At 70.3% G+C, this 41,658-nt stretch carries 42 protein-coding genes (1 of these 42 only partly in view); 18 read left to right on the top strand and 24 right to left on the bottom strand.

Going from position 1 to position 41,658, the window contains the following annotated elements; translation table 11 throughout:
* Window positions 1–91 precede the first annotated feature (91 nt).
* The 3 genes from EV186_RS26625 to arsL are packed head-to-tail and all read right to left on the bottom strand — an operon-like array spanning window position 92 to window position 3,754.
* Window positions 92–1,195, bottom strand: coding sequence for a GTP-binding protein (locus EV186_RS26625; RefSeq protein ID WP_208115788.1), 1,104 nt, complete (start codon window positions 1,193–1,195; stop codon window positions 92–94).
* 38 nt (window positions 1,196–1,233) lie between these two features.
* Window positions 1,234–2,490: a GNAT family N-acetyltransferase gene (locus tag EV186_RS26620; RefSeq protein ID WP_133852106.1), complete on the bottom strand. Its 1,257-nt coding sequence runs from the start codon at window positions 2,488–2,490 to the stop codon at window positions 1,234–1,236.
* Window positions 2,491–2,503: 13 nt separating this feature from the next.
* Window positions 2,504–3,754: an arsinothricin biosynthesis radical SAM protein ArsL gene (arsL, locus tag EV186_RS26615; protein ID WP_133852105.1), complete on the bottom strand. Its 1,251-nt coding sequence runs from the start codon at window positions 3,752–3,754 to the stop codon at window positions 2,504–2,506.
* A 240-nt stretch (window positions 3,755–3,994) separates the two neighbouring features.
* Here arsL and EV186_RS26610 point away from each other — a divergent pair, with 240 nt between their 5' ends.
* From EV186_RS26610 to EV186_RS26600, 3 genes are read left to right on the top strand one after another with little or no spacing between them, the layout of a single operon-like run.
* Window positions 3,995–4,405 carry an arsenate reductase ArsC gene (locus EV186_RS26610; protein WP_133852104.1) on the top strand — a complete coding sequence of 137 codons (411 nt, stop codon included), beginning with the start codon at window positions 3,995–3,997 and terminating at the stop codon, window positions 4,403–4,405.
* 19 nt (window positions 4,406–4,424) lie between these two features.
* Window positions 4,425–5,720 carry an MFS transporter gene (locus EV186_RS26605; RefSeq protein WP_133852103.1) on the top strand — a complete coding sequence of 432 codons (1,296 nt, stop codon included), beginning with the start codon at window positions 4,425–4,427 and terminating at the stop codon, window positions 5,718–5,720.
* Window positions 5,717–6,649 carry a GNAT family protein gene (locus EV186_RS26600; protein ID WP_133852102.1) on the top strand — a complete coding sequence of 311 codons (933 nt, stop codon included), beginning with the start codon at window positions 5,717–5,719 and terminating at the stop codon, window positions 6,647–6,649. The genes EV186_RS26605 and EV186_RS26600 overlap by 4 nt, the downstream gene beginning before the upstream one ends.
* Here EV186_RS26600 and EV186_RS26595 read toward each other — a convergent pair.
* Complete coding sequence (locus EV186_RS26595; protein ID WP_133852101.1) at window positions 6,616–7,977, bottom strand: hypothetical protein; 1,362 nt, start codon at window positions 7,975–7,977, stop codon at window positions 6,616–6,618. The two genes, EV186_RS26600 and EV186_RS26595, sit on opposite strands and share 34 nt — an antisense overlap.
* A gap of 64 nt (window positions 7,978–8,041) precedes the next feature.
* Between EV186_RS26595 and EV186_RS26590 the strand changes: the two genes are divergently transcribed.
* Window positions 8,042–9,958: a RiPP maturation radical SAM C-methyltransferase gene (locus EV186_RS26590; protein WP_166659335.1), complete on the top strand. Its 1,917-nt coding sequence runs from the start codon at window positions 8,042–8,044 to the stop codon at window positions 9,956–9,958.
* Window positions 9,959–10,032: 74 nt separating this feature from the next.
* Here the strand turns inward: EV186_RS26590 and EV186_RS26585 are convergent, their stop codons facing one another.
* Window positions 10,033–11,217, bottom strand: coding sequence for an MFS transporter (locus tag EV186_RS26585; protein ID WP_243754299.1), 1,185 nt, complete (start codon window positions 11,215–11,217; stop codon window positions 10,033–10,035).
* Window positions 11,218–11,319: 102 nt separating this feature from the next.
* On the opposite strand from EV186_RS26585, the gene EV186_RS26580 reads away from it, so the two are divergent.
* Both EV186_RS26580 and EV186_RS26575 read left to right on the top strand, forming a co-directional pair.
* Window positions 11,320–11,844, top strand: a complete 525-nt coding sequence (locus EV186_RS26580; RefSeq protein ID WP_133852098.1) for a CGNR zinc finger domain-containing protein — start codon at window positions 11,320–11,322, stop codon at window positions 11,842–11,844.
* 344 nt (window positions 11,845–12,188) lie between these two features.
* Window positions 12,189–12,722 (top strand): SMI1/KNR4 family protein, encoded by a 534-nt coding sequence (locus tag EV186_RS26575; RefSeq protein WP_133852097.1) that lies wholly within the window; start codon window positions 12,189–12,191, stop codon window positions 12,720–12,722.
* Between the two features lie 320 nt (window positions 12,723–13,042).
* Here EV186_RS26575 and EV186_RS26570 read toward each other — a convergent pair whose 3' ends face one another.
* Window positions 13,043–13,285, bottom strand: a complete 243-nt coding sequence (locus tag EV186_RS26570) for a hypothetical protein (RefSeq protein WP_133852096.1) — start codon at window positions 13,283–13,285, stop codon at window positions 13,043–13,045.
* A 161-nt stretch (window positions 13,286–13,446) separates the two neighbouring features.
* Here EV186_RS26570 and EV186_RS26565 point away from each other — a divergent pair, with 161 nt between their 5' ends.
* Window positions 13,447–13,836, top strand: coding sequence for a hypothetical protein (locus EV186_RS26565; RefSeq protein ID WP_208115787.1), 390 nt, complete (start codon window positions 13,447–13,449; stop codon window positions 13,834–13,836).
* Window positions 13,837–13,912: 76 nt separating this feature from the next.
* Here the strand turns inward: EV186_RS26565 and EV186_RS26560 are convergent, their stop codons facing one another.
* On the bottom strand, window positions 13,913–14,749 hold the full coding sequence (locus EV186_RS26560; protein ID WP_208115786.1) for an alpha/beta fold hydrolase: 837 nt from the start codon (window positions 14,747–14,749) through the stop codon (window positions 13,913–13,915).
* Between the two features lie 10 nt (window positions 14,750–14,759).
* Complete coding sequence (locus EV186_RS26555; RefSeq protein ID WP_133852095.1) at window positions 14,760–15,140, bottom strand: VOC family protein; 381 nt, start codon at window positions 15,138–15,140, stop codon at window positions 14,760–14,762.
* Window positions 15,141–15,187: 47 nt separating this feature from the next.
* Here EV186_RS26555 and EV186_RS26550 point away from each other — a divergent pair, with 47 nt between their 5' ends.
* On the top strand, window positions 15,188–15,823 hold the full coding sequence (locus EV186_RS26550; protein WP_208115785.1) for a TetR/AcrR family transcriptional regulator: 636 nt from the start codon (window positions 15,188–15,190) through the stop codon (window positions 15,821–15,823).
* A gap of 53 nt (window positions 15,824–15,876) precedes the next feature.
* On the opposite strand, the gene EV186_RS26545 is transcribed toward EV186_RS26550, so the two are convergent.
* Window positions 15,877–16,923, bottom strand: a complete 1,047-nt coding sequence (locus EV186_RS26545) for a ferritin-like domain-containing protein (RefSeq protein WP_133852093.1) — start codon at window positions 16,921–16,923, stop codon at window positions 15,877–15,879.
* Between the two features lie 166 nt (window positions 16,924–17,089).
* Between EV186_RS26545 and EV186_RS26540 the strand changes: the two genes are divergently transcribed.
* The 3 genes from EV186_RS26540 to EV186_RS26530 all read left to right on the top strand — a co-directional run bounded on the left by EV186_RS26540 (window position 17,090) and on the right by EV186_RS26530 (window position 19,310).
* Window positions 17,090–17,848 carry an SDR family oxidoreductase gene (locus EV186_RS26540; protein ID WP_133852092.1) on the top strand — a complete coding sequence of 253 codons (759 nt, stop codon included), beginning with the start codon at window positions 17,090–17,092 and terminating at the stop codon, window positions 17,846–17,848.
* A 157-nt stretch (window positions 17,849–18,005) separates the two neighbouring features.
* The gene (locus EV186_RS26535) at window positions 18,006–18,899 is read left to right on the top strand and encodes an RNA polymerase sigma-70 factor (protein ID WP_243754286.1); all 894 of its coding nucleotides are present in this window, start codon (window positions 18,006–18,008) and stop codon (window positions 18,897–18,899) included.
* 42 nt (window positions 18,900–18,941) lie between these two features.
* Entirely contained in the window at window positions 18,942–19,310 is a 369-nt protein-coding gene (locus EV186_RS26530) for a sigma-70 family RNA polymerase sigma factor family protein (protein ID WP_133852091.1), read from the top strand.
* Between the two features lie 39 nt (window positions 19,311–19,349).
* On the opposite strand, the gene EV186_RS26525 is transcribed toward EV186_RS26530, so the two are convergent.
* The 3 genes from EV186_RS26525 to EV186_RS26515 form a co-directional block, all read right to left on the bottom strand.
* Complete coding sequence (locus EV186_RS26525; protein ID WP_133852192.1) at window positions 19,350–20,084, bottom strand: SDR family oxidoreductase; 735 nt, start codon at window positions 20,082–20,084, stop codon at window positions 19,350–19,352.
* 89 nt (window positions 20,085–20,173) lie between these two features.
* On the bottom strand, window positions 20,174–21,367 hold the full coding sequence (locus EV186_RS26520) for an MFS transporter (RefSeq protein ID WP_243754285.1): 1,194 nt from the start codon (window positions 21,365–21,367) through the stop codon (window positions 20,174–20,176).
* Between the two features lie 172 nt (window positions 21,368–21,539).
* A complete protein-coding gene (locus tag EV186_RS26515; protein WP_133852090.1) occupies window positions 21,540–21,872 on the bottom strand; it encodes a winged helix-turn-helix transcriptional regulator in 333 nt (110 codons plus the stop codon).
* A 188-nt stretch (window positions 21,873–22,060) separates the two neighbouring features.
* On the opposite strand from EV186_RS26515, the gene EV186_RS26510 reads away from it, so the two are divergent.
* Window positions 22,061–23,104 (top strand): C40 family peptidase, encoded by a 1,044-nt coding sequence (locus EV186_RS26510; RefSeq protein WP_133852089.1) that lies wholly within the window; start codon window positions 22,061–22,063, stop codon window positions 23,102–23,104.
* A gap of 4 nt (window positions 23,105–23,108) precedes the next feature.
* Here EV186_RS26510 and EV186_RS26505 read toward each other — a convergent pair whose 3' ends face one another.
* Window positions 23,109–23,573 (bottom strand): DUF6985 domain-containing protein, encoded by a 465-nt coding sequence (locus tag EV186_RS26505; protein WP_133852088.1) that lies wholly within the window; start codon window positions 23,571–23,573, stop codon window positions 23,109–23,111.
* Window positions 23,574–23,599: 26 nt separating this feature from the next.
* Window positions 23,600–24,184, bottom strand: a complete 585-nt coding sequence (locus EV186_RS26500; protein ID WP_133852087.1) for a TetR/AcrR family transcriptional regulator — start codon at window positions 24,182–24,184, stop codon at window positions 23,600–23,602.
* A gap of 103 nt (window positions 24,185–24,287) precedes the next feature.
* On the opposite strand from EV186_RS26500, the gene EV186_RS26495 reads away from it, so the two are divergent.
* Both EV186_RS26495 and EV186_RS26490 read left to right on the top strand, forming a co-directional pair.
* Complete coding sequence (locus EV186_RS26495; RefSeq protein WP_133852086.1) at window positions 24,288–25,337, top strand: aldo/keto reductase; 1,050 nt, start codon at window positions 24,288–24,290, stop codon at window positions 25,335–25,337.
* Complete coding sequence (locus EV186_RS26490) at window positions 25,334–26,092, top strand: DUF998 domain-containing protein (protein WP_133852085.1); 759 nt, start codon at window positions 25,334–25,336, stop codon at window positions 26,090–26,092. Before EV186_RS26495 ends, EV186_RS26490 begins: the two co-directional genes overlap by 4 nt.
* On the opposite strand, the gene EV186_RS26485 is transcribed toward EV186_RS26490, so the two are convergent.
* Together EV186_RS26485 and EV186_RS26480 are read right to left on the bottom strand one after the other, a co-directional pair.
* Window positions 26,031–28,346: a beta-xylosidase/alpha-l-arabinosidase gene (locus EV186_RS26485; RefSeq protein ID WP_133852084.1), complete on the bottom strand. Its 2,316-nt coding sequence runs from the start codon at window positions 28,344–28,346 to the stop codon at window positions 26,031–26,033. The genes EV186_RS26490 and EV186_RS26485 overlap by 62 nt on opposite strands.
* The gene (locus EV186_RS26480; protein WP_243754284.1) at window positions 28,343–29,413 is read right to left on the bottom strand and encodes a LacI family DNA-binding transcriptional regulator; all 1,071 of its coding nucleotides are present in this window, start codon (window positions 29,411–29,413) and stop codon (window positions 28,343–28,345) included. The genes EV186_RS26485 and EV186_RS26480 overlap by 4 nt, the downstream gene beginning before the upstream one ends.
* Before the next feature lie 118 nt (window positions 29,414–29,531).
* Here EV186_RS26480 and EV186_RS26475 point away from each other — a divergent pair, with 118 nt between their 5' ends.
* The 4 genes from EV186_RS26475 (at window position 29,532) to EV186_RS26460 (ending at window position 33,484) form a co-directional block, all read left to right on the top strand.
* Complete coding sequence (locus EV186_RS26475; protein ID WP_133852082.1) at window positions 29,532–30,821, top strand: ABC transporter substrate-binding protein; 1,290 nt, start codon at window positions 29,532–29,534, stop codon at window positions 30,819–30,821.
* Window positions 30,818–31,807 carry a carbohydrate ABC transporter permease gene (locus EV186_RS26470; RefSeq protein ID WP_133852081.1) on the top strand — a complete coding sequence of 330 codons (990 nt, stop codon included), beginning with the start codon at window positions 30,818–30,820 and terminating at the stop codon, window positions 31,805–31,807. The genes EV186_RS26475 and EV186_RS26470 overlap by 4 nt, the downstream gene beginning before the upstream one ends.
* On the top strand, window positions 31,807–32,628 hold the full coding sequence (locus tag EV186_RS26465) for a carbohydrate ABC transporter permease (RefSeq protein WP_243754283.1): 822 nt from the start codon (window positions 31,807–31,809) through the stop codon (window positions 32,626–32,628). Before EV186_RS26470 ends, EV186_RS26465 begins: the two co-directional genes overlap by 1 nt.
* A 61-nt stretch (window positions 32,629–32,689) precedes the next feature.
* Window positions 32,690–33,484, top strand: a complete 795-nt coding sequence (locus tag EV186_RS26460) for a prepilin peptidase (RefSeq protein ID WP_133852080.1) — start codon at window positions 32,690–32,692, stop codon at window positions 33,482–33,484.
* A 1-nt stretch (window position 33,485) separates the two neighbouring features.
* Here the strand turns inward: EV186_RS26460 and EV186_RS26455 are convergent, their stop codons facing one another.
* The 8 genes from EV186_RS26455 to EV186_RS26420 all read right to left on the bottom strand — a co-directional run.
* Entirely contained in the window at window positions 33,486–35,591 is a 2,106-nt protein-coding gene (locus EV186_RS26455) for a hypothetical protein (RefSeq protein WP_133852079.1), read from the bottom strand.
* Window positions 35,588–36,208 (bottom strand): PulJ/GspJ family protein, encoded by a 621-nt coding sequence (locus EV186_RS26450; protein WP_133852078.1) that lies wholly within the window; start codon window positions 36,206–36,208, stop codon window positions 35,588–35,590. Before EV186_RS26450 ends, EV186_RS26455 begins: the two co-directional genes overlap by 4 nt.
* Window positions 36,202–36,645, bottom strand: coding sequence for a type IV pilus modification PilV family protein (locus tag EV186_RS26445; RefSeq protein ID WP_133852077.1), 444 nt, complete (start codon window positions 36,643–36,645; stop codon window positions 36,202–36,204). The genes EV186_RS26450 and EV186_RS26445 overlap by 7 nt, the downstream gene beginning before the upstream one ends.
* Entirely contained in the window at window positions 36,642–37,847 is a 1,206-nt protein-coding gene (locus EV186_RS26440; RefSeq protein ID WP_133852076.1) for a type II secretion system F family protein, read from the bottom strand. The genes EV186_RS26445 and EV186_RS26440 overlap by 4 nt, the downstream gene beginning before the upstream one ends.
* A gap of 2 nt (window positions 37,848–37,849) precedes the next feature.
* Window positions 37,850–39,511, bottom strand: a complete 1,662-nt coding sequence (locus tag EV186_RS26435; RefSeq protein ID WP_133852075.1) for a GspE/PulE family protein — start codon at window positions 39,509–39,511, stop codon at window positions 37,850–37,852.
* Window positions 39,508–40,590: a type IV pilus twitching motility protein PilT gene (locus tag EV186_RS26430; protein WP_133852074.1), complete on the bottom strand. Its 1,083-nt coding sequence runs from the start codon at window positions 40,588–40,590 to the stop codon at window positions 39,508–39,510. Before EV186_RS26430 ends, EV186_RS26435 begins: the two co-directional genes overlap by 4 nt.
* 77 nt (window positions 40,591–40,667) lie before the next feature.
* The gene (locus EV186_RS26425) at window positions 40,668–41,009 is read right to left on the bottom strand and encodes a type II secretion system protein (RefSeq protein WP_133852073.1); all 342 of its coding nucleotides are present in this window, start codon (window positions 41,007–41,009) and stop codon (window positions 40,668–40,670) included.
* Between the two features lie 71 nt (window positions 41,010–41,080).
* On the bottom strand, window positions 41,081–41,658 hold the 3' portion of the coding sequence (locus tag EV186_RS26420; protein ID WP_133852072.1) for a CpaE/TadZ family protein. It continues 508 nt past the right edge of the window; 578 of the gene's 1,086 nt are visible here — the last part of the coding sequence; its start codon lies beyond the right edge, outside the window — the gene reads right to left on this strand; the stop codon is at window positions 41,081–41,083.

Raw genomic sequence — 41,658 nt, 5'->3', positions numbered from 1 at the left:
TCACAACCGGCACCCTCTACGACGAGGCGACCGCCTGGTCGCATCACGCCGAGAACGTTGCGGCTTGACATTTCAGCTCCTGGGATGTCTCTCAGGCGCCGGTCGCGGCCAGGCGGTGGATGGGACGTGGGTAGCCGGGCTTGAACGACACCGGCGCGGTCGGCGAGCTGTGCGCGCCGGTCGCGGCGTCCGCGGCGGCGACGGCGTCGGTCACGGCGGCGTCCAGCTCCGCCGGTTCGCACGCGACGCGGGCGTTGACCACGGCACGGGCGGTGGCCGCCGGTGCCGCGGTCCGGTCGACCGTGGGCTCGTCGCCGGCGCTGACCAGGCTGAGCTTGGCGAACTCGTCGCCGTGCTCGATGGTGACCTTGGCGTGGCCGACCACGGCGTCGTGCTCGGCGGTCCACCGCGACAGCGCGGTCAGCAAGGCGCTGCCCCACGCCGTGAGGTCGATCGGCTTGTCGGCCGTGATCTCCAGGTCCTGGTTCATCCACGCCAGCTGCGCCTCGGCGTTGGCGTAGCGGTCGTAGTCCACCTGCAGGTCGACGCCGCTGTTGCCCGACGGGCCGGCCCAGGCGTCCAGCAGCGCGTCGACCTGGTCGCCGGCCTTCGCGCTGTAGCCGACGACGAGCGCGTTCGGGTAGTCCGCGCGCAGCTGGGTCATCACCTCGTCGGCGAGGTCGGCCTTGATGGTGTCGAGCTTGTTCACCGCGATCACGTCGGCTTCGATCAGCTGCTGGCGGTAGAGGTAGGACAGGTCCGACTCGGGCTCGCCGCGCCGCAACGCGCGGTCGAATGCCCGGTACCGCAACGGGTCGATGACCGTCGTGAGTGGACTGACGACGACCTCGTCGCCGTAGTAGGTCCGCAGTGGACGCACGACCGTGGCCTGCAGGTCGGTGCAGCTGCCGACGGCTTCGGCAAGCACGGTGTCGATGCCGGACTCCGATGAGTCCACCAAGGCCTTGATGGTGGTGACGAGGTCCTCGAACTTGCAGCAGAAGCAGCCGCCGGTCACCTCCGCGACGCTGTCCAGGGCGCTGCGCACCATGGCGGTGTCGACGAGCTCGGTGCCCTGGTCGTTGGTGATCACGGCGACGCGTTTCCCCTGCGCCTGCAAAGCTTGTGCGGCGGCGATCATCGTGGTGGTCTTGCCCGCACCGAGGAAACCGGTCAGCGGCACGAAAGTGATCACGAGCTCCTCCAGTGGGTTGCGGTTCAGCCCTGTGTCGATCAGCCCTGGGAACAACAGGCCCCCGACGCCGGGATCACCGGCAGCTGGGTGCGGGCGGGTGCGGGTGCGTCGCCGAACGCGACGTGGCGGCTCGCGCCGAACGCGTCGAGCCAGGCGGCAGCTCGAGGCCGCAGGTCCTGGTCGGCGAGCACCATGGACGTGGTGACCGGGCGCGGGGTGCAGCCGCGCAACACCTTCGCCTGGTGCGCGCCCGCCCCGAACTCGACGGTGCGCAGGCCTTCGGCGTAGGCGTCGCGGACCGGGGCGTCGAGCACGAGCGCGAAGTAGATGCCGCTGCGCTCGCCGATCGCGGCGTAGTCGAAACCGGCCCACTTCGGGAACAGCCGGTAGTGCTTGCGGATCGCCACGCACGTGGCGACCAGCTCGCCGTCCTTGGTGCCGAGGTAGGCGCGGACGTCGGCGCCCGCGTCGAGCAGCGCCGAGAGCACGGTCGCGATGTGCCCGGGTTCCTCACCGGCACCGTTCTTCTCCCGGTTCAGGCACGTCAGCTCGGCGATCCGCGTGACGTACGGGCGGATCGCGCCACCGTCCACACGGGAGATGACGACCCCGGCCGCCTCGGCGCGGCGCACGTCGCTCTTGATCCGCTGGCGCTTCTTCAACGGCAACGCGGCCAGGTGCCCGTCCCACGAATCGGCGTCCAGGCGCAGGAAGTCCTCATAACCCCAGAAGGTGCTGTGCCCGCCGGCCGCATCCAGGGCCTGGGGCAGGGCTTCGTTGCCGCTGCGCCCGGAGATCCACGGCGCCACAACGCACTTGATGCCCGCCTCGAACGCGGCCGGCACCAGCGCGGACACCATCTGCCCCAGCAGCGTCGGCGTCCAGAAGTTGTAGGCGACCTCGGTGCGGTACCCGAGCGGGGAACCCAGCAGCAGCGCGGGGAAGAACGGCTCGGTGCCCAGCGCGTCGATCTCGTCGCTGACGCAGCTGTCGGTCTGCGCGCCGCAACACACCTCCTCGCCCGACGGGGCCTGCCAGCCCAGGTAGGTGCGGGGTTCGTGGTCGACCACGGGCGGGCTGCCGATGACGTAGCCGGGCAGCAGCGCCAGTTCGTCGCGGGCACGCGTCGCGACCGTGTGCCAGGGCTGCAGGTCGGTCAGCGCCTTCTCGCTCGCCGCGAGCCACGTCGGCCCGAGGTAGGGCCACGCGTCGGTCAGGTCGGCCAGCTCGCCGGCCCAGTCCATGCCCGGCAGCTCCTGGCCGGTGGCGACCACGACCCGGGGTGCTCCACCCATTTCGCCTGTCCCTTCAGCACTTCACGCAGCAGCGGACCTTGCCGACGTCCTCGGCGTCGGCCCGGCGTTGCACCCACAGCTCCTCCACCCGCGGGTCGGGGTGGGTCCACTCCACCCACAACCCGCGGTCCTTCGTGGCGACGTCCTCCATCCACGGCGATGCCAGCAGCGGCGATCCCTTGAACAGCAGCAACCTCGTCTGCAACGCGGTCGGATCGGTGACCCGCGCGAGACCGGTCTCGATCAGGAAGTCCTCGAAGGTCAGCAGTTCGTCGTACTCGATCCACGGGGTGAACGGGATGAACGTCGGGTACAGCACGAACCCGATCCGCTCGGCCTCGGCGACCGCGGCGCGCATGTCGTCGACGGTGATGTGCTTGTCGAAGATGCGCAGGATCCGGTTCGACGGGAACTCCAAGGCGGAGGTGACCTTGGTCAGTCCCAGCTCGACCAGTTCGGTCAACTCCTTGCCGTAGCTCAGGACGTGGTCCACCCGGGTGGTGAACTCGAAGGTGATCGGGCCGACCTCGTCGACCAGCCGGCGCACGACCTTCGCGCCGATGGTGCGGGAGTTGAAGAACTCCGCGTCGATGAAGCAGAAGTGCCGCACGCCTTCGTCGGCCAGTTGCAGGCAGTCGGCCAGCACGGTGTCCGCGTCGTAGGCCGCGACCCCGCCGTCGTAGGCGCCGTACACCGAGCAGTAGGTGCACTTGTGGTGGCAGCCGCGGGTCGCCTCCACGTTGCCCATCAGGCCGTACGGGGTGTGGTGCGCCGGGTAGTGCACCATCGAGGGGAACAATTCCCTTGCGGGCACAGGGACTTTGATCCGCCGGTGGGGCGGTCTCGGTCGCATGCCGTGCCGGGTGATGGCGGCCGGCACCTCGGATGCGGCGCGGGTCCTGCGTGCCACGTCGGCCAGTTCGGCGGCGACGAGCTCCGGTTCCTCCATCAGCACCGCGTCGACGGTCTCCAGGAACCGGCGGTGGTTCATCTGCGCGTACTGACCGAACGCCACCAGCGTCGTGCCGTAGGCGGCCGAAAGCCGTTCGGCGAGGGCGAGTCCGCGCTCGACGCCTTCGAACTGCTGCACCGACAACAGCACGAGGTCGAACGGTCCGTCCGGCATCGCGTCGGGGAACGCGTGAGCGTCCCAACCGGTCACGTCGGCACCCTGATCGCGCAGCGCGGCGGCCGCGCACGCACACGTCAACGGTTGGAGTTCCGCCTCGAAAGCCGAGACGACGAGCGCACGGGCATCGGACATTGCGTCCCCCAAGTTGAATTGGACTGGACCGCGCAGCGGTCACCCTGACACGCTTCAGCGATACATGTCAATGGACCGATAAACGCTGGTGGTCAACGGTTTCCCGGTCCACCCGCAGTTCACCCGAACGGCCGATAGCGCCTGCGTCCGTGGTCGGATTGATTCCTCTGTATCGGTTGACTTCGATAGAAGGCGCTCATCGACTAGCATCGATGGAGCCGTCACTGGGGAAGGAGAGCCATGGCCTCGGCGCCCGGTGTGCTGTTCGTCTGCGTGCACAACGCGGGCCGCTCCCAGATGGCGGCGGCGTTCCTGCGCGCGCACGGCGGTGACCGCGTGGTGGTGCGCTCCGCGGGTTCGGCGCCCGCCGACGTCGTGAACCCGGCGGTGGTCGAGGTGATGCGCGAGCGCGGCCTCGACTTGACCGGTGAAGTACCCAAGAAGCTCACCGAGGACGCGGTGCGCGAGGCCGATGTGGTGATCACGATGGGGTGCGGCGACGCATGCCCGGTGTTTCCGGAGACCCGCTACATCGACTGGAAGCTCGATGACCCCGCGGGCAAGGGCCCGGACGAGATCCGGCCGATCCGTGACGAGATCGAACGGCGCGTGCGCGCGCTCGTCGACGAACTGACCGCGACCCCGGTCTGAGAACCCCTGGAGGCTCTGCGTGCCGACATCCCTCGCGACCCGCGCCCTCGGCCCCGCCGGGCCGGCCCGGACGCTGGTCCAAGCCCAGCTGATCACCGCGCTGGGCAACGGGTTGTTCCTCAGTTCGTTCGCGCTCTACACCATCCGGGTCGTGGGGTTGTCCCCGGCGCAACTGGGCCTCGTGCTCAGCGTGGCCGCGGTCGCGGCGCTGTTCGCCGGCGTGCCGTTCGGGCACCTCGCCGACCAGTACGGCGCCCGCGGCGTCACCGCCGGTCTGCACGTGCTGGCCGGGCTGCTGACGCTGGTGGTGCTGCTGCCGCGCTCGTTCTGGCTCTTCCTGGTCGCGGTGTGCGTCTACATGGTCATCTACCGCGGCAGCAACGCGGCCAAGGCCGGGCTGACGGTCACCGTCCTCAAGGGCGACGTGCTCGTCGTCGCGCGCGCTCGCATCCAGGCGGTGAACAACTTCGGCCTGTCCGTCGGTGCCGCGATCGGCGCCGTCGTGTTGACGCTGAACACGCCGACCGCCTTCATCAGCGGGATGATCTTCAACGCCGCCAGCTTCATCGGGTGCGGGCTGATGATGACCCGGCTGCCCGCCGTGCCGCGCACGACCCCGCGCGCGGCGGGGGAGCCGAGGCTGCGCGTGCTGCGTGACTACCCGTACGCGACGGTCGCGTTCATCAACGCGATCATGCTGGCGCACTCGCCGTTGCTGGAGGTCATCCTCCCGCTGTGGGTGGTCCTGCACACCGACGCGCCCCGCGGTCTCGTCGCGATCCTCGTCGTGGTCAACACCGTCGCCGTCGTGCTGATGCAGGTCCGGGTGACCAAGGGCGTCGACACGCTGGCCCGCGCGGTGCGCGCGTTCCGGATCTCCGGGCTGATCCTCGGCGCCGCCTGCATCGCCTACGCCGCGTCGTCGGCCAACGGCGTCCTGGTCGCGATCCTGCTGCTGGTGGTGGCCACCCTGCTGCACGTGTACGGCGAGATGATCCACTCCGCGGGTTCGTGGGTCGTCGCGTTCGAGCTCGCGCCCGCCGAGCGGCAGGGCCAGTACCAGGGCCTGTTCAGCACCGGCCTGTCGATGATCCAGATCATCGGTCCCGCGCTGCTGACGTTGCTGCTGATCAACGGAGGCGTGATCGGCTGGGGCGTCCTGGCCGCCGTGTTCATCCTCGCCGGCCTGGCGATGGGACCGGCCGCGCGCTGGGCCGAACGAACCCGGCCCACCGCGACGGCGACGCCGGAACCCGAGGCTCGTCCGGACGCCAAGGCGCCGGCCGAGGCGACCATCGCCGAAGAGCCCGCATGAAGATCAAGGAGTACCTGGGTTTCCGGGTCGCCAAGTGTGACGTCGACGAGGCGCTGACCGGCGCTTGGCGCGACCGGGCCGGCGAGATCGACATCGTGCGCGTGTCGGCGCCGCCGGTCACGGCGTGGCCGCGGCTTCGGCGAGCCGGGTTCGTGTGCAAACCCAAGTTGATCCGCTGGTACGCGGAGGTCGACGGCTACCGTGAGCGGTTGTCGCGCAAGGACCGGTGGAACCTGCGCAACGCCGAACGCCTGGCCGAGCAAGCCGGTCTGCGCGGCGAGGTCGTGTCCCCGATCGACGCCGCGTTCATGGACGAGTTCCTCGAGCTGTACAAGGAACGCATCGCCGAGATGCGCCGCGGCCTCGACGTCGCCGGCGGCATCCGCGACTCCGTGATCGCCGACGACAGCTACCGCGCCGTCGTCGCCCGCCACCCGGACGGCAGCCTCGCGGGCGCGGTGATCGGGCGCCCCTTCGCAGGCGATGGTGCGTTCCGGGTCAACGTCTCCGCGGTCACCCCGCACTGGCGCAAGGCCAGTCTCACCCGGACGCTCTACGCCCGCGCCGCCGAGCTCGCGCGTGAGCACGGGTTGCCGCGCGTGTCCGCCGGCACCGATCCCAACGTCTTCGGGCTGATCGCCGAGCCGGGGCTCTACAGCTTCAAGTCCCGCCTCGGGTTCCGGCCCACCGCGCCCGAAGAGCTCCTGCCCGACGAGGCCGAACACGAAGCCGACCTCGTGCTGCGGCTGGACCAGCTCAGCGACCCGGCCCTGATCGTCGGCTACGCCGAGTCCGGCGACGGCTTGGTGCTGCACGTCTTCAGCCACGACCCGGACCTCGACCTCCGCCACTACACGGCCGGCCTCGCGCACGCGCCCGTGCTGCACCACCTGCCTCAGGAAGCGAGCTCGTCGTGCCGGGCCGGGTAGTGGAACGCGCTGGTGGTGCGGGCGCCCGCGGCCATCCGGCGGATCACCGGGTCCGGCGAGTCGGCGGGTACGGCACGCACGTGCAGCCCGGCGTACCCGGCCGGGGTCAGGAACACGCCCCAGACCGGCGACCACGGGACCACGACACCGGTGGCCGGGTCGACCACGGGTTCGGGATCGGGGAGCACGCGTTCCTGCACGATCCACGCGTCACGCACGCCGTCGGCCAGGCACCGCGCCCAGGTGGCGTCGTCGGTCTGCCAGCCGATCACCAGGCCGCGGCCGCCGTGCCCGAAGGATGGCTTGAGCAGCAACGACTCCCGCTCCGCACGGCAGTGCTCCAGCAGCCCGACCGGCTCACCCCCGACCGTCGTCTCGGTGTCGGCGAGCCGCCTTGTCCAGGGCAGCACGTCGTCGACCAGCCGGGCCTCGGCGCCGGTCAGCGCTTCGCGGACCGCGTCGTCGGCCAGCAGGGCAAGGGCGCCCTTGTTGTTGACCCGCTGGTTCTCCAGCCCGGTCCACAACACGACACGACCCTCTTCATGGGCCCGCAGGATGGTTTCGCCCGCGCTGCCCGGCCCCGACGCCGCGATCAGCTCGGCGTCGCTGAGGAACCGCACGATCACGTCGACGCGCTCGCCGCCGAGTTCCAGCCGGCCACCGCGGTCCCGCACGGCCGAGATCTCGCCGGTCACCGCGCGCAACCCGAACCCGGCCAGCACCTCCGCATAGGACTCCAGGTGTCCTTGGTGGCCGGGCCATTCGCCGTCCGGGCACACGAAAGCGACGGTCGGGTCGCCCGCCGCGGCCGCGGCCCGCAGGGCGTCGGCCAGCATGCGCCCGCTGTCGGTGAAGCCCAGCCCGTGCGCTTCGGCGAACGCCCGGAACGCCGGGACCCGCAGCAACGCCGGCGGGATGTGCGCCGAGTCGATGCCGCCGACCGCGCTGCACACGTTCAACTCCAGCAACCGGAACCGGCCGCCCACCCGGTAGGCATCCGCGCGACCGAACAACGTCGGCGCCCGGTCGGCGAACCGGTGCACCTGCCGGGCCCGGTCCGCGTCCATGCCCGCGGCCTTGCAGTAGCGCTCGAGGTCGCCGTCGAACACCCGGCGCGGCAACTCGACCAGCAAGTCGAACAAGGCGCGCAACCCGTCGGCGAAGTCCGTGACCGCGGCCCGCGGCACGAACAGCGGCCGGGGGAGCAAGCCCTCTTCCCGGAACTCCCGGAAGACCGGCGGCAAGTACCCGGCCGCCGTGGCCATGGCGTGCAGCAACTCCGTGTCACCCGCGGCGCAGCGGCGCGTGAAGTCCTCGGTGGCGTTCATCGCCGCCAGTATCGCCTTGTCCCGCAACGAAAGCCAAGCCCCAATCGCTCCTAGGAGGACCGGCATGACCGAGAAAACCCTTCCCCTCCTCCAGGTGTCGCCGAAGGCGCCGGAGCCGCTGGGCCCGCCGGCGCGTTCGTTGCGGGTGGCCCTGGTGAACATGCCCTGGGCCCGGGTGGACGCCCCATCCATCCAATGTGGACTGCTCGCGTCCATCGTGCGCAACGCCGGGCACCACTGCACCGTGCACTACCTCAACGTCGAACTCGCCGCGGTGGTGGGACCCAAGACCTACAACGGCATCGCCGACGCGGGCGGGGAGCGGCTGCACCAGTTCGGCGAATGGCTGTTCTCCTACGCGGCGTTCGGCGAACTGCGCCCCGACAGCGAGTACCACGCCGAGTTCCCCGACGTGGAAGAGATCTGGCGCGACGTCACCGGCGAGGGCATCGACACCATCAGCACCCTGCGCCGGGAAACCCTGCCACGCTGGCTGGCCGAATGGGCCGACGCGGTCGACTGGTCGGGCTACGACATCATCGGGTTCTCGTCCACGTTCCTGCAGAACACCGCCTCCCTGGCGCTCGGCCGCATCCTCAAGGACAAGTTCCCGGAAGTCGCCCTGCTCTACGGCGGCGCGAACTTCGACGGCGAGATGGGCGCCGAGTACCTGCGCAAGCTGCCGTGGATCGACCACGTCGTGACCGGCGAAGGCGACCACGCGTTGCCCGCGCTGCTGCACCGCCTCGCCGCGGGTGAACCGCTGACCGGCGTCCCCGGCGTCTGGACCCGCGGCGCGACCGGACCGGCCACCGAGTCCACCCGCACCCAGGACCTCGACACCCTGCCCGTGCCCGACTACACCGAGTACTTCGCGGCCATCGAACGCCATGGCGCGCAAGCCGTCGTCGGCGACGAACCGGTCAAACTGCTGGTCGAGTTCGCCCGCGGCTGCTGGTGGGGTCAGAAGCACCACTGCACCTTCTGCGGCCTCAACGCCCTCGGCATGGGTTTCCGGCCCAAGACCGGCGAACGCGCCATGCACGAGCTGGAGCAGATGCTGCGCGCGCACCCCGTCACCCACGTCGAGGCCGTGGACAACATCCTCGACATGAAGCACCTGTCCACATTGTGCGCTTCGCTCGCGGAAAAGCATTGGGACGTCAGCACATTCTACGAGGTCAAGGCCAACCTCACCCGTGAGCAGCTGGCCGTGCTCGCCGCCGCAGGCATCAACCGCATCCAGCCCGGCATCGAGAGCCTGAGCACCCACGTGCTCAACCTGATGCGCAAGGGCTCCACGAAACTGATCAACGTCCGGCTGCTCAAATGGGCCCGCTACCACGACATCAAGCCGGAGTGGAACATCCTCAGCGGTTTCCCCGGCGAGACCGACGCCGACTACGCCGAGCAGGCCGCGCTCGTACCGCTGCTGTACCACCTGCGTCCCCCGGACTGCGGCGGCATCCTCTGGCTCGAGCGGTTCAGCCCCTACTTCACCGACGAGACGTTCGGCATCACCAACGTCCGGCCCCGCGCGTGCTACCGATTCGTCTACCCCGAAACCCTCGACCACAGCAAGATCGCCTACTACTTCGACTACGAGGCACCAGGAATCGCTTCCCAACCGGCCCGCAAGAGCCTCTACGCCGCCGTGGGCGAATGGCGCCGCAAATGGCGTGAGGAAGTGCCGCCCAGCCTCACCTACCGCCGCCTGCCCACCAGTCTCACGATCACCGACCGCCGCCTCGACACGGAAAGCACAACCACTTACACGGGATGGCAAGCCGACGTCTACGAAGCCTGCGGCGACACCGCCCGCGCCGCCAAACGCCTCCACCAGGACATCCTCGACCAAGGCCACAACCTCACCCTCGACGACGTAACGGCATTCCTGGACGACTGCTGCGCCAACGGCATGATGCTCACCGAGGACGACAAGTATCTGGCCCTGGCGATCCCGGAGAACCGGCACTGGTGAGCTGACGGCGGTTGGCGAGGTCGGGTTTGCGATAGGGCCTGTCAGGTCCACAAGTCGGATCGGCGTTCGCAACGTCACTCGCGCGCTGCGAAGCCTTGACCAGGCCTTGGGCTCGCGCCCCGGTCAGCTAGGGCCCAGGCCGTCAGGCGTGGGGTGGCGAGGCCGGTGAGGGCGAAGAGCAGACCGAGGCCGAGCCAGCCGAGCAGGCCGCCGCCGATGACCGTGGTCGTCAGCAGGAGCGGGGCGATGCTCTCGCCGAGACCGACGCCGACGTGCCACACGCCCTGGTACTCGCCGTGGGCGTGCGGTGCGGCGAGGGCGAAGCTCAGGCCGAACGAACTGCCGGCCTGCAGCAGTTCGCCGAAGGTGTGGATCACCACGGCGGCGGCGAGCAGGATGGCCGCCGTGATCGGGCCGCGGTACGCCGCGAGTGCGAAAAGTATTGTGGCGCAGGCGAACCACACGCCCGCCCACCGCATCGCCGTGGCTGCTTTGCCAGGCTCGTCCAGTCCGCTGCTGACCCGCATCTGCAACAGAACACAAAGGACGGTGTTGATCGCGAAGAGGGGAGCGACGACCCACGGCGGTGCGTTGGTGGCGGTGACGACCCACAGCGGCAGCGCGACGGTGAGCACCGCGTAGTTGATGGTCATCACGCCGTTGAGGGCGGCGAGAACGATGTACCGGGCGTCACGCGCGGCGCGCCAGCGCGGTCCGCGCGCGTGCGTGGGGTGCGGTTCGGTCTCGGGGAGCAGGGCGCACAGGGCCGCGGCGACGACGAAGCTGAGGGCGTCGGCGGCGAGCATGACGAGGTAACCGGCGCGGGAGTCGATGCCGAGCACGACTCCGGCGGCCAGCGTGCCCAGCGAGATGCCCAGGTTGGTGACCGATCGCATCGTGGCTCGAGCCTTGGTCGCGCCTGCGGTGTCGAACAGGCCGGCGAGCAGGGCGCCGCGGGCGGCGTTGCCGCCGGCCAGCCCGATCGCGGCAGCCATCGCGACCACGAGGAACAGCGCGAAGGAATGCACCAGCGCGTAGGCGGCCGTGGCCGCGCCTTCCAGCAGCAGCATGGTGATCGCGACGCGGCGCGGCCCGATGGCGTCGGCCCACACACCGAGCGGGATGCCCGCGAAGACGCCGGCCAAGCCCGCCAAGGTCAAGCCGAGACCGACCTGCACGGCGGGCAGGCCCGCGGACCGGTTGAGGAACAGCACGCCGGCGGCGAGCCAGAGCCCGTTGCCGACCGCGCTGATGCCCATGGCCACGAGTAACAGGCGAAGTGCTCGTGACAAGCCGACCCCCGTAATAGTCAGTGATGAGCTCTGACTATTACGCTAACGACTGGCCGGTAAGCTGCACAAGTGGACTACGAGGCTTACGCCGAGGGTGCGGTCGAGCTGGTCAACCTGGACCTGGACTCGGTTGCCACCGTCCAGGCGCTGGTGCGGCGGCGCGGCTGGGAGCGGCTGCAGGCGCGCCCCCGTGACCTGGCGGAGCTGCGGAAGGCCCAGGACCGGCTCGCGGTGGTCGTGGACCGCTCGGCCGCGGGCGACGCGGCCGCCGTGGTCCGAGAGGTCAACGCACTGCTCCTCGCACACCCGATCCGCCCCCAAGTCGCCGGGCATGACGCCCGGAACTGGCACCTGCACGTGCACGACGGCGGCACGGTGGCGGAAACCCTCATCGGCGAGGCGATCTTCGGGCTGGCGTTCCTGATCACCGAACTGGGCGCCGACCGGCTCGGCCGGTGCGAGGCACCCGGCTGCGACCGCGCCTACCTCGACACGTCGTCCAACCGGTCCCGCCGCTACTGTGGCACCCGGTGCGCCACCCGCGTCAACGTCGCGGCGCACCGCCGTCGTCAAGCAGCGCAGTCCAAGCCGTAGCAGACCAGCGGTTTCGCGGTGACCTTCACTGTTTTCAGTCCGCGCCGGCCTGCCTTCTCGTGCCGCTGGCGGGGCGGCCCTGTCGTGGACCGAGAGAATGCCGGGTTCGCTGAGGTGCGTGATCAGGCGATGTCGGAACGCGACAAGTCGATCGGCGCTTTCGTGCCACGCCGGTCCAACGCAGCTTTCCCGGTAGATTCGGGTTAGCACGGTGTGCTCCACGGCGATTCAGTCGGGCATGCTCGCGAGAGCCGCGGTTCGCAAGCGCGGCGTTACGCGACCGGTTATCGGCCGACGGGGTTTCTGGTACATCGACGACTACATCAAGCGCTTCGGAAGGAACCATGAGCCTGTTCGACTGGCGAGCCGAGATCGTCAAAGGCGTCATCGTGCATCAGCGACTCGCCGAACTGGACACTGCCGGCTTGTGGAGCTACCACCTTCCCGAACTTGCCGCGAGCGAGGACGAGATCGAGGCAACGGAGAGCGCTCTTGGCCACCGGTTGGACCCGCAGTTTCGTGAGTTTCTGCGGTACGCCAACGGTTGGCGTTCCTTTTATCAGGATGTCGACATCTTCGGGACAAGGGCCTTGCTGGGCGAGGGCGCGATGGGCAGCGTCAGGGAGATGCTTGCTGCGGTCGACCCGGAATTGTTCTTCGAGGATGTCGGCTTGGCGATTGATGACATCCTGCCCGTCGCCGCCAGCGACAAGCAGACGGACATCTTTTTGATGAGTACGCAGGAATCGCAGGAACGGGGTGTCGTCATTTGGTTTGCCGGATATACAATCGACCGATTCGACAGCTTCAATGAGTTCTACCTGTCCATGCTCGACTACAATCGTCGGCAGATATTCAAGTTCGAGGGCCGTGAATAAGTCAACCGTCGATTTCTCGCACACGGTTAGCGGACGCCGTGACTTTCAGGTTTCGTGTTGGCAGGGCTGTGCCGTCCGGCATTCGCGCGATGGCTCCACCAGACGTGGTAGTCGCGATCAAGGGCACGACCCGCGGTCGGTGTACTGCGGGTAGTCGGCGGGCTCATCGGCGCGATCCGGATGAAGGTGATGACTGACGCCGTCAAACCGCAGAGGGCTACCGACCGGGTCGCCGTCGGAGTCCTACTGGTGCCGGCGACGCTGGTTGGGCTGGACCGTCGTCGGGGGTCGCACCCGGTTGATCAGGGCATGGCGAGCATTCAGCACTCGTAGCTCGTGGTCACCGAGTACTGGGTGGTTGTGCCGGTCCGGGAGGTGAAGAAGTCTGGGCACCAGCCGTAGTAGTAGCGCCCGACCGGGCTGCCGGTGTGCGATGAATTGGTGTAGTAGAGCGTGACGAACTCGTGGTTCATCCGCCCGTCGTTGGTAGTGGCCGACGCGGCAGGTAGCCCACCGGCCAACGACAGAACACTGGCGGCCAGCACAACGACAACGCGGCGCATCGCGCCTCCTTCGATCGGCGTACCAGGATCTTCCCGGAATCGGCTCCCGCTGAACATCCGCCGGTCAGGCCGCACCCGAACGGACGACCCGGGCCGTGAAGGGCCTCATGGCAGCGATTGCGGGCCGGTCCGAAGGAATTTTCGAGAGGAGGCTCCGAGACGTGGCTGCGGAAGAGATCGAGTGGGGTGGACAGCGCGAGGGTGCGACCGATGCTGAACTCGCCTTCGCGACGACGCTGAATGAGCTGCTTCCTGGTTTGGATTACTGGCTGTACGCAGATGACGATGGCACTCCGTGGCTTCTTGTCTCCTTGGACATCATCGACGACAACGCCGTGCTCGACACCCTGCGCTTGGACTTTGATGAGCGTGGCATTCGCGGTGGGTGGAGCCCGGCCTGCCTCAACTGGGACAGTGAGATGCGGGCGGAGGCGGCCGGGATCGATGTATCGGGACCCGATGGCCTCGTCCGCCAGACGATCGATTCGCCCGTCGAGGATCTCGCCAGGCGTGCCGCGGAGTGGTTCATCGCACCCAAGAACGGACGATGAGTTACTGCTCGGCGCTGTCAGCGAGCCCGTGCTCTCGCACGGAGTGGCGGTTGATGCTCAGGTTCTCCGGCAACTGCTAAGACTTCGCCAAAGATCGATCTGGTGCTGCGGTGGTTTCCCACGAGCCGAGAAGGGTTTTCAGCTCGGCGGCGTGGGTGAGCGGGAGCAGGTGGTTGGCGCCGTCGAGGGTTGCGACGTGGGCGTCGGGTCTGGTGGCGGCGAGGCGCGCGATCATCCGGTGGGTCGCCTGTGGACTTGCGCCGCCTTGGACGAAGAGGGTCGGTGCGGTGATCGACGCCAGGTCGACGGGCGTCCAGCCGTTGACGGCCGGCATCTCGTTGGTGAAGAAGAAGCCGGCATCGCGCTCGGCTTGGGCGAGCCCGTCCGGGCCGAGTGCGTCGATGAGCACCGCGCGGTAGCCGGGGCCGCAGACGGCGGACATGAAGGCGTCGAACGCGGCGGGGAGGTCGCCGCTTCCCATGGCGTGCATGGCTTTGCCGATCGCGGGCCCGATCGCGGCCCGCACCTCGGCGAGGTCGGCCGGATCGACCAGCGCGTCGATCAGCGGCGGTTCGCAGAGCACGAGCCGGGACACGAGCTCCGGTCTGTCCTGCGCGAGCTGCAGCGCGATCGCCGAGCTGGACGAGTGACCGACGACGGTGGCGGGGCCGGCCCCCAGCAGCTCGAGCAGGGCGGCGGCATGCGCCGCGTGCCCGGCCATGTCGACGATGCCGGACGGCACGACGCCACCGGCGTAGCCGGCGCGCGCCATCCGGATCACCCGGCCGTCGAGGCGGTCCGCCAACGGCTTGAACCAGGCTTCGAAGACACCGGCGTGCAGGAGCAGGGTGACGTCGCCGTCCCCGGTGTCCGTCCAGCCGATGGTGGCGCCATTGATCATCGTGGTGTTCATGGGGCTTCCTTCACTCGGAGTAGAGCCTGATCTCGATGCCGTCGGGGTCGTGCAGACCGACCAGGACGGAGCCGCCGTTGTGGCCGGTCACGACGCCGCCGTGCGGCTCGCCCAGCTCATCCAGGGCCGTCTTCCATGCCTGGACGCCCTCGCGGGTCGGGACCAGCAGAGCCAGGGCGTCGAAACCGGACATCGCCTCGGCGCGAGCGGGGTCGTGGCGCAACGCGAGCTGGGGAGCGCAGCCCGCGTGGCGCAGGGCAACGCCGCGGACCTCGCCCTCCTCGACGAACTCGATCACCACCTCGAAGCCGAGCACGCGCTGGTACCAGGCCCGGCTGCGCGCGACATCGCTCACGGGCAGCTTCGCGTGGTGGATGCCGCCGATCTCCATCGGCCCTCATTTCGTTGTAGTTGAACTCTAGAGTTAGAATGCAACCGATGACCGAGAACGTCAAGCCCAGAGCTGCCCGTACGCGGGCGACCCGCCTGCGCATCGTGCGCGCCGCGACGGAGTTGTTCGTGGCCAACGGCTACGCGGCCACGACCCTCGAGGAGATCGCACGCCGCGCCGAGGTGGCGGTGCAGACCGTGTACTTCCACTTCGGCAACAAGCGGACCGTGCTCAAAGAGGCGGTGGACGTAGCCGCGGTCGGCGACGACGAGCCGGTTCCCGTGCTCGCCCGTCCCGACGCCGAGCGGGCCCGTGCCGAGCAGGACCCCCGGCGCGCGATCGAGCTGTGGACGGAGTTCGGTCGCGAAATCCTGACCCGGGTCGGCCCGATCATGAACGTCGTGCGGGACGCCGCGGCCGTGGACCCGGACATGGCCGCGCAGTGGGCCGAGAACAACGCGCAGAACGCGTCGGCCTTCCGCGTTCTCGCCACGCAGTTGGACGCGATGTCCGCGTTGCGCGTGCCGGTCGATGAGGCCGTGGACATCCTGTGTGCGTTGTCGGGGTTGGACATGTACCTGTTGCTGAGAAGTCGTGGCTGGAGCCCGCAGCGCTGGGAGCGGTTCGTCGTCGACTCGCTCGCCCACGCCCTGCTCACGACCGACCCGGCGACGCCTGACTGACGCACGGCGCCGCGCTCGCCGACCGGGAGTGTCGGCGAGCACGGCGTCCGTGTTCAGTTCCGCCGCTCGGGCGGCACGTACTCGAAGGTCGGGCCCGCGGTCGTCGTCCCGTCGCCGGTGGGCATCTGCATCAGGGCCAGCGCCTGCTTGCGCAGCCCGAACATCGTGCCGACAGCGTCCTTCATCTGGCCCGGGCCGCCGTTGAAGGCTTGTTCCAGCTGGTAGAGCAGCAGGCAGTAGGTCTGGTTGAACTCCTCCTGAGCGACCCGGATCGGGCTGCCTTCCGGGTGGTCGGCGGTCCGCGGGTTGGGCCGCATCGGCAGCACGCCGTCGAGGTCGACGGTGATCTCCTCGCCGGTCGGGCCGGACTGTGGCGTGTCGCCGGTTCGGTAGCGGCGGCCGAGCTGGAGCTCCTGGAAGCGGTAGTAGTGCGCCACCTCTTCGCGTTCGGGGTGGAAGACGTCGCGGTCGCCGTCCCAGACGGCGGTGCGTGCGGCCCCTTCGCCCTGTTCGACGATTTCCGCCAGCGCTGCGAACGCGGACTTCAGGTCGTGGACCGGCAGCACCTCGCCACCCCCGCTCCGGAGGTGGAACTCGCCGATCTGCCGGGCCGGATCACCGCTGAACACCTGCTCCTCGCCCAGCTTGTCGCACAGGGTCTGCAAGCCGGCTTCAATGGCGGCGTAGAACTGCCCGATCGTCCGGTATTCCTCGGCTTGCGGCGGGTCGTCCGCTGACGCGGGCTGCTCGATGCGCAGGAACAGCTCGAGCGCTTCGGGACCGAACGGGGCCAGGTGGACGTGCACGGACCGGTCGCCGTGCGGCAGCGGGTGCGGGTACGGCGGCAGCAGCTCCGGCGTGTCGAGCTTGGGTGCGCCGCCGACGGCGTTGAGCAGGTTCGCGGCCAGCGCCAGGTGGATCATCTCCTCGGCGAGGACCGTACCCACGACGTGGGCGGCCTCGGGATTGCGTTCCGCGTCCAACGAGTACAGCGCGCACAGGTAAGGCGGAATCGTCGCGTGCTCGAGCTCGATGGCCCACTGCAGGTGGCGACGGAGGTCGTCGATCGTGTCGATGGCGTGAACGCCACTGGTGTCCATTCGTACCTCGGTTCGTCGGATCGGTGTCACCAGCCAGGACAGGACGCCACCCCGGCTTGTGACAGAAGGACCGCCGGACTTCCTGTCACAAACGGCGGGGCTGTCCGGTCCTGGCTGACGAGCGACGTTCCCGGAGCGACCGGGACGCGGGACGGAAGGCAACCTCATGAAGATCGTCGTCATCGGCGGCAGCGGACTGATCGGCTCCAAGCTCGTCCGGAAACTGGCCGCGCACGGCCACGACGCGGTTCCCGCGTCACCCGACTCGGGCGTGAACACGCTCACCGGCGAAGGGCTGGCCGAGGTGCTGGACGGCGCCCAGGTCGTCGTCGACGTCTCGAACTCGCCCTCGTTCGCCGACGATGCCGTCCTGGACTTCTTCCGCACCTCCACCGGGAACCTGCTCGCCGCGGAGGCGGAGACCGGGGTGGGACACCACGTGGCGTTGTCGGTCGTCGGCACCGAACGGCTCGCCGAAAGCGGCTACTTCCGCGCGAAGATCGCGCAGGAGAAGCTCATCAAGGATTCCGGACAGCCGTACTCGATCGTGCACGCCACGCAGTTCTTCGAGTTCGTGGGCAGCATCGCCCAGGAAGCGACCGAAGGGAACACCGTGCGCCTGTCCGACGCCCGCATCCAGCCGATGGCGGCCGAGGACGTGGCCGCCGCGGTAGGCAGGGTCGCCGTCGGCGCACCGCTGAACGGCACCGTCGAGGTGGCCGGTCCCGAGCAGTTCGGTCTCGACGAGCTGATCCGCACCGGGCTGGCCTTCCGCGCCGACCCCCGCGAGGTCGTCACCGACTCGGAAGCGCGCTACTTCGGTGCCCTGCTGGACAAGGACATGCTCCTGCCCGGACCGGACGCGCAACTGTCCGCCACCCGGTTCGCCGACTGGCTCCCGCTGAACCCGCCGCCGGCGCGGTGACCACGACACCGGATCGTCGGGACCGGCGGGGGCGCGCCAGGTGTCCACTGTCGGCGAGCTCGTCGAATGCGCCGCGGCGGAGCCCGGCCTCGTAGAGTGGCGGGGGTCGGGCGGCACTCGCGAGACGACGATGGGGCGTGCGGTGGCGGATTCCGGGGTGAGCGCCGAACTCGGCAGCGCGGGTGATCTCACGGCGGCCACGGCTGTCTTCACGCAGCTGCGGCTGCGGCTGTTCGGGATCGCCTACCGCATGCTCAGCAGCGCCACCGAGGCCGAGGACCTGGTGCAGGAGGTCTGGCTGCGATGGCAGACCTATGACCGTGCCACCGTGGCCAACCCGGAGGCGTTCCTGGCGACCACCATCACCAGGCTGGCCATCAACGTCCTGCAGTCGGCGCGCAACCGGCGCGAGACCTACATCGGGCCGTGGCTGCCCGAACCTGTCGACACCAGCGCGGACCCGTACCTGGGAGCCGAGCGCGGCGAGGCTCTGGAGTTCGCGGCCCTGGTGCTGATGGAGAAGCTCAACCCCAACGAACGCGCGGCCTACGTGCTGCGGGAGGCCTTCGACTACAGCTACGCCCAGATCGCCGACATCCTGTCGTCGACCGAACCCGCGGTCCGCCAAATGGTCAGCCGGGCCCGCAAGCACATCGCGAGCGAGCGGCGCACGCCGGTGACCGCGGCCGAGCAGCGGGAGCTGCTGACCACGTTCATCGCCGCCGCCCGGTCCGGCGACCTGACCGCACTGGAGCGGCTCTTCACGCCGGACGTGACCAGCGTGTCCGACGGCAATGGCCGGGCGCGCGTCGCCCGCACGCCGGTCGTGGGCGTGGCGCGGGTGGTGAAGTTCCTGCAGGCGATCGCCACCTGGTTCTGGGACGACATCGAGGTGCGGTGGACCAGCACCAACGGCCGGACTTCGGCCGTGCTGAGCCAGAACGGCGCCGTGTACGGCCTGCTCACCGTCAGCGCCACCACCGAAGGCATCGACCAGGTGCTGTGGCTGGTCAACCCCGACAAGAACAAGGCGGTGTCCGTCGCGGGCTGAGCCGGCCGCCGCGTCACGGACCGCGAGAGAACGGGGGGCACCGTGCGCGCGAATCGGCATGAGCAGGTCGTTCGCCGGTTCGCGGAAGCTTGCCGGCGCAGAGACGTCACCGCGCTCACCGCCGTCCTGGACGTCGACGCCGTCGCCACGTGTGATGGCGGCGGCATGGTGCCCGGTCCGAACGGGACGGTGCGCGGGGCGAATGAGGTCGTCCGGCTGGTCATGGCGTTGCCGGCCGGGCGAGCGGGTGTCGAGCTGACCGTCGAGTCCGTCAACGGCCGCGCCGGGCTGGCCCTGCACCGCGCCTCCCGCGCCGTCGCGGTCGTCGGTGCCGAGACGGCCGGGTCCAAGGTCACCGCGCTCTGGATCGTGCTCAACCCGGCCAAGCTGGGCGGCTGGCACCGCAGGTGACCAGGCCCGCACGGCGTCGGCCGTGCGGGCCCGGTCTCCTCAACCCGCCAGCCACTCCCGGTAGGTGGTCTTCGCGATCACGGCCCCGTCCCCGGCGATGAGGGCATCGCCGGAAACCGCGGCGAACAGGCCGGCACCGTTGTCGGTGACGACGGGGCGCTGGTCACCCTGGGCGGCGAGGGTGATCCGGCCCAGCTCGTCGAGCGTGAACACCTCCGGTCCGGCGATGTTCCGGGTGCCCCGCAGCGGGGCGCCGGTGCTGACCTCGGCCACCGCCTGGGCCACGTCGTCCGCCGCGATCGGCTGGATGCGCGTCGCGGGCAGGCGAACGCCGCTCTCGTCGGCGGTCCACGACATCGTCGGGGCCATGAACTCGAAGAACTGCGTCGCGCGGACGATCGAGTACGGCACGGGCCCGGCCTTGAGGATGTCCTCCTGCAGCACCTTGGCCCGGTAGTAGACCAAGTCCGGTACCAGGTCGGCGCCCACGATCGACAGGATGACCGCGTGGCCGACGCCGGCCGCGTCGGCGGCCGACAGCAGGTTGTCCATGGTCTTGCGGAAGAACGCGGGCGAGGCCTCGTCGAACGTCGGCGAGTTCGTCAGGTTGACCACGACCTCGGCGCCGGTCAGCGCCTCGGCCAAGCCCTGCCCGCTGAGCAGGTCCAGCCCGGTGGACGGCGAGTGCGGGACCGCTTCGTGCCCGTCCTTGGTCAAGATCGTGACCACTCGGGAGCCGATGAGCCCGGTCCCGCCGATGACGGCGATCTTCATTTCCTCGACCATCCTTTCTCGATGACGTTGGTGCACCCGCTAAGACCGGACAGCCCGGCGGTTTGTGACTCCCGGGATCCCTGTCCGTCCTATTGGGACTGGGTGGCCGCCGGCGCCCGGCGCACGGTGAGCAGGACCAGCAACACGAGGACCGCGGCGGCCCAGAGGACGGTATTCACGCCCATGTCGTCGACCACCACGCTGCTCGCCAGCGCCCCCAGTGCGATGGCCAGGTTGAACACGAAGCAGTAGATCGCCGTCGCCGCCTCGGCGCTCTGGGGCGCCGCGCCCAGCACCCAGGTCTGCAGGGTCACCGGCGCCGCGCCGTACGCGAGGCCCCACACGAGCAACAGCGCGGCGCCCGTCCACGGCGACGCCCCGAGCAGTGGGAACAAGGCCAGCGCCGCACCGAGCACGAGCACGATGGCCGCCATCGTGCGGCCGGCGCCTCGGGCCGCCCAGGAACCGGCGACGGCGTTGCCGACCATGCCCAGGACGCCGTAGCCCAGCAGCAGCGGACCGATGATCGTGCTGCGGACTCCGGAGATGTCTTGCAGCGCCGGACTCACGAACGTGTAGGCGCCGTAGTGCCCGGCGACCAGCAGCGCCGTGGCGGCGATGCCCGCGACGAGGACCGGGTTGCGCAGTTGTGCGCGCAGAGCCGCCAGGTGCACGGGCTCGGTCGCCGGCAGTGGTGGGAGGAGCGCGAGCGCCGCGATCAGCACCGCCACGCTCAGCCCGGCCAGGGACCAGAACGCGCCGCGCCAGCCGACCGCCGCACCGATCATCGTGCCGATCGGCACGCCGAGTACGGCAGCGGCACCGACGCCACCGAAGATCAGGACCAGGGCCCGCGGCACGGCCGGTCCCGGCACCAGCCGCACCGCCAGGCTGCCCGCGATGGCCCAGAAGCCGCCGATGGTGATGCCGACGAGCAGCCGCGACACGAGCTGCACGGCGAAACTCGGGGCGAGCGCCGAGATCGTGCTCGCCACGGCCATGACCACCAGCAACGCGGCCAGCAACACCCGCCGGTCGAGCCGGCCGACCGCCAGCGGCAAGCCGACCGAGGCGAACGCCGCGATGACACCGGGCACCGTCACGGTCAGGCCGGCCGTTCCGACCGAGACCCCGAGCTGGTCGGCGATGGCCGGGATCAGCCCGACGGGCAGCTGTTCCGCGGTGATCATCGAGAAGATGCCCACCGAGACGGTGAGCACGCTGAACCACATGCGCGGCGTCGTCCGCTGCGCTTCCCGGGGTTGTGCGTCGGGCAGGGACACGATGGACCTCCGTCTTCCGATGAGGGGTGTTGGGCGAGTCCGGGCAGCACTGATCGCGTCGCGATCGGGCGGCGTGCCCGGCGAACAAAAGGGAAAGGCGTATCCCGCGGCGGGCCGTCGGCCCGTCGGAGGACGTGGTTATGCGGTTGTCACGCGGCAGGTGTCAGTCAGGTCATGTGGTTGCTTCGAGCGGGATCCAGCGATCGGCCCAGCGGCTCAACGCGTAGACCGCGTCGTGCAGCTCGCGCCCCTTCTCGGTGAGCCGGTACTCGATCCGCACGGGGGTCTCGGCATGGACGATCCGCTCGACGATGCCCTCGTCCTGGAGCTCTTTCAGGCGCTCGGTCAGCATGCGGTCGCTCAGCCCGGGAACGACCGCGCGCAGGTCGGCGAACCGGGTGACGTCGAGGAGCATCGCCCGCAGGATCGCGCCGGTCCACCGTCTCCCGATGACCTCGACGGCGCGGTGGTAACGCGGGCAGAACGCGGTGTCGGTGGGGTCCACGCGCTCATACTAAGGAATGGTAAGTGACTACACAACGGTAAGTTGCGGATGGTGGGGCGCTTGCTGCCCCGGCGGCCTCCCCTTGGTGCAGACCTTCGGGCCCATCCCCGCGAGGCGGCGAATCCGTGTCCTCGCTGCTGGATACTCGGTCTGGTAGTCGGGGATCAAGCCCATGACGAGGGAAGACGATGGTGCGTAGCTTGTCGGCCGCGGTGGTCGGGATCGCGATCCTGGCCGCTGACCTGCTGGCGCCCGCCCAGGCGCAGGCCCAGCCGCCGACGACCGCGGCCGGACTGCTGGCGCACTACCACGACCTGAGTCGTGCGGCCGAGTTGGTCAACGAGCAGTTGCTGGAGGTTCAGCAGCGACTGGCGCCCCTGCGCCGGCAATCGGCGACGGCAAGGGCGCAGCAGGTCACGGCGCGGGCGGCGGCCGACCGGGCGCGGGTGCACGCCGAGACCGCGCAGGAGGTGGACCGGATGCTGGCCACGGCCGGTGGCGCCGGACAGCAGGACCCGATGACCGTCCTGGTCTCCGGCGTCGGCGTGGACGAGCTGTTCGATCGGCTGGCGGGGGCGAGCCTGGTCGAGGCCATGACCGACGAACGCGGCGAGCACTACGCCGGGCAGGCCGACGCCGCGCTGCGGCAGGCGCAGCAAGCGGAGGCGCGGGCCACCCGGGCGCAGCAGCAAGCCAGCGCCGCGGAGACCGCGGTGGCCACGGAGGCGGCCGAGGTCCAGCGGCGCAAGGCCGATCTCAACCGGCAGATCACCGAGGTGCGCACCGCGCTGGACCACCTGTCGCCCGACGATCGCGCGCTGCTGGCGGCCAGCGAGGCGCCTGGCGGCGTCGTGCGGACCGAAGACGTGCTCCTCCCGCACGGCGCGACGGGTGCGGCGCTGGCGTTCGCCCTGGCCCAACTCGGCCGGCCGTACCTGTGGGGCGCAATCGGCCCGAAGGCCTACGACTGCTCCGGGCTCGTGCAGACCTCGTACCGGGCCGCCGGGATCGGGTTGCCACGCGTGTCCCGCCAACAAGCGACGATCGGCGTCGAGGTGCCCCGGAACCAGGTTCGCGCCGGTGACCTGGTCTTCTACTACAACCCGATCCACCACGTCGCCATCGCCGTGGACGGGTCGTTCGCCGTGCACGCACCGTCTTTCGGTGAAACCGTCCAGCTTTCCCCGATCGACGCGATCGGCCCGGTCACCACCATTCGACGGATCCTGTGATCGGCTAGGTCAGGTGGCCGTCGTACGGTCCGACCTTGGTCACCGTGCGGCCGTCCCGGAAGACGAGCTGCAGGCCGTGCTCGGGTTCCCAGTCGCACTCGCACTCCAGTGACACGTAGACGTGCTGGTCGCGCGTGACGATCGGCTCGCGGCCGAGCTGGACGTGGTCGAGCACGCTGCCGGGCCCGTCGATCTTGACGTCCCAGGCCGTGTCGTCGTCGCCGGCCACCGCGCTCATGAAGTCGCGGTAGTAGGCGAAGATCGACGGCGCGGCTGCGGTGAGCACCGACGGGTCGAGCGCGAGGAACGTGCGGATCGCCTCGTGGAAGTCGTCCTTGCGCTGGTCCTCGTCGTAGCCCTCGACGATGATCTCGCACGGTGCGCCGCCGAGCATCGGCACCGGTAGCGGCGCGCTGCGGTACCAGCCCGCGCCGTCGTCGACCACCGGGCCGAGTCCTGGAATCTCCATGCACCAACCTAAAGGCGTCCAGCCGGTCAGCTCGGCTGGGGTGCTTGCTTCAGGCCCGAGAACACGGCGGCGATCAGTCGCCGGCCTTGGGCCACGCCGTCGTCGTTGTTCGGGACCCGCCACAGGAAGCTCATCAGCATGATGATGTCGGCCGGGTCGTGCCCCGGCGCGATGGTGCCCTCGGCCACGCAGGCGTCGACCAGCTTGGCCACCGCCGCGGTGGTCGGCGCCCAGGATGCGTCGATCACGTCCTGGGCCGCGGCGCTGTGCAAGGCGTCGCCGAGGCCGTGCTTGATGCGGATGTAGGCCGACAGGGTCTCGAACCACTCGACGAACGCGGCCCTGGCCGACGCATGGCGTGCCAGCACCTCGTCGGCGGTGGTGGTCAGGCGTTCGATGTCGTGCTGGTAGGCCGCCAGGATCAGGTCCTCGCGGGTGGGGAAGTGCCGGTAGAGCGTCCCGGCGCCGACGCCCGCGCGTTTGGCGACCTCGCTCAGTGGCACGAGCGGGTTGTCGGCGAACAGCTCGTGGGCGGCCTCGATGATCGCGACCCGGTTGCGCGCGGCGGCCTTGCGCTGCGTGCCGTAGGTGCTCGGCGTCCCGTCGGTCATCCCTCGATGATGCCGCACCTTTGACATGCGGACAATCCTCCGCTAGTTTGAGCGGTACTTGCGGAGAATCCTCCGCGAGTCTCCTCCGTCAGGAGACCTCCCCATGCGTTATGTGAAGCTCGGTGCCACCGGTCTGGACGTCTCGCCCATCGCGATCGGCGCGATGACCTACGGCGAGCCGGATCGCGGCCACCCCGTCTGGTCGCTCGGCGAGCCGGATGCCCGCCCGCTGATCAAGCACGCCCTCGAAGCGGGCATCAACTTCTTCGACACCGCGAACATGTACTCCAACGGGTCCAGCGAGGAGATCCTCGGCCGCGCGCTGAAGGACTTCGCGGACCGCGACGACGTGGTGATCGCCACCAAGCTGCGCCACCCGATGCGCCCCGGCCCCAACGGCAAAGGCTTGTCCCGCAAGGCGATCATGACCGAGGTCGACCACTCGCTGCGCCGGCTGGGCACCGACTACATCGATCTCTACCAGGTGCACCGCAACGACCACGCGACGCCGCTGGCGGAGACCCTCGAAGCGCTCAGCGACCTGGTAAAGGTGGGCAAGGTGCGCTACCTGGGCGCGTCGTCGATGTTCGCCTGGGAGTTCGCCAAGGCGCTGCACCTGCAGAAGCAGCACGGCTGGGCGCGGTTCGTGTCCATGCAGGACCACTACAACCTGCTCGCCCGCGAGGAAGAACGCGAGATGATCCCGCTTTGCCTCGACGAGGGCGTCGGCACGATCGTCTGGAGCCCCTTGGCCCGCGGCCGGCTGGCCCGCGCCTGGGATGACGCCAAGGCCACCGCCCGGTCGGCGACGGACGGCGGCTACGCCGACCTGCTCTACTCGCCCGCGGAAGAGGCGTCGAACCACGCCATCGTCGACGCGGTCGGGAAGGTCGCGGCCGAGCACGGCGTCAGCCGCGCGTCGATCGCCCTGGCCTGGCTGCACCGTCAGCCGGTCGTCACCGCCCCGCTGGTCGGCGCCGGTTCGACCAAGCAGCTCGACGAGGCGATCGCGTCGCTGGACGTCGAGCTCACCGACGAGGACGTCCGCGCCCTCACCGCGCCCTACACGCCGCGGTACGACTGGCAGGGTGTCTCCGACGAGGCGACCATGGACGCGATCCGCGCCCGTGTGCCGGGAATGGCGCTGAAGTGAGGCCGATCGTCCGCTCCGGCGCGGGCGCCCGGCTCGGCGCGGTTCTGTTGTTCGCCGGCCCGCTGGTGTCGTGGGTGGCCGAGTTCGTCACGGCGGCGGCCTGGCAGCACCCGCACTACTCGCCGTTCCACAACTGGGTCAGCCACCTCGGTCTGACCGGCCCGAGTCAGGTCGCGTTCGGTCAGGTCGGGAACTCCCCGCTCGGCGCGGTCATGGACATCGACTGGGTGCTCTACGGCGTCCTGCTGATCGTCGGCGCGCTGCTGGTCTTCGACCTGCGCCAGGGCGCACTGCCGATCGCGATCGTCGTGCTGGCGATCCTGTCCGGGGTCGGCGTGGCCCTCGTGGGGATCTTCCAGGGATCCAACGCGGACGTCGCGAACGGGCTGATCGCGTTCCACACCTCCGGCGCGCAGGGCGTGATGCTCGCCGGGAACACCATGGCGATCGTCGTCGGCGTCAACGGCGCCCGGATCGGGTTGAGCCGTGGCCGCCGCGTCGCGAGCATCGTGCTGGGCACCGTCGGCCTGGTCGCGTTCGCGGTCTTCATGGCCGACGTGTTCACCGGTTGGGCGTGGAACATCGGCATGTTCGAACGCGCCGTGATCTACCCGATCATGATCGGCCACGTCCTGCTCGCCCGCGGCCTCCTCGCCGCATGGCCGGCGGAGCACCGCCGGCCGGCAGACCCGGTCAGCCGTCGAATCGTGGGTGCAGGACCCGGTCGGGGCCCACGACCCGGCGCGGTCCGGTGAGGATGCGGTGCACGACGGCGCGGATGTCCTCACTGGACACGCCGACGTGCAGTTCGACCGCACCCTCCTCGACGATCCGATCGCCGTCGATGCCGGTGTAGGAACACAGGTCCGCGTGCAGGTCCACATCGAGGACCCGCGTGCTGCCCGGCTCGACCCGTACCCGCTTCGCCGCGATCAACGACCGCACGGGACGCGACACCTCGGCCACCGGGTCGTGCAGGTAAACCTGGACGACCTCGGTGGCGGGCGTGTTCCCCTTGTTGCGCAAGGTGATCCGGAACCGGGTGGGGCCATCGGTCGGCCAGGCCTGCGTCGCGTCGGGTCCGACCGCCACCCATTCCGGTGCGGCGTAGGACAGCCCGTGGCCGAAGGGGAACAGGGGAGTGGGGTCGATGCTGCTGGCCTCGCCGCCCCGCGCCAGCGGCGCACCCAGGTACCCCGCCGGTTGCGCGGCCGTGCCCCGCGGGAACGAGACCGGCAGCCGCCCCGACGGGTCGACGCGCCCGGCGAGCACGGCCGCGATCGCCGCCGCGCCCTCCTCGCCCGGGAAGAACCCGCAGACCGTCGCGGCGAGCCGGTCGACGTGCCGGGACAGGTCGTAGGGCCGGCCGCTGAGCAGCACGAGCACCACTGGCGTCCCGGTGGCCAGCACCGCATCCAGCAGCTCCTCCTGGCGCCCGGGCAGCCGCAGGTCCGCGGCGTCGCAACCCTCACCGGACGTGCCGTTGCCGAAGAGGCCGGCTTGATCGCCGAGCACCAGCACGCACAGCTCGGCCTCGGCGGCCAGCGCGACCGCGGTCGCCAGTTCGGCGTCCGTGCCCGGGTCGGTGCCGGGCACGCCGACCGCGCAGCCACGGGCGTGGGTGACGTCGTGTTCGGCGCGCAACGCGTCCAGCACGGTCGGCAGGTCGATGCCCAGCGGCGTCCCCGGGTGGTGCACGCCGACGTGCTGCGGGAACGAGTAGCAGCCCAGCATGGCGCCGGGTTCGTCCGCGCGCGGGCCGATCACGGCGAGCTTGTGCTTGCCCCGCAACGGAAGTGTGCCGTCGTTGTGCAGCAGGACCAGCGACCGCTCGGCCAGTTCGCGGGCCAGGGCGCGACTCTCGGGATCGTCGAGTTCGACCTCGCCGTCCACGTCCGGGCGCCAGTCCGGGTCGAGCAGACCCAGTTCGCACTTCTGCGCCAGCACCCTGGCCGCCGCACGGTCGACGACGTCCTCGGCCACCCGGCCCGAGGCGAGCGCGGCCAGCAGCGGCTCGCCGTAGCAGTCCACTGTGGGCAGTTCGACGTCCACGCCGGCCCGCAACGCCACCGCCGCCGCGTCCCCGCCGTCGGCGGCGACGTTGTGCAGTGAGCGCAGGAACGCCACCGCGAAGTAGTCGGAGACAACGGTCCCGGTGAAGCCGTACCGGTCGCGCAGCAGGTCGGTCAGCAAGCTCCGGTCCGCCGCCGTGGGCACGCCGTCCAGCGCCGTGTACGCGTTCATCACCGAGCGCGCGCCGGCGCGCAGGGCCATCTCGAACGGCGGCAGCAGGACGTCGGCGACCTCCCGCGGGCCGGCGGACACCGGCGCCAGGTTGCGGCCCGCCTTCGACGCCGAGTACCCCACGAAGTGCTTGAGGGTGGCCACGATCCCGGCACCCTCCAGGCCTTCGACGTAGGCGCTGCCGATCATGCCGACCAGGTACGGGTCCTCGCCGATGGACTCCTCGGTGCGGCCCCAGCGCGGGTCGCGCACGACGTCCAGCACGGGCGCGAGCCCCTGGTGCACGCCGAGGCGGCGCATGGTCCGGCCGATCCGAGCTCCCATGGCGCGCACCAACTCCGGGTCGAAGCTCGCGCCCCAGCAGAGCGGTGCCGGGTAGACCGTCGCCTGCCAGGCGGCCAGGCCGGTCAGGCACTCGTCGTGCACCAGGGCCGGGATGCCGAACCGGCCGGCGGCGACGATCTGGCGCTGGCTTCGGGCCAGGCCGCGGGCGCCGACGGCGGGGTCCACCGGCCGGGTGCCGAAGGGCCGGGTCAGCTGGCCGAGGCCGTGGCGGACGAGCTCGTCGAAGTCCGGCGGCGAGCCGGTGAAGTCGTGCTGGTTCGGCGCCACGGTGCCGGCCTCGTCGACCCCGACCCAGACGCCGTAGAGCTGGGCCACCTTCTCGCGCAAGGACATCCGGCCGAGCAGGTCCCGCACGCGCTCGTCGATCGTCGCGGTGGTGTCGCGCCACCGCTCGCCGGGCGGCTCGGTCTCGGTGCTCACGACGCGCTCGGCAGCGTGGTCGGCACCGCGGCCGTCGACGCACGGACCACGAGCTTGGTGTCCAGCGTCTGGTGGGTCGGCTGGCCCTGGACGACCGGTGCCGGTCGCCCGCGCCGGTCGTGCGGTTCCGGGTCGCCGATCAGGCCGATGAGCATGACGATCGCGCGGTAGCCCATCTGGCGGATCGGCTGGTCCACAGTGGTCAGCGGAGGCGTGCACAGCGCCGATTCAGGCAGGTTGTCGAACCCGACCACCGAGAGGTCCTCCGGGACGCGCAGGCCCAGTTCGCGGGCCACCGCCACGGTGGCGATCGCCGAGAGGTCGTTGGCCGCGAACACCGCGGTCGGCCGGTCGGGCCGGCTCAGCAGTTCGCGCGCGGACCGCGCCGACACCACCGCGTCGTACCCGCCCGGCACCACGAACTCCTCGCGCACGGCCAGGCCCGCGGCACCGAGCGCGCGCCGGAACCCGGTCTCGCGCAGTTGCGCCGACCGCAGGTCCGCGCGGCCGGTGAGCATCGCGATCTGCTTGTGCCCCAAGGAAAGCAGGTGCTCGGTGGCGAGCTGCCCGCCGCGCAGGCTGTCCGAGTCGATGGTCGGCACCTCGGTGGGCCCGGTGTGCGGGTCGACCGCCACCACGGGCGTGCCGGTCAGCCCGGCGTGCGCCACGGCGGGCGTCACCAGGATCGCGCCGTCCACGAGCGTGCCCGAGAGCCGCGACAGGTACCGCCGCTCCCAGCCCTCTCGGTCGCCGGTGCGCCCGCCCGCCGAGTAGACCACCAGCTCGAACCCGCTGCCCCGGATCGCGTCCGCCGCGCCCTTGAGCAGTTCGGTGCTGAACGGCTCCAGATCGGCCACCAGCACCCCGATCACGTTGGTGCGGTGGTTGCGCAGGCTCTGCGCGACGAGGCTGGCCTCGTAACCGAGTTCTTCGATCACCGCTCGCACCCGCGCGTACGTCGCCGCGGCGACGCCGTAGCGCTCGTTGAGCACCTTGGACACGGTCGCGACCGACACGCCGGCGTGCTCGGCGACGTCGCGAATGGTCACACGGGAAGCAGGGGGCACGACAATCAGCCTAACCTTCGAAAACGTTATCGACAACGATTGACAAGCCTGGAGCGGCACGCGCAAACTCGGTGCCCAATCCCGTCCGGCTCGGCCATCGTCGTCAGGAGTGGACCCAATGCGCTCGTCCCGCAGATCCCTCGCCGCCGTGCTCGCGACCGCCGCGCTGGTGACCGCCGCGTGCGGCACCGACACCCCGACCGACGCGTCCGCGGGCGGTGGTCCCGTGACCTTGGTCTGGTGGCACAACGGCACGACCGATCCGCTGAAGTCGGTGTGGGACAAGGCCGCCGCGGACTACCACCGCGCGCACCCGGACGTGACGATCAAGGTGCAGCCGATCCAGAACGAGGACTTCACCACGAAGGTGCCGCTCGCCCTGCAGTCGGACTCACCACCCGACATCTACCAGCAGTGGGGTGGTGGCGACGAGGGGTCCCAGATCCAGTCGGGGAAGGTCGCCGACATCACCGCGCAGACTTCGCCCTGGGTCGGCCCGCTGGGCGAGTTCGCGAAGAACTGGCAGGTCGGCGGCAAGCAGTACGGCGTGCCGTACGAGAAGCACGTCGTCGGGTTCTGGTACCGCAAGGACCTCTTCACCGCCGCCGGGATCACCACTCCACCGTCCACAATGGAGGAACTGAACACCGACGTCGGCAAGCTGCGCGCGCACGGCGTGGCACCGATCGCCGTGGGCGGCAAGGACCGCTGGCCGGACGCCTTCTACTGGGCGTACTTCGCGATTCGCGCGTGCTCGCCGCAGGCCCTGCAGACCGCCGTGCAGACCCTGAAGCTCGAGGACCCGTGCTGGGTGACCGCCGGGCGCAACCTGCAGGCTTTCCTTGCCACGAAACCGTTCCAGGCCGGCTTCAACGGCACCCCGGCGCAACAGGGCGCCGGCAGCTCGGCCGGTCTGGTCGCCAACGGCAAAGCCGCGATGGAACTGCAGGGCGACTGGAACCCGGGCACCATGTCGGCGCTGACCGAGGACAAGAAGCTCAACGACAAGCTCGGCTGGTTCCCGTTCCCGGCCGTCGCGGGGGGCGCGGGTGACCCGGCGGCGGTGCTCGGTGGCGGTGACGGTTTCTCCTGCACCACCAAGGCCGCGACCGCGTGCGCCGGGTTCCTGCAGTACCTCACCAGCGAACCCGTGCAGCGGCAGATCGCTTCCTCCGGCGCCGGCCTGCCGGTGAACCCCACCGCGGCGTCGGCGCTGACCGACCCCTCGCTCAAGTCCGCCCTCGAGTACACCAGCAAGGCGCCCTACCTGCAGATGTACTTCGACCGGGCGTTCCCGACCAACGTCGGGTCCGCGCTCAACGAGGCCATCGCCAACCTCTTCGCGGGCAAGGGCAGTCCGGAGACCATCGTGCAGGCGGTGAACGAGGCAGGCACGGGCGGGCGATGAGCACCCAGACGGCCGCCGCGGCCGTGCCCGACACCGGCGCCCGGGCACCCGCGTCGGCTGCCAGCGCCCTGGTCCGCCGCCGTCCGCGGCGGACCGGGTGGCGCACCCGGCTCGAACTGGTGCTGCTGCTCGGACCGGCTCTGGTGCTGTTCGTCGGGTTCGTGCTGGTGCCGATCGGCATCGCCGGGTACTACAGCCTGTACCAGTGGAACGGGTTCGGACCGCTCTCGTTCATCGGCCTGCACAACTACACCGACGCCTTGACCGGGCCAGTCTTCCGCGCCGCGATCGGGCACAACGTGCTGATCGCGGTGCTGTCCGTCGTGGTCCAGCTGCCCATCAGCGTGGGGCTGGCCTTGCTGCTCAACCGCAAGCTGCGTGGGCAGTCCGTGCTGCGGGCGGTGGTGTTCGCGCCGTACGTGCTGTCCGAGGCGGTGACCGCGGTGGCGTGGTTGCTGATCCTGCAACCGGGCGGTGCGGTCGACGGTGTGCTCGCCGGGCTCGGCCTCGGTGGTCTCGTCCGGCAGTGGCTGGCCGATCCGAGCATCGTGCTCTACACGCTCTTCGTCGTGATCACGTGGAAGTACATCGGGTTCGGCATCATCCTGCTGCTGGCCGGGCTGCAGGCCATTCCCTCGGAGCTGCGCGAAGCCGCGGCGATCGACGGGTGCTCGCCGTGGCAGACCACCCGCCACGTCGTGCTGCCGCTGCTCGGCCCGACCATCCGGATCTGGGTGTTCCTGTCGGTCATCGGGTCGCTGCAGCTGTTCGACGTGGTGTGGATCATGACGGCGGGCGGTCCGGCCAACGCCTCGACCACGATGGCGACCTACCTGGTGGACCACGGGTTCAAGCGCTACGAGTTCGGTTACGGCAGCGCGGTCGCGGTCGTCCTGTTCGTGGTCTGCTTCGCGTTCGCCCTGCTGTACCAGCGGTTCGCGCTGCGCCGCGACACCGAGGGCGCGCTCACCGGGGCGGTGAGCTGATGACGCGGCGCACCGGCGTCCTCGTGGCCTACTTCGCGGCGGGGCTCGTGGTGGCGGTGACCGTGGCCCCGCTGTTGTACGTGATCATCGGCGGGTTCCGGACCACCGGCCAGCTCAACACCGACCCGACGGGCCTGCCGCACCCGTGGGTGTGGCAGAACTACGCGGCGATCCTGTCCTCGCCGTCGTTCTGGGGATTCCTCGGCAACAGCGCGCTGATCGCGGTGATCGCGACGGTGCTCGCCGTCGGGCTGGGCTCGATGGTGGCGTTCGCGTTGGCGCGCTACACCTTCCGCGGTCGCGAGGCGTTCTACACCTTGTTCACGCTCGGTCTGTTGTTCCCGCTCGGGGTGGCGTCGCTGCCGCTCTACCTCTGGCTGCGGCAACTACACATGCTGGAGAACCCGCTGGGCGTGGCGATCCCGGAAGCGGCGTTCTCGCTCCCGGTGACCGTCGTGGTCCTGCGCCCGTTCATGCGCGCGATCCCCACCGAGATCGAGGACGCCGCCCTGCTCGACGGCACCGGCCGGCTGGGCTTCTTCTGGCGGGTGCTGCTGCCGCTGTGCAAACCCGCGCTCGCCACCGTGGCGATCCTGGCGTTCGTGGTCAGCTGGAACGCCTACCTGTTGCCGCTGCTGGTGTTCAACGAGAGCGCCAACTTCACCCTGCCGCTGGGCGTGGCGACGTTCCAGTCGCAGTACTCCCAGGACACGGCCCGGGTGCTGGCGTTCACCGCGCTGTCGATGGTGCCCGCCCTCGGGTTCTTCGCGGTGGCCGAACGCCAGATCATCGGCGGGCTGACCGGTGCCGTGAAGGGCTGACGCCAAGAGCCACGACGTGGACGACCGGCCGGGCGGGTGGTCCTGACCTAAGGTGACGCCCGTGACCCTGGGCTTGGTGGTCGTCAGCGTGGTGCTCGGCTTGGCGGTCGGCTCCTTCCTCAACGTCGTGATCCACCGGGTCCCGCGCGGGGAGTCGGTGGTGCGCCCGGCATCGCGCTGCCCGGACTGCGGCAACCCCGTGCGCGCCCGGCACAACGTGCCGGTGCTCGGGTGGCTCGTGCTGCGGGGCCGGTGCGCCGACTGCGGGAAGCCGATCAGCGCGCGCTACCCGCTGGTCGAACTGGGCACCGGCTTGCTGTTCGGGGCGGTGGCCCTGCGGTTCGGCGATCCCGATCAGCTCGCGTCCCTGCCCGCGTACTTGTACTTCGCGGCCGTCGGCATCGCGCTCACGATGATCGACTTCGATCTGAAACGGCTCCCGAACGCAATCGTGCTGCCGTCCTACCCGGTGCTGGTCGTGCTCCTGACCGCGTCGGCCGCCGCCCGGCACGACTGGGCGGCGCTGCTCCGCGCGGGGATCGCCGGGGCCGCCCTGTTCGCGTTCTACCTGCTGCTGGTGCTGGTCTACCCGGCGGGCATGGGCTGGGGCGATGTCAAGCTCGCCGGTCTCGTGGGCGGGGTGCTCGGCTTCTTGTCGTGGGCGGCGTTCGCGATCGGCGCGTTCGGCGGGTTCCTGCTCGGTGCGGTTGCCGGGGTCGTGGTCATCGCGTTGCGCAAGGGCGACCGCAAGACGGCGCTGCCGTTCGGCCCGTTCATGGTCATCGCGGCCGTGCTCGCCTGGTTCGTCGCCGACCCGATCGCCGACGCCTACCTGCGCCTGACCGGGCTCGCCTGATTCACCGGCGGCTCGACCAGCTCAGCACCACCACTTGCCGGTGCCCCGGAGCCGGCGCACCCGGGTCGGCGTCCACATAGGCCACCCGCGACCGGATCGCGGGTTCGCCGGTGGTCGGGCAGTCGCCGCTGCCGGAGCACACGAAGGTGGACAGGTAGACGCTGACCGCGAAGCCCGGCGAGTCGTCCGGCACCTCGATCACCGGACCCGAGTAGGTGAAGCTGCCGGTGAGCTTGAGCCACAACACCCGGGAGACGACGCCGAACCGGAACACCTGCTCGGCCGCGTTGTTCAACGTGAGGTCGATCGCCGCCTTCGGCGCGTACGTCGTGCCCTGCACGTAGAACTGGTTGCCGCTGTTGTTGATCGTGCTGATCAGCGCGCACGACGACGAACCACCGCCCAGGTAGGGGGTTCCGGTCACGCAGCCGCTACCCGCCCGCAGCGCGGGCGCGGTGTAGGTCAGCTCGAGCGACACCGCGTCGAGGTCCTCGGTGTCCTTGTTGGCGGGCAGTTTCGTGGTCAACGCGACGGTCGCGCCGGTGAACGTGCCGTCGTGGACGGCCTTCGCGATGGCGTCCGTCCGCGCCAGGTCCAGGTCGATGGTCTGCGCCTGGAACGTGGTGCCGCCGGTGAGGCTGACGGCGGCCGCGCCGGTGACGGCGGTGCCCCCGCTGGGCGTGACCACGGCGGTCAGGTTGTCGCTGCTCGACGTGCTCGCGTGCCGGTGGGTCAGTTTCAGCTTCGCCGACTGCAGGACCGATCCCGCGGGAATCGCGGTGGCGGGCGCGAACCCGGTCATCGTCAGCGTCGTGCTGTCGTTGGTCTTGGCGGACTTCCAGGTTGCCGCCGTACCGTCCGCAGTGGACAGAGCGGCAGAGGTCGCGGAGGTGTAGCCACCGGCGTTGGGGACGGCGGCCGGTGTCAAGGACACCGGTGTCGTGGTCTCGGCGCCGGATTTCAGCCCGTACACCGCGACCGGCGGCCGGTTGACGTGGTAGCTGCCGCAGATCTCCGCCTGCCCGGCCTTGACCGCGAACTGGCTCGACCCGCCGAACACGAACTGCACGCCGACCGCGGACGCCGAGAGGATCGGGTTGGCGCAGGAGCCGGGGATCGCGGCGGGCACCGGCGGCGACGCGATCGTCGCGCCCGCCGCGTTGACCGGCGTGCCCGCCACCAGGTAGCCGTCGTCGATGGTCCACAGGTTCGGCCCCGAACCGAGCAACGGGTTGGCGTTGGCGTCGGCGTTGTGGAAATCGAAGTAGTAGGCGCCCGGCTTGAACCACCACGTGCTGTGCTTGCAGGCGCTGTTCCCGGCCATCATGGCCGAGAGCGCGGCCGCGTCGTCGTAGTAGCCGGGGTCGAAGCTGATCACCGAGTTCGGGCCCTTGGCCGTGCACTGCGCGCCCGGCGATCCGGCGCCGGACATCGGCCGGTACGCAGGTGCGGTAGCGAGGTCCGGGGCGTAGTTCGGGTCGTTGCCGAGTGCGTTGGGGGTGGCACCGTAGTTGCAGGTGGCGGGCGCCGGGACGCTGGTGATCGACCCGCTGCACGCGCCGCGCGCGTAGACCTTGTTGTTGCTGATGAGCTTGCCGTTCTCCACATCGATGCCGGAGTTGGAGAACACCGTGCCGTGCACCTTCAGCCCGGAGCCGGTGAGGTCCTTGACGTTCAGGCCGTCCTCACCGGGCACCGAACCGAGGGTGAGGATGGCGCTGCCGGGGCGGTTGCAGTTGCTGAGCGACGGGCACTGGATGAGCACCCGCGACGGGTCGGCCGAGCACGTCACGGTCGCCGACCGGCCGGTGCCGCCGAAGTCGTGCAGCTGCAACCTGGACGACGCGCCGAAGCACGGACCGTCGCCGGCGAACGAGCTGTTGCGGATGGTGTTCACGGCCGCCTCGGTGGCGCCGTCGGCGTCCGCCGCGGACCCGGACTGGTCGCGCAGCCCGATGGTGGCGCGGACGCTGGTGTCGGCCATGGTGAGCAACGCGGCGAGACCCACGGCCATCACCGTGACGAGCACCAGCACGAGCACGAGCGTGGCGCCGCGGTCGTCGCCACCTACCCGGCACTGATGCCACCGTGCGAGCAGGCGCTTCATGACTGCCTCCGTTGTCCGATGAGGACGATGTCCTGGGCTGCGGTGGCCGGCAAGGCGACCGTCATGGCCAGCGTGATCTTCTGCGGCACCGACGCCGCCTCGCACGAGGTGGAGCAGGTCACGGCCGGGGTGCCGCTGACGTTGTGGGCCAGCACGACGTCGCTGACGGGCGTGGCGTTGCCACCCACGCACTTCATCCGGTGCAGCTCGGTCGTGCCGCTCGCGAGGTAGTAGGCGGTGACGGTGATCGAACTCGACGGCGTGCCGCCCGCGTAGTCCCACGCGTCACCGAGCAGCCGGACCAGGGACGTCACCCCGGCGGTCCCGCACACGTAGCCGCCCTGGTTGTACGCGGCGTTCAACTGCACCGACGCCTTGGTGGGGTAGTTGGCCGTGTCGTAGTCGTGGACCCCGACCCCCGACACGTCCTGGGCGAAGTAGGCCGCGCTGATCTGGGAGTCGTGCGCGAGCGCCATCCGCTGCTGCGTTGCCTGGGTGTTGTGCAAGGCGCCGACGACCACGCCCGCGAGCGGCAGCGAGATCACCCCGAGGATGGCGATGACGATGAGCAGTTCCACCAGCGTGAAGCCCGCGTCCTTGCGTGCCGCGGTCAACATGACGGGTCCGAGATCCGGCACGGCTTGCGCAGCACCACGTCCACCGACTCCACGGCCCGTCCGTCGGTGCTGCGCACCTGCACGCGGACCTTCTGCAACCCGGTGTCCGTGCCACACGTCGCCTGCCACGACGAGCCGTTCCAGTACCAGCTGCCGGTGATCGACTTGGTGTAGCCGGGGGTGCCGAGGACGGCGCCGGCGTAGGTGGGGGCGTTGCAGGGCTGGTACCCGCCGGCGGCGACGACGTTCTGGATGGCGGCGCCGTAGTCGCGCGCGAACGCGCCCGCCACCGCCTGCTTGCGGTGCACGTCCGAGATGAGGATGGTCGTGACGAGACCGCCGACGATCGCGACGAGCGCGATCCCCATGATCGTGACCGCGATCAGCAGCTCCAGCAGCGTCTCGCCGGCCTCGGACCGGTCCGGCGCGGGAGTCATGTCTGCACCTGGCTGAAGATGCCGTACATCGCCGACACCAGCGCGATCGCGACGAACCCGACGATCAGCCCCATCACCACGATCACCGCGGGCTCGAGCAGCCCGATCAGCTTGGTGAGCTTGTAGTCCAGCTCGCCCTCGTAGTACTTCGCGGTGACGACGAGCTGGTCGTCGAGCGTGCCGGTCTCCTCGCCGACGCGGATCATCTGGGCCGCGGTGACCGGGAAGAGCCCGGTGGCCGCGAGCGGCTTGGCCAGGCCCTCGCCCTCCAGCATGGCCTCCCGGACATGGCCCAGCTCACGCAGGAACACCTTGTTGCGCAAGGAGTTCGTGGCCACCCGCATGGCCTCGGGCAGCGCGACGCCCGCGCTCACCATCGACGACAGGATCCGGCTGAACCGCTCGACGAGGGCGAACTGGATGGTGCTGCCCAGCACCGGCATGCGCAGCAACAGCTTGTCCTTGGCGAACCGGCCCGCCGGGGTGCGCACGAGCACGAAGACGAGCAGCGCGAGCCCGGCGGACCCGCCGACCAGCACGACCCACCAGTCGCTGAGGAAGTGCGTGATGGCCAGCAGGATCCGGGTCGGCAGCGGGAGCTCGGCGTGCAGGCTCGCGAAGAAGTCCTTGAAGCGCGGCAGCACGAAAGCCGAGAGCACCACGACCGTCACCAGGGCCATGGCGGCGATCATCGACGGGTAGATCAGCGCTGACTTGATCTTGCGACGGGCCTCGATGTCGCGTTCGAGGTAGCTCGCGAGCTCGTCCAGCACGGTGTCCAGCCGACCGCTCAGCTCGGCGGAACGCAGGATGCCGCGGTAGAACTCCGGGAAGATCTTCGGGTGCCGGTCGAGGCACTCCGAGAGCCGTTCGCCCGCCCGCAGGCCGTCCTCGACGTCCCGCATCATCTTGCGCACCGACGAGTTGCCCGCCTCGGAGCCGAGCGTGTGCACGGCCTCCAGCAACGGCACCCCGGCCCGGATGAACGCGCCGAGCTGGCGGGTCAGGTGCATGACCTCGTGCCGCTTGACCCGCGGCGCGGTCAGCTCCGTGCGCAGCACGCCGCGGTGCTCGCTGACCCGGATGTCGCTGAACTGCTGCTCGTAGAGGGCGAGCTCGGCGTCCTCGACGCTGGGCGCGCGGTGCGTGCCCTTGGCGGCGGTGCCGTCCGGCGCGACCGCGGTGTAGGCGAACTTGGCCATGGTCAGCTCCCGACCAGGTAGATCGAACGGACGACTTCGGCGAGCGTGGTGACGCCGGCGTGCACCAGCCGCACGGCTTCCTCCTGCAGGGTGCGCATGCCCTCGTAGCGGGCGGCCTTGCGCAGTTCCTCGTGCGAGGCGCGCTCGATGACCAGCTCGCGGATCGCCGACGTCACCGGCATCAGCTCGTACACCCCGATGCGGTCGAGGAACCCGGTCTGCGCGCAGAAGTTGCAGCCCGCGCCACGCACGTAGCCGCCGTCGGGCTCGGCCCCGCCGACCGCCGCCAGGAACGCGAGCTCCTCGGCGGTGGGCCGGTAGTACTCGCGGCAGCTCTCGCACACCTTGCGCACGAGGCGTTGCGACACGACCGCGGTGACCGAGGAGGCGATCAGGAAGTTCTCGATGCCCATGTCCAGCAACCGGTGCAGCGCCGAGGCCGCGTCCGTCGCGTGCAACGACGACAGCACGAAGTGGCCGGTGAGCGCGGACTGCACGGCGATCCGCGCGGTCTCCACGTCGCGCACCTCGCCGACGAGGATCACGTCCGGGTCCTGTCGCAGGATCGAGCGCAGCCCGCCCGCGAAGGTGATGCCGGCCTGCTCGTTGATCTGGATCTGGTTGATCGACGGGAAGGTGTATTCGACGGGGTCCTCGATGGTCATGATGTTGCGTTCGGGCGTGTTGATCTCGCCGAGCGAGCCGTAGAGCGTGGTGGTCTTGCCGCTGCCGGTGGGGCCGGCGCAGATGACCATCCCGTACGGCGCGCGCAGCAGGCTCGTGTAGCGGGCGGTCATGTCCGGCGCCATGCCGAGCTGCCCGAGCCGGTAGAGCGGGCGGCTGCGGTCGAGCAGCCGGAGCACCACCTTCTCGCCGCCGATGACGGCGGTGGTGGACACCCGGATGTCGACCGAGTGGCCCTCCACGTCCATGCTGATCTGGCCGTCCTGCGGGCGCCGCCGCTCGACGATGTTCATCCCACCGAGGATCTTCAATCGACTGACCACCGCCGACCCCATCGAACCGGGCAGGTCCAGCACGTCGTGCAGGGCGCCGTCGATGCGGTAGCGGACCCGCAGCCGCTCGCGTTCGCCTTCGGCGTGCGGCTCGATGTGCACGTCGGAGGCGCGGTCGCGCAGCGCCTGCGTGATGATCATCTGAACCACCTGGACGACGGGTGCGTCGTCGCTCGCGGTGACGGCGTCGGCCTTGGCCGCCTGCCTGCGCACCGAGTCGCGGGCCTCGAACACCCGCACCCGGGAGTCCACATCGGACAGCGCGCGGTAGGACGCGCCGATCGCGCGCAGGATGTCGCCGCGGGTGGCCACCCGCGGCACCACGGCGGCGCCGGTCGCCGCACGCAGTGCCGAGAGCGTCTCGGTCGTCGGATCGGCGACCGCCACGACGATCCGGTCGCCGTCCAGCGCGACCGGGATCGCGACCAGGGCCCGGGCCGTGGCCTCGTCGAGCCGGGCGGTGGCCGCCGGGTCGGGGGTGACGGACGCGAGGTCGACCGTGGCGAGCCCGGTGCGCTTGGCCAGGTCCACGGCGTCACGGTGCGCGGTCGCCGAGTCCACGGGCGAGTCCTGCCGCAGTACGGCCGGTTGTGCCTGGGGCTGAGGGGCTTGTGGTTCGTCGCTGTGCTTGCGGTTGCGCAGGATCATGCCGTCACGCTCATGGGCCGGGGACGCACGACGTCCTGCGGGTAGAGGCTGCGTGCCGCGGCGTCCTCATAGGACACCTGGCCGGACTGCACCAGCGCCGAGAGCGACTGCTCCAGGGTCACCATGCCGTCGCGGTGGCCGGTCACGAGGTTGTTGCGCAGCTGGTGGGTCTTGCCTTCCTTGATGAGGTTGCGCACGGCCGTGGTGGCCACGAGCACCTCGTACGCGGCGACCAGCCCGGTGCCGGCGCGCGGCAGCAGCCGCTGGTAGACGATCCCGGTGAGCGCGGCCGCGAGCTGGGTGCGGATCTGCGCCTGCTGGTCGCCGGGGAACACGTCGACGATGCGGGTGAGCGCCTGCGCGGTGTCGTTGGTGTGCAGGGTCGCGAAGACGAGGTGGCCGGTCTCGGCGATGGTCAGCGCGAACCGGATCGACTCCAGGTCGCGCATCTCGCCGACCAGCAGCACGTCCGGGTCCTCGCGCAACGCCGAGCGAAGGGCCGAGGGGAAGGACGCCGTGTCCGTGCCGACCTCGCGCTGGCTGATCACCGCGCGCTTGTGCGTGTGCACGTACTCGATCGGGTCCTCGATGGTGATGATGTGGCAGGAGCGCTCGGTGTTGATGCGGTCCACAATGGACGCCAGGGTGGTCGACTTGCCGGACCCGGTCGGGCCGGTGACCAGGACCAGACCCTGGTGCCGTCGGGCGAAGCCGGCCAGCACGGCGGGCAGGCCGAGTTGCTCCATGGTCGGGATGGCGGCCGGGATCATCCGCAGCGCCACGGCGGTGTCGCCGCGTTGCACGAACGCGTTGCCGCGGACGCGGGCCTGGTCGCGCCAGGAGAAGGAGAAGTCGTATTCGTGCCCCGACTGCCAGCTCTCGTCACCGGACATCAGCTCGGTGACCATGGCGGCCACGGCGTCGCTGTCGAGGGCCGGCTCGCCGGTCACCGCGTGCAGTTCGCCGTGCACCCGCACCTGCGCGGGCAGGCCGGCGGTGAGCAACAGGTCGGTGCCGCCCGCCTGCCACAGGGCACCGAGGAGCGTGTCGAGGCGGCTTCCGTGCGCGCACCCGTGCATGACGTACCTCCGGTGGAATGTCTGGAAGACAAGGGAAGGGGAGGGCCGCCCCCGCACGGCCCTCCCAGCGGGGTCGGTCAGCAGCCAGCGCCGGTGACGGTGAAGCTGTCGGCGGTCTTGGCGTAGTTGACCTCGGCCGGCCAGCTGTGCAGGAACTTCGGCACGGTGTTGGCGATCGCCGCGGCCTCATCGGCCGGGTAGGTCGGGGTGCCGGGCTGGGCGGCGTAGTACGCCTCGACGGCGACCTCGACGCTCTTCACGTCGGACTTGCACGCGGCCTTCTCGCCGCGGTCCTGGATGCCGCTGACGGCGAACACGACGATCCCGGCGAGCACGCCGAGGATGACGATGACCATCAGGAGCTCGATCAGGGTGAAGCCGGACTCGGTGCGCCGGGCCTCGCGGAGTCTCTCGATCATGGGAGTTCTTCCTTGTCTGTTGTGGACTGCGGAGATCGGGTTCGGGTTGCTGCGCTGGGATTCAGGAGGGATCACGGCGGCGCCCTGCGCCGCTGGGAACTGGCCGCGCGGTCCTCGACGGCGGCCAGCACGTGCGCGGCGAACCGGCGTACGTTGCGGCTGAAGGGGTGGCCGGGCCGGTCTGCCGTGAGCGGCCGGCCGCGGTTGATGGAGGCCGGGATGTCCGGCGTCGCCGGGAACTGGGCCGCGATCGGGTGTTGGACCGCGCGCTCGAGCTCCTCGCTCGCGAACCCCGCGCGGTGGTCGGCGCGGTTGACCACCACCGACCGGGCGGCCGGCGGGTAGCCGAGTTGGTCGAGGACCTCCAGCAGCGGGGCGAGTGCCTGCAGCGCCGGTCGTTCCGGCGTGGTCAGCACCACGCGGTGATCGGCCGCGTCGAGCGCGGTCAGCGCGTGCGGGCCGTAGGTGCCCGGCAGGTCGACGACCACGACGTCGTAGCGCATGGAAAGGGCGCCGAGCAGGTCGGCGGTGTGCTCGGCGGACACGCGGTGCCCGGGCGCGCCGGGCGCCGCGAGGCAGTCCAGACCGGGCAGGCTGGGTTCGGCGGGCGCGGTGCCGTCGTCGTCCGCCGCCTGGATGCGGGGCACGG

The organism is Labedaea rhizosphaerae (assembly GCF_004362825.1).
GTDB classification, from domain to species: domain Bacteria; phylum Actinomycetota; class Actinomycetes; order Mycobacteriales; family Pseudonocardiaceae; genus Labedaea; species Labedaea rhizosphaerae.
Note: the sequence above shows the minus strand (reverse complement) of the source record. Positions and strands in the feature narration are given on the sequence as shown.

Bases quoted from the DNA above. Each gene is read 5' to 3' on its own strand.
- EV186_RS26620 (WP_133852106.1), bottom strand. From the start codon at position 2,490: ATGGGTGGAGCACCCCGGGTCGTGGTCGCCACCGGCCAGGAGCTGCCG.
- arsL (WP_133852105.1), bottom strand. From the start codon at position 3,754: ATGTCCGATGCCCGTGCGCTCGTCGTCTCGGCTTTCGAGGCGGAACTC.
- EV186_RS26610 (WP_133852104.1), top strand. From the start codon at position 3,995: ATGGCCTCGGCGCCCGGTGTGCTGTTCGTCTGCGTGCACAACGCGGGC.
- EV186_RS26600 (WP_133852102.1), top strand. From the start codon at position 5,717: ATGAAGATCAAGGAGTACCTGGGTTTCCGGGTCGCCAAGTGTGACGTC.
- EV186_RS26595 (WP_133852101.1), bottom strand. From the start codon at position 7,977: ATGAACGCCACCGAGGACTTCACGCGCCGCTGCGCCGCGGGTGACACG.
- EV186_RS26590 (WP_166659335.1), top strand. From the start codon at position 8,042: ATGACCGAGAAAACCCTTCCCCTCCTCCAGGTGTCGCCGAAGGCGCCG.
- EV186_RS26585 (WP_243754299.1), bottom strand. From the start codon at position 11,217: ATGGGCATCAGCGCGGTCGGCAACGGGCTCTGGCTCGCCGCCGGCGTG.
- EV186_RS26575 (WP_133852097.1), top strand. From the start codon at position 12,189: ATGAGCCTGTTCGACTGGCGAGCCGAGATCGTCAAAGGCGTCATCGTG.
- EV186_RS26570 (WP_133852096.1), bottom strand. From the start codon at position 13,285: ATGCGCCGCGTTGTCGTTGTGCTGGCCGCCAGTGTTCTGTCGTTGGCC.
- EV186_RS26560 (WP_208115786.1), bottom strand. From the start codon at position 14,749: ATGAACACCACGATGATCAATGGCGCCACCATCGGCTGGACGGACACC.
- EV186_RS26555 (WP_133852095.1), bottom strand. From the start codon at position 15,140: ATGGAGATCGGCGGCATCCACCACGCGAAGCTGCCCGTGAGCGATGTC.
- EV186_RS26550 (WP_208115785.1), top strand. From the start codon at position 15,188: ATGACCGAGAACGTCAAGCCCAGAGCTGCCCGTACGCGGGCGACCCGC.
- EV186_RS26545 (WP_133852093.1), bottom strand. From the start codon at position 16,923: ATGGACACCAGTGGCGTTCACGCCATCGACACGATCGACGACCTCCGT.
- EV186_RS26540 (WP_133852092.1), top strand. From the start codon at position 17,090: ATGAAGATCGTCGTCATCGGCGGCAGCGGACTGATCGGCTCCAAGCTC.
- EV186_RS26525 (WP_133852192.1), bottom strand. From the start codon at position 20,084: ATGAAGATCGCCGTCATCGGCGGGACCGGGCTCATCGGCTCCCGAGTG.
- EV186_RS26510 (WP_133852089.1), top strand. From the start codon at position 22,061: ATGGTGCGTAGCTTGTCGGCCGCGGTGGTCGGGATCGCGATCCTGGCC.
- EV186_RS26505 (WP_133852088.1), bottom strand. From the start codon at position 23,573: ATGGAGATTCCAGGACTCGGCCCGGTGGTCGACGACGGCGCGGGCTGG.
- EV186_RS26500 (WP_133852087.1), bottom strand. From the start codon at position 24,184: ATGACCGACGGGACGCCGAGCACCTACGGCACGCAGCGCAAGGCCGCC.
- EV186_RS26495 (WP_133852086.1), top strand. From the start codon at position 24,288: ATGCGTTATGTGAAGCTCGGTGCCACCGGTCTGGACGTCTCGCCCATC.
- EV186_RS26475 (WP_133852082.1), top strand. From the start codon at position 29,532: ATGCGCTCGTCCCGCAGATCCCTCGCCGCCGTGCTCGCGACCGCCGCG.
- EV186_RS26470 (WP_133852081.1), top strand. From the start codon at position 30,818: ATGAGCACCCAGACGGCCGCCGCGGCCGTGCCCGACACCGGCGCCCGG.
- EV186_RS26465 (WP_243754283.1), top strand. From the start codon at position 31,807: ATGACGCGGCGCACCGGCGTCCTCGTGGCCTACTTCGCGGCGGGGCTC.
- EV186_RS26455 (WP_133852079.1), bottom strand. From the start codon at position 35,591: ATGAAGCGCCTGCTCGCACGGTGGCATCAGTGCCGGGTAGGTGGCGAC.
- EV186_RS26450 (WP_133852078.1), bottom strand. From the start codon at position 36,208: ATGTTGACCGCGGCACGCAAGGACGCGGGCTTCACGCTGGTGGAACTG.
- EV186_RS26445 (WP_133852077.1), bottom strand. From the start codon at position 36,645: ATGACTCCCGCGCCGGACCGGTCCGAGGCCGGCGAGACGCTGCTGGAG.
- EV186_RS26440 (WP_133852076.1), bottom strand. From the start codon at position 37,847: ATGGCCAAGTTCGCCTACACCGCGGTCGCGCCGGACGGCACCGCCGCC.
- EV186_RS26435 (WP_133852075.1), bottom strand. From the start codon at position 39,511: ATGATCCTGCGCAACCGCAAGCACAGCGACGAACCACAAGCCCCTCAG.
- EV186_RS26430 (WP_133852074.1), bottom strand. From the start codon at position 40,590: ATGCACGGGTGCGCGCACGGAAGCCGCCTCGACACGCTCCTCGGTGCC.
- EV186_RS26425 (WP_133852073.1), bottom strand. From the start codon at position 41,009: ATGATCGAGAGACTCCGCGAGGCCCGGCGCACCGAGTCCGGCTTCACC.